The sequence below is a fragment of the Kitasatospora sp. NPDC101155 genome (assembly GCF_044768305.1).
GTDB lineage: Bacteria > Actinomycetota > Actinomycetes > Streptomycetales > Streptomycetaceae > Kitasatospora.
This window is the reverse complement of sequence record NZ_JBIWPN010000023.1, coordinates 57672-113453: the sequence shown is the minus strand read 5'-3', so window position 1 is coordinate 113453 and position 55782 is coordinate 57672. Positions and strand designations below refer to the sequence as shown.

Annotated in this window: 52 protein-coding genes and 5 pseudogenes (2 of these 57 running past the window's edge); 39 read left to right on the top strand and 18 right to left on the bottom strand. The window is 73.4% G+C overall.

The genetic code is table 11. The features are described 5' to 3' along the window. The 7 genes from ACIRYZ_RS29080 to ACIRYZ_RS29050 all read left to right on the top strand — a co-directional run. A protein-coding gene (locus ACIRYZ_RS29080; RefSeq protein WP_402949691.1) for a DUF4132 domain-containing protein crosses the window boundary here: on the top strand, positions 1-245 show its 3' end. The gene continues 2272 nt to the left of window position 1, outside the view; 245 of the gene's 2517 nt are visible here — the last part of the coding sequence; its start codon lies beyond the left edge, outside the window; its stop codon occupies positions 243-245. 183 nt (positions 246-428) lie between these two features. After that, a complete protein-coding gene (locus ACIRYZ_RS29075) occupies positions 429-1172 on the top strand; it encodes a hypothetical protein (protein WP_402949688.1) in 744 nt (247 codons plus the stop codon). 180 nt (positions 1173-1352) lie between these two features. Then, positions 1353-2828: a DUF2079 domain-containing protein gene (locus tag ACIRYZ_RS29070; RefSeq protein WP_402949685.1), complete on the top strand. Its 1476-nt coding sequence runs from the start codon at positions 1353-1355 to the stop codon at positions 2826-2828. 91 nt (positions 2829-2919) lie between these two features. Continuing rightward, positions 2920-3327 carry a GntR family transcriptional regulator gene (locus ACIRYZ_RS29065; protein WP_402949683.1) on the top strand — a complete coding sequence of 136 codons (408 nt, stop codon included), beginning with the start codon at positions 2920-2922 and terminating at the stop codon, positions 3325-3327. Positions 3328-3367: 40 nt separating this feature from the next. Continuing rightward, positions 3368-4294, top strand: a complete 927-nt coding sequence (locus ACIRYZ_RS29060; protein ID WP_402949680.1) for an ATP-binding cassette domain-containing protein — start codon at positions 3368-3370, stop codon at positions 4292-4294. Beyond that, complete coding sequence (locus tag ACIRYZ_RS29055) at positions 4291-5307, top strand: hypothetical protein (protein WP_402949678.1); 1017 nt, start codon at positions 4291-4293, stop codon at positions 5305-5307. Before ACIRYZ_RS29060 ends, ACIRYZ_RS29055 begins: the two co-directional genes overlap by 4 nt. A 58-nt stretch (positions 5308-5365) precedes the next feature. Next, a complete protein-coding gene (locus ACIRYZ_RS29050; RefSeq protein ID WP_402949675.1) occupies positions 5366-5698 on the top strand; it encodes a hypothetical protein in 333 nt (110 codons plus the stop codon). Between the two features lie 32 nt (positions 5699-5730). Here the strand turns inward: ACIRYZ_RS29050 and ACIRYZ_RS29045 are convergent, their stop codons facing one another. The 6 genes from ACIRYZ_RS29045 to ACIRYZ_RS29020 all read right to left on the bottom strand — a co-directional run bounded on the left by ACIRYZ_RS29045 (position 5731) and on the right by ACIRYZ_RS29020 (position 10285). Beyond that, positions 5731-6624, bottom strand: coding sequence for an SAM-dependent methyltransferase (locus tag ACIRYZ_RS29045; protein ID WP_402949672.1), 894 nt, complete (start codon positions 6622-6624; stop codon positions 5731-5733). 10 nt (positions 6625-6634) lie between these two features. Further along, positions 6635-7255, bottom strand: a complete 621-nt coding sequence (locus ACIRYZ_RS29040) for a cysteine hydrolase family protein (RefSeq protein ID WP_402949669.1) — start codon at positions 7253-7255, stop codon at positions 6635-6637. Then, on the bottom strand, positions 7252-7410 hold the full coding sequence (locus tag ACIRYZ_RS29035; protein ID WP_402949666.1) for a hypothetical protein: 159 nt from the start codon (positions 7408-7410) through the stop codon (positions 7252-7254). Before ACIRYZ_RS29035 ends, ACIRYZ_RS29040 begins: the two co-directional genes overlap by 4 nt. A 164-nt stretch (positions 7411-7574) precedes the next feature. Further along, the gene (locus ACIRYZ_RS29030; protein WP_402949717.1) at positions 7575-8339 is read right to left on the bottom strand and encodes an FAD:protein FMN transferase; all 765 of its coding nucleotides are present in this window, start codon (positions 8337-8339) and stop codon (positions 7575-7577) included. A 30-nt stretch (positions 8340-8369) separates the two neighbouring features. Further along, positions 8370-8870, bottom strand: a complete 501-nt coding sequence (locus tag ACIRYZ_RS29025; RefSeq protein ID WP_402949664.1) for an FMN-binding protein — start codon at positions 8868-8870, stop codon at positions 8370-8372. A 47-nt stretch (positions 8871-8917) separates the two neighbouring features. Beyond that, positions 8918-10285: a ferric reductase-like transmembrane domain-containing protein gene (locus tag ACIRYZ_RS29020; protein WP_402949661.1), complete on the bottom strand. Its 1368-nt coding sequence runs from the start codon at positions 10283-10285 to the stop codon at positions 8918-8920. A gap of 233 nt (positions 10286-10518) precedes the next feature. On the opposite strand from ACIRYZ_RS29020, the gene ACIRYZ_RS29015 reads away from it, so the two are divergent. The 5 genes and pseudogenes from ACIRYZ_RS29015 to ACIRYZ_RS28995 all read left to right on the top strand — a co-directional run bounded on the left by ACIRYZ_RS29015 (position 10519) and on the right by ACIRYZ_RS28995 (position 14688). Beyond that, positions 10519-11238, top strand: a complete 720-nt coding sequence (locus ACIRYZ_RS29015) for a response regulator transcription factor (protein WP_402949658.1) — start codon at positions 10519-10521, stop codon at positions 11236-11238. 14 nt (positions 11239-11252) lie between these two features. Further along, positions 11253-12704, top strand: coding sequence for a sensor histidine kinase (locus ACIRYZ_RS29010; protein WP_402949715.1), 1452 nt, complete (start codon positions 11253-11255; stop codon positions 12702-12704). A 68-nt stretch (positions 12705-12772) separates the two neighbouring features. Further along, positions 12773-13277 (top strand): annotated as a pseudogene (locus tag ACIRYZ_RS29005) (RNA-guided endonuclease TnpB family protein); the annotation flags it as partial. 39 nt (positions 13278-13316) lie between these two features. After that, positions 13317-13517 (top strand): annotated as a pseudogene (locus tag ACIRYZ_RS29000) (cysteine hydrolase); the annotation flags it as partial. A 184-nt stretch (positions 13518-13701) separates the two neighbouring features. Beyond that, positions 13702-14688 (top strand): ArsR/SmtB family transcription factor, encoded by a 987-nt coding sequence (locus ACIRYZ_RS28995; RefSeq protein ID WP_402949655.1) that lies wholly within the window; start codon positions 13702-13704, stop codon positions 14686-14688. A gap of 90 nt (positions 14689-14778) precedes the next feature. On the opposite strand, the gene ACIRYZ_RS28990 is transcribed toward ACIRYZ_RS28995, so the two are convergent. Then, positions 14779-15558 (bottom strand): alpha/beta hydrolase, encoded by a 780-nt coding sequence (locus ACIRYZ_RS28990; RefSeq protein WP_402949652.1) that lies wholly within the window; start codon positions 15556-15558, stop codon positions 14779-14781. Positions 15559-15683: 125 nt separating this feature from the next. Beyond that, positions 15684-16037 (bottom strand): DUF6401 family natural product biosynthesis protein, encoded by a 354-nt coding sequence (locus tag ACIRYZ_RS28985; RefSeq protein ID WP_402949649.1) that lies wholly within the window; start codon positions 16035-16037, stop codon positions 15684-15686. Positions 16038-16179: 142 nt separating this feature from the next. On the opposite strand from ACIRYZ_RS28985, the gene ACIRYZ_RS28980 reads away from it, so the two are divergent. The 3 genes from ACIRYZ_RS28980 (at position 16180) to ACIRYZ_RS28970 (ending at position 19017) form a co-directional block, all read left to right on the top strand. Continuing rightward, positions 16180-17106 carry an LLM class F420-dependent oxidoreductase gene (locus tag ACIRYZ_RS28980; protein ID WP_402949647.1) on the top strand — a complete coding sequence of 309 codons (927 nt, stop codon included), beginning with the start codon at positions 16180-16182 and terminating at the stop codon, positions 17104-17106. A gap of 193 nt (positions 17107-17299) precedes the next feature. Continuing rightward, complete coding sequence (locus tag ACIRYZ_RS28975; RefSeq protein ID WP_402949645.1) at positions 17300-17917, top strand: AAA family ATPase; 618 nt, start codon at positions 17300-17302, stop codon at positions 17915-17917. A gap of 137 nt (positions 17918-18054) precedes the next feature. Beyond that, positions 18055-19017 carry a zinc metalloprotease gene (locus ACIRYZ_RS28970; RefSeq protein ID WP_402949643.1) on the top strand — a complete coding sequence of 321 codons (963 nt, stop codon included), beginning with the start codon at positions 18055-18057 and terminating at the stop codon, positions 19015-19017. A gap of 1 nt (position 19018) precedes the next feature. On the opposite strand, the gene ACIRYZ_RS28965 is transcribed toward ACIRYZ_RS28970, so the two are convergent. Next, on the bottom strand, positions 19019-19402 hold the full coding sequence (locus tag ACIRYZ_RS28965; RefSeq protein WP_402949641.1) for a hypothetical protein: 384 nt from the start codon (positions 19400-19402) through the stop codon (positions 19019-19021). A 246-nt stretch (positions 19403-19648) separates the two neighbouring features. Here ACIRYZ_RS28965 and ACIRYZ_RS28960 point away from each other — a divergent pair, with 246 nt between their 5' ends. Both ACIRYZ_RS28960 and ACIRYZ_RS28955 read left to right on the top strand, forming a co-directional pair. Then, positions 19649-20101: a universal stress protein gene (locus ACIRYZ_RS28960; protein ID WP_402949638.1), complete on the top strand. Its 453-nt coding sequence runs from the start codon at positions 19649-19651 to the stop codon at positions 20099-20101. A 67-nt stretch (positions 20102-20168) separates the two neighbouring features. Next, on the top strand, positions 20169-20975 hold the full coding sequence (locus ACIRYZ_RS28955; RefSeq protein ID WP_393036296.1) for a DNA-formamidopyrimidine glycosylase family protein: 807 nt from the start codon (positions 20169-20171) through the stop codon (positions 20973-20975). A gap of 46 nt (positions 20976-21021) precedes the next feature. Here ACIRYZ_RS28955 and ACIRYZ_RS28950 read toward each other — a convergent pair whose 3' ends face one another. Both ACIRYZ_RS28950 and ACIRYZ_RS28945 read right to left on the bottom strand, forming a co-directional pair. Beyond that, entirely contained in the window at positions 21022-21657 is a 636-nt protein-coding gene (locus ACIRYZ_RS28950; RefSeq protein WP_402949635.1) for a uridine kinase, read from the bottom strand. Positions 21658-21701: 44 nt separating this feature from the next. Continuing rightward, complete coding sequence (locus ACIRYZ_RS28945) at positions 21702-23018, bottom strand: PQQ-binding-like beta-propeller repeat protein (protein ID WP_402949632.1); 1317 nt, start codon at positions 23016-23018, stop codon at positions 21702-21704. 150 nt (positions 23019-23168) lie between these two features. On the opposite strand from ACIRYZ_RS28945, the gene ACIRYZ_RS28940 reads away from it, so the two are divergent. From ACIRYZ_RS28940 to ACIRYZ_RS28910, 7 genes are all read left to right on the top strand, one after another. Further along, entirely contained in the window at positions 23169-23735 is a 567-nt protein-coding gene (locus ACIRYZ_RS28940) for a Uma2 family endonuclease (RefSeq protein ID WP_402949629.1), read from the top strand. Positions 23736-23815: 80 nt separating this feature from the next. Further along, complete coding sequence (locus ACIRYZ_RS28935; RefSeq protein ID WP_402949626.1) at positions 23816-26416, top strand: SpoIIE family protein phosphatase; 2601 nt, start codon at positions 23816-23818, stop codon at positions 26414-26416. Between the two features lie 36 nt (positions 26417-26452). Continuing rightward, positions 26453-28120 carry a sensor histidine kinase gene (locus ACIRYZ_RS28930; protein WP_402949624.1) on the top strand — a complete coding sequence of 556 codons (1668 nt, stop codon included), beginning with the start codon at positions 26453-26455 and terminating at the stop codon, positions 28118-28120. A gap of 137 nt (positions 28121-28257) precedes the next feature. Next, positions 28258-28926 (top strand): response regulator, encoded by a 669-nt coding sequence (locus tag ACIRYZ_RS28925; protein ID WP_402949621.1) that lies wholly within the window; start codon positions 28258-28260, stop codon positions 28924-28926. 554 nt (positions 28927-29480) lie between these two features. Continuing rightward, a complete protein-coding gene (locus ACIRYZ_RS28920) occupies positions 29481-30239 on the top strand; it encodes a transglycosylase family protein (RefSeq protein ID WP_402949619.1) in 759 nt (252 codons plus the stop codon). 266 nt (positions 30240-30505) lie between these two features. Next, a complete protein-coding gene (locus tag ACIRYZ_RS28915; protein WP_402949617.1) occupies positions 30506-31261 on the top strand; it encodes an SDR family NAD(P)-dependent oxidoreductase in 756 nt (251 codons plus the stop codon). 111 nt (positions 31262-31372) lie between these two features. Continuing rightward, the gene (locus tag ACIRYZ_RS28910) at positions 31373-31978 is read left to right on the top strand and encodes a TIGR03086 family metal-binding protein (RefSeq protein WP_402949614.1); all 606 of its coding nucleotides are present in this window, start codon (positions 31373-31375) and stop codon (positions 31976-31978) included. 20 nt (positions 31979-31998) lie between these two features. On the opposite strand, the gene ACIRYZ_RS28905 is transcribed toward ACIRYZ_RS28910, so the two are convergent. Continuing rightward, the gene (locus ACIRYZ_RS28905; protein WP_402949612.1) at positions 31999-33225 is read right to left on the bottom strand and encodes a hypothetical protein; all 1227 of its coding nucleotides are present in this window, start codon (positions 33223-33225) and stop codon (positions 31999-32001) included. A gap of 262 nt (positions 33226-33487) precedes the next feature. Between ACIRYZ_RS28905 and ACIRYZ_RS28900 the strand changes: the two genes are divergently transcribed. After that, positions 33488-33886: a hypothetical protein gene (locus tag ACIRYZ_RS28900; protein ID WP_402949609.1), complete on the top strand. Its 399-nt coding sequence runs from the start codon at positions 33488-33490 to the stop codon at positions 33884-33886. A 207-nt stretch (positions 33887-34093) separates the two neighbouring features. Then, positions 34094-34504, top strand: coding sequence for a hypothetical protein (locus ACIRYZ_RS28895; protein ID WP_402949606.1), 411 nt, complete (start codon positions 34094-34096; stop codon positions 34502-34504). A gap of 47 nt (positions 34505-34551) precedes the next feature. Here the strand turns inward: ACIRYZ_RS28895 and ACIRYZ_RS28890 are convergent, their stop codons facing one another. Beyond that, positions 34552-35016 carry a (2Fe-2S)-binding protein gene (locus tag ACIRYZ_RS28890; protein ID WP_393036338.1) on the bottom strand — a complete coding sequence of 155 codons (465 nt, stop codon included), beginning with the start codon at positions 35014-35016 and terminating at the stop codon, positions 34552-34554. A gap of 30 nt (positions 35017-35046) precedes the next feature. Further along, positions 35047-37434, bottom strand: coding sequence for a molybdopterin cofactor-binding domain-containing protein (locus ACIRYZ_RS28885; RefSeq protein WP_402949603.1), 2388 nt, complete (start codon positions 37432-37434; stop codon positions 35047-35049). Between the two features lie 389 nt (positions 37435-37823). Here ACIRYZ_RS28885 and ACIRYZ_RS28880 point away from each other — a divergent pair, with 389 nt between their 5' ends. After that, positions 37824-39086 (top strand): MFS transporter, encoded by a 1263-nt coding sequence (locus tag ACIRYZ_RS28880; protein ID WP_402949600.1) that lies wholly within the window; start codon positions 37824-37826, stop codon positions 39084-39086. Here ACIRYZ_RS28880 and ACIRYZ_RS28875 read toward each other — a convergent pair. Further along, positions 39083-39379, bottom strand: a pseudogene (locus ACIRYZ_RS28875) (TetR/AcrR family transcriptional regulator); the annotation flags it as partial. The gene ACIRYZ_RS28880 and the pseudogene ACIRYZ_RS28875 overlap by 4 nt on opposite strands. A 10-nt stretch (positions 39380-39389) precedes the next feature. Between ACIRYZ_RS28875 and ACIRYZ_RS28870 the strand changes: the two are divergent. The 3 genes and pseudogenes from ACIRYZ_RS28870 to ACIRYZ_RS28860 all read left to right on the top strand — a co-directional run. Continuing rightward, positions 39390-39944, top strand: a pseudogene (locus ACIRYZ_RS28870) (class I SAM-dependent methyltransferase); the annotation flags it as partial. A 157-nt stretch (positions 39945-40101) separates the two neighbouring features. Then, positions 40102-40833 (top strand): Mut7-C RNAse domain-containing protein, encoded by a 732-nt coding sequence (locus tag ACIRYZ_RS28865; protein WP_393037446.1) that lies wholly within the window; start codon positions 40102-40104, stop codon positions 40831-40833. A 130-nt stretch (positions 40834-40963) separates the two neighbouring features. Next, positions 40964-41389 carry a cupin domain-containing protein gene (locus tag ACIRYZ_RS28860; protein WP_402949596.1) on the top strand — a complete coding sequence of 142 codons (426 nt, stop codon included), beginning with the start codon at positions 40964-40966 and terminating at the stop codon, positions 41387-41389. Between the two features lie 50 nt (positions 41390-41439). Here ACIRYZ_RS28860 and ACIRYZ_RS28855 read toward each other — a convergent pair whose 3' ends face one another. Beyond that, positions 41440-42873, bottom strand: coding sequence for a pyroglutamyl peptidase (locus ACIRYZ_RS28855; RefSeq protein ID WP_402949594.1), 1434 nt, complete (start codon positions 42871-42873; stop codon positions 41440-41442). Between ACIRYZ_RS28855 and ACIRYZ_RS28850 the strand changes: the two are divergent. The 3 genes and pseudogenes from ACIRYZ_RS28850 to ACIRYZ_RS28840 all read left to right on the top strand — a co-directional run. Continuing rightward, positions 42820-43053, top strand: a pseudogene (locus ACIRYZ_RS28850) (hypothetical protein); the annotation flags it as partial. The gene ACIRYZ_RS28855 and the pseudogene ACIRYZ_RS28850 sit on opposite strands and share 54 nt — an antisense overlap. Then, positions 43050-44087 carry a TerD family protein gene (locus tag ACIRYZ_RS28845; protein WP_402949592.1) on the top strand — a complete coding sequence of 346 codons (1038 nt, stop codon included), beginning with the start codon at positions 43050-43052 and terminating at the stop codon, positions 44085-44087. The pseudogene ACIRYZ_RS28850 and the gene ACIRYZ_RS28845, both read left to right, overlap by 4 nt. A gap of 141 nt (positions 44088-44228) precedes the next feature. Next, entirely contained in the window at positions 44229-44885 is a 657-nt protein-coding gene (locus ACIRYZ_RS28840; RefSeq protein ID WP_402949589.1) for a hypothetical protein, read from the top strand. 83 nt (positions 44886-44968) lie between these two features. Here ACIRYZ_RS28840 and ACIRYZ_RS28835 read toward each other — a convergent pair whose 3' ends face one another. After that, positions 44969-45607, bottom strand: a complete 639-nt coding sequence (locus ACIRYZ_RS28835) for a TetR/AcrR family transcriptional regulator (protein ID WP_402949586.1) — start codon at positions 45605-45607, stop codon at positions 44969-44971. Between the two features lie 174 nt (positions 45608-45781). Here ACIRYZ_RS28835 and ACIRYZ_RS28830 point away from each other — a divergent pair, with 174 nt between their 5' ends. From ACIRYZ_RS28830 to ACIRYZ_RS28805, 6 genes are all read left to right on the top strand, one after another. Then, positions 45782-46819, top strand: a complete 1038-nt coding sequence (locus ACIRYZ_RS28830) for an aldo/keto reductase (RefSeq protein WP_402949712.1) — start codon at positions 45782-45784, stop codon at positions 46817-46819. Between the two features lie 614 nt (positions 46820-47433). Then, positions 47434-47781, top strand: a complete 348-nt coding sequence (locus ACIRYZ_RS28825) for a CU044_2847 family protein (RefSeq protein ID WP_402949583.1) — start codon at positions 47434-47436, stop codon at positions 47779-47781. A gap of 3 nt (positions 47782-47784) precedes the next feature. Next, positions 47785-51681, top strand: a complete 3897-nt coding sequence (locus ACIRYZ_RS28820) for a trypsin-like peptidase domain-containing protein (protein WP_402949581.1) — start codon at positions 47785-47787, stop codon at positions 51679-51681. A 325-nt stretch (positions 51682-52006) separates the two neighbouring features. Then, positions 52007-53560, top strand: coding sequence for a protease pro-enzyme activation domain-containing protein (locus ACIRYZ_RS28815; RefSeq protein ID WP_402949578.1), 1554 nt, complete (start codon positions 52007-52009; stop codon positions 53558-53560). Positions 53561-53735: 175 nt separating this feature from the next. Continuing rightward, positions 53736-54365, top strand: a complete 630-nt coding sequence (locus ACIRYZ_RS28810) for an SDR family NAD(P)-dependent oxidoreductase (protein ID WP_402949575.1) — start codon at positions 53736-53738, stop codon at positions 54363-54365. 66 nt (positions 54366-54431) lie between these two features. Beyond that, the gene (locus tag ACIRYZ_RS28805; RefSeq protein ID WP_402949572.1) at positions 54432-54623 is read left to right on the top strand and encodes a helix-turn-helix transcriptional regulator; all 192 of its coding nucleotides are present in this window, start codon (positions 54432-54434) and stop codon (positions 54621-54623) included. Positions 54624-54899: 276 nt separating this feature from the next. Here ACIRYZ_RS28805 and ACIRYZ_RS28800 read toward each other — a convergent pair whose 3' ends face one another. Next, a protein-coding gene (locus ACIRYZ_RS28800; RefSeq protein ID WP_402949570.1) for a hypothetical protein crosses the window boundary here: on the bottom strand, positions 54900-55782 show its 3' portion. It continues 107 nt past the right edge of the window; the window shows 883 of its 990 coding nt (coding positions 108-990); its start codon lies beyond the right edge, outside the window; the stop codon is at positions 54900-54902.

Here is a 55782-nt window from a genome sequence, read left to right as displayed (position 1 = left end):
TCCTGGAGGTCCGCGGCGAGCTGCGGACGTACCGGATCCACCTGGGCTCGGGCAACATCCTGATGTCGCCGAACGACACCTATCTGTGCATCGTTCCCGGCACCGACGGGCCGGCCGACGGCCGGCCTCAACTGCCTTTCGAGGGTGACCACATGCTGGCGGTCATCCTCAGCAAGGCGCTGCTGCTGGCCCGTGACAGCGCGATCACCGATCCGACCATCACCAGCCAGATCGCCCCGCGCTGACCACCTGAGACGCGAGCGGGCCCCGCCGACCGGACGATGCGCCGGGCGGCGGGGCGTCGGCAGGGGCCGTGGGCAAGGGGCTTCGGAAGCGGCAGTTGGGGGAATCCCGTCCGGGGGCCGGAGGCGACGGTGGTGCTGACGGCCCGCTACCCTCAACTCGCTTCCACCCGGAGGAGTTCAGCCGTGCACGCGCGTCCACGTCGCGCCGCGCTCAGATCCCTGATAGCCGGCCTCTGCGCCGGGGTCACCCCCGGCTATCCGAACAGCGGCGCAGACAGCGCGCCCGTCGTGGTCGAGCCGGACGGCTCGATCGACGTGCTCTACCAGGGCTACGTCGTCACCAACGTCCCCACCGACGACCTGACCGTCGCCTACACCTACGCGACCCGCTCCACCGACGGCGGCGCGACCTGGTCGCAGCCGGTGCGGATCGGCGGCGACGCCGGGACGATGAACAACGGCGAGTGGTGGATCGACGGCAGCGAGGCGCTCGGCCAGGACGGCACGCTGTACGCGACCTGGGACGCCCAGGGTTCGAACAGCGACACCGGATGGCTGTCGTACTCGCAGGACCACGGTGCGACCTGGTCCGCGCCGGTGCAGGTGCCCGCGGACACCCTGAACGTCCCGCACGTCATGCAGGTGGTCGCCGGGCCGCCCGGGATCGTGTACGTGGGCTGGCTGTCGAGCAGCGACCCGCGCGGCTACGCCCAGTACCTCCGGACCTACTCGACGACGAACGGGGGGCTGTCCGCCCCGGTCCGGGTCTCGCAGGGCTTCGGGACCGGCTCGGTGTGGCCCGGGGACACCTTCGGCTTCTCCGCGCTGTCGCCCACCCGGCTGGTACTGGCCTGGGGCAGCGCCGTCGCGCCCACAGCCTCGAACGACAACATCTGGACCGCGACCGTCGGGGTGACCCTGGCGTAAGGCGCTCGAACGACCTGCGGCGTGGTCGCCCGCGTACGTCACTGCACGCGGGCGACCCCGCCGCACCGGGGTCCCGGAGGGCATGACGAAGGCCCGGTCGGCGTCGGCGGACCGGGTTTGACGGCTGTTCGGACTTCCACCACCCTTCCACTAATCGAATAGTGAAAGGGTACTTTGCCGATGTCGCTGGCCCTCTCCCCGCTCCGTCCGCACCGCCCGCCCCGCCCCCGACCGCTGCCACGCGCGGTGCCGCTCCTGCACCGGCCCGCCGTGCTCGCCTGGGGCCTGGCGGCGGGGTTCGCCGCGCTGTACGCCTGCGTCGCCGTCAACCGGCACCGACGCGGCCTCACCAAGGCCTATGACCTGGGCATCTTCGAGCAGGCCGTACGGGCGTACGCCCACGGTCGGGCGCCGATCGTCCCGCTCAAGGGGCCCGGCTACCACCTGCTCGGGGACCACTTCCACCCCCTGATCGCCGTGCTCGCCCCCGTCTACCGGGTCTTCCCGAGCGCCCTCACCCTCGTCATCGCCCAGGCGCTGCTGATGGCGCCGGCCGTCGTCCCGCTCACCCGCTGGGCGCACGAGGTGGCCGGGCCGCGGGTCGCGCTGGTGGTCGGCTGCGCCACCGGGGCCTCCTGGGGGATCGTCCGGGCGGCGGCCGACGACTTCCACGAGATCGCGTTCGCCGTCCCGCTGCTCGCCTTCGCCGCCACCGCGCTGGGGCGCCGACGGCCGCTGGCAGCCGCGCTCTGGTCGCTGCCGCTGCTGCTGGTCAAAGAGGACCTGGGGCTGACGGTCGGCGCCGTCGGCCTGCTTCTCGCCTGGCAGGCCCGGCAGGACCGGCGCAGCCCGCTGCCCGGATTCGCCCTCGCCGCCGTCGGCGTCGCCGCGGCCGCGCTCACCCTGCTGGTCGTGCTGCCGGCGTTCAACCCCAGCGGGAGCTTCGACTACTGGCAGCAGCTGGACGGCGGCGGGCGGCCCTCGCCGTGGGCCGTGCCGCTGCGGCTCGGCTGGCCGCCGATCAAGTGGCTGCTGCTCTTCCTGCTCGCCGCCACCGGCGGGTTCCTCTGCCTGCGCTCGCCGCTCCTCCTGCTCTGCGCGCCCACCCTGGGCTGGCGGCTGCTCTCGACCAACCCGCATCACTGGGGCGTCAGTTACCACTACAGCGCGGTGCTGATGCCGATCGTGTTCGCCGCCCTGATCGACGCGCTGCGCGGCTCCGGCGACCTGCGGCGCCCGGGGGCCCTGCGCGGGCCCGACGCCCGCCGGGTCCGACGCGCGCTCGCCGTGAGCATGCTGGTGACGGCCGTGACGCTGCCGCTGTACCCGCTGCACGAGGTGGTGATGCCCGAGGCCTGGCGCACCCCGCCGAGGCTCGCCGAGACCCGGGCCCTGCTGCGCCTGATACCCGACGACGCCACGGTGGCCGCCTCCAACCGGCTGGCGGCCCAGCTCACCGGCCGGGCGGAGGTCACCCTGGTGTGCCAGGTGCCGGTGGTACCGACGCCGGAGTGGGTGGCGGTCGACCTGCGGGATCCGAGCGTCCAGTCCCCGTGTGCCGCCGCCGCCACCGCGAGCATGCTGGTGGTGTACCAGGACCTCGGCTACCGGCGGCTGGTGGACCAGGACGGTCTGCTCCTGCTGAAACGCCCCTGACCTCAGCAGTGGACCCCCTGGGTTCGGCTTGACCCGCGCGCCGCAGTGGGCCACCATTCCACTATTGAACTAGTGAAAGGCCGCAACGGGTGTGATCGAGTACCGCATCGATCGGCGCAGCGGCGTCTCCACGTACCAGCAGATCGTGCAGCAGACCAAGCAGGCGCTGCGGCTCGGACTGCTCCAGCCCGGGGACAAGCTGCCGACCGCCCGTGAGGTGGTCGAGCTCACCGCGATCAATCCCAACACCGTGCTGAAGGCCTATCGCGAACTCGAACGCGAGGGGCTGGTCGAGCCCCGCCCGGGGCTCGGCACCTTCGTCCGGCGCTCGCTCGCCCGGCCGGGGGCGGCGGCCGACGGGCCGCTGCGGGCGGACCTGGTCGGGTGGGTGGACCGGGCCCGGGAGGCCGGGCTGGAGCGCGAGGACATCGCCGCGCTGATGGCCTCCGTGCTGGAGCAGCGCTTTGACACCGGGGTCTCCCCGGCAACACCGAACTGAGAGACAGTGGGGGGACCGGGTGGACGACGACCCGACGACCATGACTCCGGCACTGGAGGCCGTCGGCCTCGGCAGGAGGTACCGGGGCGGCTGGGCCCTGCGCGGCTGTGACTTCACCGTCCCGACCGGGCGGATCTGCGGCGTGGTGGGCCCCAACGGCGCGGGCAAGAGCACCCTGCTCTCCCTCGCCGCCCGCCAACTCGACGCCACCGAGGGTGAGTTGAGGGTGTTCGGCGAGTCGGCCGCGGCACCCGGACTGCGTGCCGAGGTCGCCTACGTGGCGCAGGACAAGCCGCTCTACCCGGGCCTGACCGTCGCCGAGACACTGCGGATGGGCCGCGAACTCAACCCCGTCTGGGACGACGGAACGGCCCAACGCATCGTTGACCAGGGCGAGTTGCGGCTGGGAGCGCGGATCCGCTCGCTCTCCGGCGGCCAGCGCACCCGGGTCTCCCTCGCGCTCGCCCTCGGCAAGCTCCCCGACCTGCTGCTGCTCGACGAGCCGATGGCCGACCTCGACCCGCTCGCCCGGCATCAGCTCATGGGCACCCTGATGTCGGTCGCCGCCGAGCGCGGCACCACCATCGTGCTGTCCTCGCACATCCTCCCCGAACTGGACGGCGTCATCGACCACCTGCTGCTCGTCCAGGGCGGGCGGATCCGGCTGGCCGGTGAGCTGGACGACATCCTGGACGGGCACCAGCTGCTCACCGGGCCCGCCGAGGCGGCCGGCCTCCCGGCCGAACTGGTCGTCGAGCAGCGGGTCGGCGGGCGCCGGGCCACCGCGCTGGTGCGCACCGGGGAGCCGCTGGACGGCCGGTGGGAGAGCGAACGGCCCAGCCTGGAGGACCTGTTGCTCGGCTACCTCCGGGGGCCGGCCGACCCGCGGCCGGGTGCCGCCCGGAGCCAGAACCGACCCGAGGAGCACCGACCCGACGAGCACCGGAACGACGAGGCCGCCGCATGAGCACGAACGTCCTGACCGATCGGTCCGCCGCGTCCGCCGGCGTCAAGCGCTCCGCGACCCCCCGACTGCGCGGCCTGCTCTGGCTGGTGCTCCGTCAGGACCGCTTTCTGCTCTGGAGCTTGGGCGCACTGCTGGTCCTGGCGATGGCCGATCTGCTCTGGATCCACATCGCCTGCCACCACGTCGTGGGCGTGCTGCGGCGGACCGGTTGCTACAGCCCGGAGACCTGGGGCAGCACCCAGTGCTGGACCCTCCTGTCGCCGATCGACGAACCGGACTTCTGGTACCTCCGGGTCCTCCAGCCCGCCGTCACCGCCGTCCCGCTGCTGATCGGTGTGTTCATCGGCGCGCCGCTGCTGGCCAGGGAGTACGAGCGTGGCACGATCCGGCTGATCCGCGCGCAGTCCGTCAGCCCGGTGCGCTGGCTGGCCGCCCGCCTCGCGGTGCCCGGTCTCGCCGCGCTGGCCTTCTCCGGTGTGCTCGCCGCGCTGATGAGCTTGGTGTGGTGGGTGGACATCGTGCACGGGCCGGTCGCCTTCGATCCGCCGTTCCAGTTCTTCACCTACCCGGCCCTCGGGATCGCGCCGGTCGCCTGGTCGCTGTTCGCCCTGGCACTGGGCGTCCTGGCCGGTCAGCTGGTGCGCCGGACGCTGCCCGCGATGTTCATCACGGCCACGCTGGTCGTGGCCGTCCACGGCCTGATCCGCTGGGGCCGCCCGTCCTTCTACCCCGTGGTGGACGAGGTGGCCGGCCTGCCGGACAAGATGACCGGACTGGGCGCCGCGCAGCCCACCAACGCCTGGCTGATCGACCGGGGTGCCATCATGCCCGACGGCAGCCGGATCGGCGGCGACCAGTGCCAGTTCGCGCACCGGTGCGACGAGGCCACCGCCTCCTGGCTCCGGTACCACCCCGCCGGCCACCTGGTGCCGATCCAACTGGTCGAGGCCGGAATCCTGTTGGGGCTCACAGCGCTGATCCTGGTCGCCGTGTTCCGGCGGATCCGGGGGTGACCGGTCAGCTGAGCAGCGGGACCTGGCCCACCTCGCGGCCGAGGACTTCTACGCGCTGGTGTACCGGTCGCTGGAGGAGGAGTTGGGCCTGCTGCCGGAGGACGTCGGTTCGCCGGTGATCGGCTGGTTGGGCTGGAGTGAGCCGGCCTCCTGCTACACGCTGGTCGCCACCGTCCGGGCGCGGCTCGACGCCGCCGAGATCGACCGGCGGCGCGAGGCCTGCCACAGCACCTTCGAGCACGACATGGCGGTGTGGCTGCCGTTCACCCGTCGGGCGGTGTCGGCGCTGGTCGAGGGCCGGGTGTGTCCGGACGGTTCGCGGCGGTGGTCGTACCTGGCGCCGCTGGTGGCGCGGGAGGCCTGGCGGGCGGCGCAGCAGGTGCGTGCGTAGCAGCGTGCAGGGGGCGTAACGGGCCTCAGCGGTCAGGGGCGGACGGCGAAGACCCAGCGGTTGGCCGCCAGGGTGCCGTCCGGTTCGGGGAGCGGGCCGCGGCCGTAGTGACGGGTGAACTCGAAGGGGGTGTGGGCGGTGGTGGACCAGCCGCGGGCGGTGAGGTCGGCGAGGGTGTCGGGGCGGGGCTCGGCGTCGAAGGGGGCGAGCAGGTCGACGCCGGTGCGTTCGCGGGTGGCGGTGTGGACGGGGTTGTCGCGCACCGCTGCCGACTCCACGCCGATCTCGGCCTCGTAGGCCAAGGTGCTGCCGGAGCAACTGAGTTGGTCGACGGCGGCGAAGAGGTCGCGTTCGACGGCGCCGGGCAGGTGGAGGAGCAGACCCTCGGCGAGCCAGGCGGTCGGTTGGTCCGGGTGGAACCCGGCGGCGGTGAGGGCGGCGGCCCAGTCGGTGCGGAAGTCGGCTTCGACCGGCACCCGGCGCGGTACCCGGGGCCGGGCGTCGAGGCCGTCGAGCACCCGTTGTTTGAAGGCCAGCACCCCGGGGCGGTCGACCTCGTAGAGGACGCAGTCGGGCGGCCAGTCCAGCCGGTACGCGCGGGCGTCCAGGCCGGCTCCGAGCAGGACCACCTGGCGGGTGCCGAGTTGGACGGCGCGCAGCAGTTGGTCGTCCAACGCCCGGGTCCGCAGGGCGAAGTAGCGGCCGAGCCGGCCCCAGAGCGGATCGGCGTCGCCGTCCGGGACGTCCCGGGGGTGGACGGGCCACTGCGCGGAGGCGGGGGCGGCACGGACGAAGTGCTCGGCGTACGCGTCCCGGGCGAGGGCGTCGGGGCGGTGGGTCTCGATCGCGCGGGCGGCGGCGACCAGGAGGGCGGCGAGTGCCACGCCCTCGTCCACACCGGTGATCTCGTCTACGCCAGCACCCATGGGCTGCTCCTCAGGTCTCGGGATGCCGTGTCCAGACGGCGAGTCGGTCGTGCGTGGTGACGCGGGCGCCGTAGACCCGGCGCATGAAGTCCAGGATCGCCTCGTCCGGCAGGTGCAGCGCGGCCGTGCAGTCCGTGAGCAGCGTGACGTGGAAGCCCTTCTGGAAGGCGGTCCGGGCGGTGCTGTCCACACAGACGTCCGCGAACACTCCGGCCAGCACGAGGTGTTGGACCCCGCCGCTGACGAGGTGCGCCTCGAAGCCCTCGCTCAGGAAGGCGTCGAAGCAGGCCGCCTTGGTGAACACCGCCTCCTCCGGCGCCGGGGTCACGGCGTGGAACTCGGCGCCCCAGCTGCCGTCCAGACATTTGGGCCGCTTGCCGAGCACGGCGTCGCGGTGGCGCCAACTCGCACCCTGGTGGACCGGATCGCCGATGAAGCGGACGAAGACCACCTCGGTGCCGTGCACGCGGGCCGCCTCGACGGCCCGGGCGGTGTTGGCGGCGACAGTGGCGAGCCGGGTCGGGTCGCCGGGGTAGCGGGCGGCGGCCACCGGGCCGGCGCAGAAGTCGTTCTGCAGGTCGACGACGACCAGTGCGGTACGGCCGGTCGGGGCGCCCGTGGGGGCACTCATGCGCCCGGGCCCGGCAGCGCGCCGATCGGGGCGCGGTTCGCGAGCGCGTCGCGGGCGGCGTCCACGGCGGCGATCCGGTGCGGGGCGCGCCCGAAGGCGGTCGCGGGCTCCGCGCCCGTTCCCCGGCCGGCCGCGCGGGCGACGACGGGTGTCACATGGCCTCCTCGATCCAGCTCGGCTCGGGTGTGGTCGGACCGGGCGTTCCGTACCCGATCGGTCTCCCACTATTGACCATGGTGGAGCGACGGGCGAGGCATGATCGCGGGGTTCACCTGATGGAGTGAAGTCGGTTCAGCGATACGGACGTTGGACGGGCGGGTCAGCGCGCCGCGAGCTGCCAGTCGGCGGGACCGGACGGCGGGAGGTGCTGGGGCAGGCCGGGCGTCCAGCGCTTCGTCCCGTCCGGCAGCACGGCCAGCGCCTCGATGGCCGGCCGCCGGGTGGCCCAGGCCAGCGCGCGTTCGGGGCCCATGGCGAAGGCGGCGGTGGCCCAGGCGTCGGTGCGGGCGATGCCGGTGCCCGGGGCGCCGACCAGGGTGAGCGAGGCGAGTCCGTCCGCGGGGCGGCCGGTGTGCGGGTCGAGGATGTGGGCGCCGCGCTCGGCGGTGCCGGAGGTGGCCACCGCGAGGTCGCGGCCGCTCAGTACGGCGACGAGCCGGCCCGGGTCCGCGGAGTCCTGCCGGGGGTCGGCGATGCCGATCCGCCACGGGCCGCCGGAGGTCTGCACGTCCCCGCCGCCGCTGACGCAGTACTGCCGGGCGCCGGAGGCGCGCAGCAGCGCGGCCGCCTCCTCGACCGCCCAGCCCTTGACCCAGCCGCTGGGGTCGAGTCGCCCGCCGGGCTGCTCGGTGAAGTAGCCGTCGGTCTCGGCCGCCACCTCGCGGCAGGCGGCGAGCACCGTGCGGACCTCCGGATCGCAGTCCGCGAGGGCCAGTTCACCGCGCCCGAGCCGGCTGATCTGGCTCTCCGGCCGGTACGTCGAGAACACCGCGTCGATCCGGTGCAGCCGCTCGACGATCCGCCGCAGCGCCCCGGGCGTGTCCGGGCCCGGGTCGCGGACGGCGATCGAGAACACGGTGCCCATCACGGGCTCGGCGTGGCGCAGCACCGGGCCTCAGCTCTTCGCCCGGTCGAGCGCGCTCTGCAGCGAGCGGACGTAGCCGTCGCTGGTGTAGGTCGCGCCGCTGACCACGTCGATCCGGGCGCTCTGCGCGGAGATCGCCTCCTGGTTGAGCACGGGCAGGGCACCGCTGTTGATCTCGCGGTCCCGGCGTTCCTCGTTGGGGTACTTGACCACGTCGACGGTGGTGATCCGGCTGCCGGCGAGCGTGACCTGCACCTGCACCGGGCCGTACCGGGTGTTCACGGTGTCCCCGCTGATCTTCCGGGTGGTGCCGCCGGAGGAGGCCGGCGCGGGCGCGGCCGAGGGGGCCGAGGCAGCACCGGTGGACCCGGACCCGGCCCCGGAGGTGGAGGCGGAACCGGAGTCGGATCCGGAGGAACCCGCCCCCGAACTGATCACCGGCGCGGGCCCGGCCGCCTGGTGCGGTTTGAGTGAGAGCAGCAGCACCACCCCGGCTGCGGTGGCGGCACCGGTGACGACGGCTCGGCGCATGAGCGGAACAACTCCTCAGGTACGTAAGCGGATTCAGAAGGCGGGACTCAGAAGGCGAAGGACTCGTGGTGGATGCGCCCCGGCCGCACGCCGGCGGCCCGAAGGGCGCGTACGGCCTCCTCGGTGAGAGCCTCGGGCCCGCACAGGTACACCTCGTGCTCGGCCAGGTCCGGGACGAGCCGGCCGAGCGCCGCCCCGAGGTCCCCGACCTGCTCCCGCGAGCCGAGCAACTCGTGCACCGCCGCGCCGCGCTGCCGGGAGACCTCGGCCAGCTCGGCCCGGAACAGCACGTCCTCCGCGCGCCGGGCCCGCTGGACCAGCGTGACCTGGCCCGGCAACGTCTCGAACAGCGCCCGCAGCGGCGTGATCCCGACGCCGGCCCCGAGCAGCAGCACCCTGCGCTGCCGCTGCTGCCGCCCGGTGAACGCCCCGTACGGCCCCTCGGCCCGTACCCGGGTGCCCGGGCGCAGCCCGGCGACGGCCGCGCTGTGCCCGCCGAGGTCCTTGACCGTGAACCGCAGGAACTCCGGGTGCGGCGGAGCGGACAGCGAGTACGGGTTGGCGGCCCAGCGCAGCCCGGGCGCCTGGAACTGGAGCCGGAAGAACTGGCCCGGCTCGGCACGGAGTTCGTCCAGCCGCCGGCCGGACAGGAACAGCGAGACCACGCCCGGGCCCTCCGGCCGTACCTCGGCCACCCGCAGCGCGTGCCGCCGGTCGAGCAGCCAGGGCCACAGCAGGCGGAACCAGCCGACCAGTGCCGCCGTCCCGAAGTAGAGCGCGTACCAGGCGGCCTGGCCGGGCCCGCCGCCCAGGTCGGCGCCGGTGGTCAGCTGGTGCGCGAAGGCCAGCGCCACCGCGAGGTAGGTCGCCAGGTGCAGGTAGTACCAGGTCTCGTAGGAGAGGCGGCGGCGCGCGGCCCGGGCGGAGACGGCGCCGGTGCCGAGCATCAGCAGGGTGCCGAAGGTGGCCTTGAGCATGTCGGGGTAGTGGAAGACGATCTCCACGCCCTCGTCGACCAGCCCGCGCCCGTCGGTGAGCGCGTAGCCCCAGATGACGGTCAGCAGGTGCACCGTGACCAGGGACACCAGCCACCGGCCGCCGAAGGCGTGCCAGCGGGCCAGCCGGTCGGCGCCGACCCCGCGCTCCACCGGCGGCAGCCGGGCCATCAGCAGGAGCAGCACCGGTGCCGCGTATCCGGCGAGGAGTCCGGTGATCCGCCCGGCGCCGGTCAGCCAGCCGGCCGCGCCGACCACCTCCGGCGTGTTCACCCACCACAGCCCGAGCACGCCGAGCGCCCCGGTGGCGATCAGGCCGAGCGCCGCGCGCGGCGGCAGGGCGAGCGGCGGGCGCGGCGCCGCCCGGTGGCGGGGGCCGGCGGCGCTCGGCCGGGACTTCGGCACGGTGGCAGTGGTCATCGGGGATCCTCCTCAGCTCCCGGCGGTGGCACGGCCCCGCCGAGGCGGTCCACGATGGCACCGCAAGCTCTGAGCCACCTCTGAACCGGAGCCGCCGCGACACCCGCCGGTGACACCATTGCCGCAGGTCGGAGCTGATAGGCAGGCCCACGAACCGATCCCGGTGATCTCACGGGTTTCTCATCGCGGCAGGCCAGAATGAACGTCGCCCCATCGCCGACCCGAGGAGCCCCATGGACGACACCGCCACCGACCGCCCGGACTGGCGCGTCCTGGTCGTCGACGACGAACCGGACGTGGTCGAGGTGGTCTGCGGCGCCGTCCGCTACGAGGGCTGGCAGGCCCGGGGGGCGACCACCGGTACGGAGGCCGTGGCGGCGGCGGCCCGATGGCGTCCGCACGCCGTGGTGCTCGACATGATGCTGCCCGACCTGGACGGCCTGGAGGTGCTGCGCCGCGTCCACGCCGGGCAGCCCGAGGTGCGGGTGCTCTTCCTCACCGCCCGGGACGCCGTCGAGGAGCGGATCGCGGGCATCGCGGCGGGCGGCGACGACTACGTGACCAAGCCGTTCAGCCTGGCCGAGGTGGTGGTCCGGCTGCGCGGGCTGCTGCGCCGTGCCGCCCCGCCCGCCGGGCCGCGCCCGGTGCCCGCGCACGCGCTGGTGCTCGGCGACCTGGTGCTGGACGAGCGGGCTCGCGAGGTGACCCGGGGCGGCGAGACCGTCGAGCTCAGCCCGACCGAGTACGCGCTGCTCGCCTATCTGATGCGCCACCCCCGGCAGGTGCTCAGTAAGGCGCAGATCCTGGATGCGGTGTGGTCGTACGACTTCGGCGGGCAGGCGCACATCGTGGAGCTGTACATCAGCTATCTGCGCAAGAAGCTGGACGCGGGCCGCAGCCCGATGATCCACACCGTGCGCGGCGCCGGCTACCTGATCAAGGCCGCGCCGTGAAGCGCGCCGTGAATGTGGCTCGGAAGCTCCTGCCCCGCACCCTGCGCGCCCGACTGATCGCCGGCCTGCTGGTGCTGCTGGTGGTCACCTGCGCCGCCGTCGGCCTGGCCACCGCGGCCGCCCTGCGCCACTTCCTGGTCGACCGTCTGGACCAGCAGCTCACCGAGGCCGGCGGCCGCTACGCCGCCAGCCTGGAGCACACCGGCACGGGCGCCGGCCCCGACACCCGGGCGCAGACCCCCGGCACCCTGGGCGTGCGGCTGCTGGACGGCCGGGTCACCGCCGCCGGTGTGGTCGACGGGGACGCCGACGACGCCGACAACCCCGACGACGAGGACGACCGGGTCGCCTTCTCGCCCGCCCAGCAGCACGCCCTGGCCGCCCTGCCGGTCGGCGGCCCGGCCGGCACCCTCGACCTCGGCCGGACGCTGGGCCGCTACCGGGTCCGCGCGGTGGCGGGCCGGGACGGCGACGTGCTGGTCAGCGGGCTGCCGCTGCGCCCGGCCGAGGACACCGTGGAGCGGCTGGAGACCCTGGAGCTGACCGTCTTCGCGATCGCCGTCACCGCGGCCGGCGCCGCCGGGGCGGTGTGGGTCGGCTGGTCGCTGCGCCCGCTGCGGCGGGTGGTGGGCATGGCCGAGCGGGTGAGCGCCCTGCCGCTGGCCAGCGGCGCGGTGATGCTGGCCGAACGGGTGCCGGACGACGACCCGCGCACCGAGGTCGGCCGGGTCGGGGCGGCGCTCAACCGGATGCTCGGGCACGTCGGCGACGCCCTCGCCCGCCGGCACGCGGTGGAGGAGCGGCTGCGCGCCTTCGCCGCCGACGCCAGCCACGAGCTGCGCACCCCGGTGGCGACCGTGCGCGGCCACGCCGAGCTGGCGCTGCGCCACCCCGGGGACGTGCCCGCGCCGGTGCGGCACTCACTGGAGCGGATCGACGCCGAGGCGCTGCGGATGGGCGCGATCGTCGAGGACCTGCTGCTGCTCGCCCGCCTGGACGCCGGGCGCCCGCTGGCCGAGGCGGAGGTGGACCTCACCCGGGTCGCGCTCATCGCCGTCGCCGACGCCCGGGCGGCCGGCCCCGGGCACCGCTGGCGCCTCGCCCTGCCCGAGGAACCGGTGCTGGTGTCCGGGGACGAGCACCGGCTGAGCCAGGTGGTGGCGAACCTGCTGGCCAACGCCCGTACCCACACCCCGCCCGGCACCGGGGTCGAGCTGAGCCTCGAACCGGCCGACGGACACGTCGAGTTGACCGTCACCGACGAGGGCCCGGGGATCGCTCCGGAGCTGCTGGACCGGGTCTTCGAACGCTTCGTCCGGGGCGACCGCGCCCGTTCGCGCGCCACCGGCTCGACCGGGCTCGGGCTGGCCATCGTCCAGGCCGTCGTCCAGGCGCACGGCGGCACGGTGACGGTGGCGAGCCGGCCCGGCCGTACGTCGTTCACCGTCCGGCTGCCGGGGGCGTGACCGGCGTGAGCGGTGTGAGCGGCGCGACCGTACGGAAGTGCCGGCGGTAGTCCGTCGGCGTGGTGTCCAGCCGGCGGCGGAAGGCGCGCACCAGGGTCGGCGACCGGCGCAGTGACTTCCTGCACAAGCTCACAACCCGACTCGTCCACAAACCAAGTGGTCGTGATCGAGGACCTGACCGTCCGCAACCTCCTCAAGAACAAGAAGCTCGCCCGAGCCATCTCGGACGCTTCCTGGACCGAGCTGCGGACCATGCTGGAGTACAAGTGCGCCTGGTACGGCCGCGACCTGATAACCGTCGACCGGTGGTTCCCCAGCTCCAAGCTGTGCTCGGCCTGCGGAACCATTCGCGACACGATGCCGCTGAACATCCGCGAGTGGGAGTGTGACTGCGGAGCGGTCCACGACCGGGACGTGAACGCGGCACGCAACACCCTGGCCGCCGGACTGGCGGTGACAGCCTGTGGAGACGGTGCAAGACCTCAACGGAGCACTCCGGGCGGGCGGTCGTCGATGAAGCAGGAAGTCGTCCCACCGCAGCGCTCACGCGCAGTGGCTCAGCCGCGAGGCTGAGGGGAATCCCCCTCCTTCGAGGAGGGGGAGGAGGTCAAGACCCACATGTGCGTCGCATTCACCACCGCCGGCGCCTTCCTGCGCGGCAACCGCCCCGCCGTTGTCGCCGACGCCGGCGCGACCCGCCCGCTGCCCTCCGCCGGCGCGGAGCTGACCGCCGATCAGGTCCACCGGAGCGCCCTGGCCACGATCGGGGACCTGTACGGGGTGGTGGTGGAGCCGGCGGCCGAGCTGGCCTGACCTCAGCCGGGGGAGCGGGCCCGGGCGCACACCCCCGCGCCCCGGGCCCGCTCCCCGGCGGCCGTCCGGTCCGTCACCCGGGCGCCCCCTACGAGCCTGGCCGGGCCCCGGACCGCCCGCAAACGATTCGGTTCTCGCCGAACTGCCTTGCGGCCCGGGCGGTTCCGGGGCGACGATCGGCACCGTGCTGCGAATCTTCTTCGGTAGGGACGACCTGGAACGCCTCCGGGTGGCCGCGCGTCCGGACATGTCGATGGAGCTGTCACTGAGCGTGCACGCCCTGGTCAGCGGGCACCGCGATCCGCGCTTCAAGCCCTGGCGGGACCGGCTGCGCTCCTCCTGGAACCCGCGCACCGCGCTGCTCTTCGACCTCTACACCCGCTCCGCGATCCCGGAGTTCCTCACCGTCCGCCGCGACCCCGGAGCTACCGAGTGCGCCACCGCAGAGGCGCCCGAGGAGCCGCTCCGCGAGCATCTGCGATCGGTCGGCGGGGAACGGCAGTTGAGCGCCTTCGCCCGGGGTGTGGCGACGGGGGACCGACGGGCCAGGAAGCTGCTCGGCAACGTCACCGCCGAGTACCAGACCCGGGCGATCGACCCCTACCGGCGGCAGATCGAGACCATCGTCACCACCGAGCACGGCCTCCGCCGCAGGATCACCGAGCCGGACCAGGTGCTGCGCTCGCTGCACCCGGCGATCTCCTGGCGCCGCCCGGTGCTCACCCTCCCGCTGGTCGGCGGCTGCCGGCACGACCTGCGACTGGACGGTCGCGGACTGCTGCTCCAGCCCTGCGTGTTCGGCGTCCGCCGCCCCGTCATCGCCCGCTTCGAGGACCCGGGGCAGCAGCCCGTCCTCCTCTACCCCGCCAGGATCAACGGCCCCTTGTTCGCCGAAGCCGAACCCACCCCGAGCCGCACCCTCACCGCCCTGCTCGGCCAGACCCGGGCCGCCGCCCTGGAGGCGATCGCCGACCACGGCCCGTGCTCCACCAAGGACTTGGCCGCCCTGCTCGGCATCTCCACCGCCTCCGCGAGCGAACACGCCACCGTCCTCGCCGAATCCGGCCTCAGCGCCAAGGAGCGCGACGGCCGCACCGTCACCCACCGGCCCACCCCGCTCGGCCGCGCCCTCCTGGCCGGCCGTCTCCCCGCGCCCCCGGCCGCTTCCTAGCAGCCCCGGCGGTTCCGCACCCGCATCCGCACAGGTGCACCCGGCTACGCGCTCACCCGCCCAGGCGGTCACCGCGCCGGGGTGGCGGCCTCAGACGTTCGCCGGCAGGTTCGGCGCGACCCGGGGCTGCCGGGGCAGCGGCAGCGTCAGCGCCTCCCGTGAGGTGGCCGGCAGCGCCAGCGCCGAGGCGGTCTCGGCCGGGAGGGGGCGCAGGCCCAGGAGCGCGGTGGTCAGGCGCGTGGTGGCGCGGTGCCAGTCGGGGATGCGCTGGAGCATCGCGTGGCCGCTGCCGGTGACGGTGTAGCCGCAGACGCGGGCGCCGGCGGCGCGGCTGCGGGCGGCGAAGGCGTGGGTGTCGGCGGGCGGGGTGACGGTGTCGCGGTCGCCGTGCAGCAGCAGGACGTCGCGGCCGGCCAGGTGCTCGCAGGGGTCCTCGGCCGGGCACCAGGGGGCGAGGGCGACCAGGCCGGTGACGGAGGGGTGGCCGCCGGCCCGCAGGACGGCGCGGCCGCCCATGGAGTGGCCGATCAGGACGGTCGGCACCGGGCCGAGCAGCGCGGCCGCCTCGTCGAGGGCGGCCAGGGCGTCCCGGGCGGCGTCGGCGCGTTCGCCGTTCCAGCCGCGGTGGCGGTAGCGGACGGTGCCGACGGCGATCCCGGCGCCCGCGGTGTCGTGGCCCAGCGAGCGCAGGAAGCCGCGCATCCGCAGCAGCGGCAGGTTGAGGCGGCCCGGCCGGGAGAGGTTGTGCTCCTCGCCCCCGTGCAGAACCAGGACGGCGGCCCGGGCCCCGGAAGGCCGCACCCGCCATTGCAGCACCCGGTGCGCGGCCGCACGGCTGTCCGTACCGCTGTCCGTACCGCTTCCGATCACCTGCGCACCCTCCCGCCACACGGCCCGATCCTCCGGGTCGCCACTGTACGCGTGCGGACGGCCGGAGCGTTCACCCGAAGGAACCATCCCGGACAACCGGGCGCGCTCGGAACCGGTAGCAGAGCTCAGACCTCCAGCAGGCCCTGTTCGCGCACCAGCCAGCAGATCGCGGTCAGCCGGAGAACGGCGTAGTCGTAGCCCACCGGCTCCCGCCAGCCGATCTCGGCCAGCGCGTCCAGGAAGCCCAGCGCGTAGTCCGCCAGTTCCGCACGGTCCAGGGGCCGGGGCGCCAGCTCCGGCCCCTGCGCATACAGCAGCTCCCGCAGCATCGCCACGTGCTGGTCGACCGCCGCGACGAAGCCGGGCTCGAAGGCGAGCTCGGCCAGCCGGGGCGTGAAGGAGGCCACGATGCCGGGAAGCGGGCAGCCGTCCGGCCTGTCGGGGGAGGGCTGAAACGATTCGTCGGGGGTCGCGAACATCCGTCCAAGGTAGGCGAACCAGCGGGTGGGCAAGCCGACCCGTGACGGTTCCGTGGTGAGACCTTGGCCACCTTCGGAACGTTCCGTGGCATGGCCGGTTCCCTGCGCTCACGGGCGGGTGGTCTGTACCAGAATGGCCCGCATGGATCTCCGCATCTTCACCGAGCCCCAGCAGGGCGCGAGCTACGACACCCTCCTGAAGGTCGCCCGCACCGCCGAGGACCTCGGCGTCTTCAGCGCCTTCTTCCGCTCCGACCACTACCTGAAGATGGGCGACGCCGACGGCCTGCCCGGCCCCACCGACGCCTGGATCACCCTGGCCGGCCTCGCCCGCGAGACCAGCACCATCCGCCTCGGCACCCTGATGACCGCCGCCACCTTCCGGCTGCCGGGCGTCACCGCGATCCAGGTCGCCCAGGTGGACGCGATGAGCGGTGGCCGGGTCGAGTTCGGCCTCGGCGCCGGCTGGTACGAGGCCGAGCACACCGCCTACGGCATCCCCTTCCCCAAGGAGAAGTTCGGGCGGCTGGAGGAGCAGCTGGAGGTCATCACCGGGCTGTGGAAGACCAAGCTCGGCGACACCTTCGACTTCTCCGGCGAGTACTACACCCTCACCGGCTCGCCCGCGCTGCCCAAGCCCGCCCAGGAGCGCATCCCGGTGCTGGTCGGCGGTTACGGCCCGAAGCGCACCCCGGCGCTGGCCGCCCGCTTCGCCGACGAGTTCAACCTGCCGTTCGCCTCGGTGGAGGACACCGCCGCCCAGTTCGGCCGGGTCCGCGAGGCCGCCGAGCGGGCCGGGCGCCCGGCCGACGGGCTGGTCTACTCCAACGCTCTGGTCGTCTGCGTCGGCCGGGACGACGCGGAGGTGGCCCGCCGGGCCGCCGCGATCGGCCGCGAGGTCGACGAGCTGAAGGCCAACGGCCTGGCCGGCACCCCGGACGAGGTCGCGGAGAAGATCGGCCGGTACGCGGCGGTCGGCAGCGAGCGGGTCTACCTCCAGGTGCTCGACCTGGCCGACCTGGACCACCTGGAGCTGATCGCCTCCCGGGTCGCCCCTCAGCTGGGCTGAAGGTCCGTCCTGCGGGTCCGCGCCGGGTCCGCCAAGGCCCACAAGACAGGCCCGGCCGCCCGCACCGGCCCTCCGTACCCGCCCTGACCACGGGTCTTTACTCGTTCTTGGGAATACGCCATGCTCCTGGGGGAGGAACCAGGAAACGGTGGGGGGCGGGCCGGTGGCCGGGACACGAACAGCGAGGGCGGCGGTGCCCACGGTGCCGCCGCCCCGCACGGCCGACGGCCGGGCGATCCGAGCAGGCCTGTACGAGCTGCGCGGCCCCGGCCCGGCCGTCCTGCACTACCCCGCCGGCGATCTGCTGGTGGTCACCGGACTGCCCGGCAGCGGCAAGAGCACCCTGATGCGCCGCAGCGTCCGCGCCCCGCTGGTCGACTCCCAGCAGATCCGCGAGGAGTACGCGGCCCGGCTGCCCGGCCGCCTCCCGTACGCGCTCTACCGCCCGCTCGCCCGGCTCGCCCACTACCGGCGGCTGCGCCGCGCCGTCCTGGGCGGCGGGCCGCTCGCCGTCCACGACTGCGGCACGCTCCCCTTCGTCCGGTCCTGGCTCACCCGTGCCGCCGCCCGGCAGGGCCGACGGGTGCACCTGCTGCTGCTCGACGTCGACCCGGCCGAGGCCCGGGCGGGCCAGCGGCGGCGCGGACGCGGCGTCTCCCGCTACGCCTTCGCCCGGCACCGGGCCGCCGCCGACCGGCTGCGCCGGCTGTTGCTCGGGGCCGGGCGGCCGCCGGCGGGCTGTGCGTCGGCCGTGGTACTCGACCGGGCCGCCGCGCGCGCCCTGCGGGAGATCGACTTCACGGCGTCGTAATCTCGGCGAATCCGCGCCGGGCACCGCCGGTGGGCTTTCGTCGGTGGCTGCGCCCGGTGGTCAGCGGCCGGGTGCCGACGGGCGGGCGCGTGGCGCGGGCGACACCCGGTCACCTTCCTTTCCCGTCAGGAGCGCTGATGCGCCGTACTGCCCGGGCGCGCTCGCGTGCCGCCCGCCTGTTTCCCTGCGCCGCCGCGCTGGTCGCCGCCGCCGGACTGAGCCAGCTCGCGGCCCCGGCCCCGCGCCATGCGGTGGCCGCCGCAGCGGTCTGCGACGGCGCCGACGCCGCCGCCCGCAAGCCGGCCGGCAGCCGGGCCGGGAAGGACCCGAACGCCGTCAGCGCCGCCGAGGCCCGGGCGATGCAGACGGACCTGGACGACCGGCTCGCCAAGCTCGGCTCCGCCCACGTCCCGCTCGCCGCCGTCCCGACCACCGTCCCGGTGTACGTCCACGTGATCCACGCCGGGGACGCCGGGCGGCTGGACCAGGGCGTCGTCGCAGCCCAGATCGACCACCTCAACGCCACCTACGGCGGCCAGGGCGCGGGCAACACCCCCACCCAGTTCCACTTCGAGCTGGCCGGCACCGACTGGACCGACAACGCCGCCTGGTACACCGGCATGACCCCGGGCTCCGCCACCGAGCGGGCGATGAAGACCGCCCTGCGCAAGGGCGACCAGGGCACCCTCAACCTCTACACCGCCCACCTCGGGCAGTCCCTGCTCGGCTGGTCGACCTTCCCGAACGTCTACCGCTCGAACCCCACCGACGACGGCGTGGTCGTCCTCGACGACTCCCTGCCCGGCGGGCCCGCCACCCACTACAACGAGGGCAACACCGCCACCCACGAGACCGGCCACTGGCTCGGCCTCTTCCACACCTTCCAGGGCGGCTGCCTGCCCCCGGGCGACTACGTGGACGACACCCCGCCCGAGGGCACGCCCGGCTACGGCTGCCCCGAGGGCCGCCACAGCTGCCCGGGCTCCGGGCTCGACCCGATCCACAACTTCATGGACTACAGCTACGACTCCTGCATGACCCAGTTCACCCCGGGCCAGGCCCGGCGGATGGCGAACTCCTGGGCCGCCTACCGCAGTTGAGTCAGCAGAAGACGTCGAGGTAGAGCAGCGTCCGGCCGCCGGCGGCGCGGAACTCGTACGCCTGGTGGTCCTCGGCCGAGGCCTTCCGCCAGGCGGCCGGACGCTCCTCGGGGGCCAGCAGCACCGGGACCAGGGCGTCCGGGAAGTCCTCGTGCCAGCAGTCCCAGTCGCCCAGCGTCATCTCGTCGGCGCCGACCGCCAGCCGCTTGGCCAGCCGGCGCTCCAGCGGGCCCCGGGCCAGACGCCAGTAGCAGCCGTCGGCGTCCAGGAAGCCGCCCGCCGCGACCGGGTGCTCACGGCTCCGGGGCGCGTGGGCCTCCCTCGATGGCAGGGCGGCGAGGACCTCGGCGAAGCCGCCGGTGCGGAGGCGCGGCTTGCTCGGCATCCGGCGATCCTCTCAGAGGCGCCGGTCGGTCGCAGTCGAATTACCCGGCCGACGGTCAGTCGCCCTCGCTGGGAGGTGTCCGCCGCTGGGAGGTGTCCGTCGGTCGGGGCGGGGTGGTGGTGGCCGTGAGGCCCCGCATATGAATGCGGAATGCCGCGTACGGCGCGGCAAATACCGACCATTTGTCCGATTTGATCTATGTTTGGCGGGTTGGTGCCGAGCAGGAGCAACCGAAGGAGACACGGCATGACTGCCAACCCCCGGATCGTCGTCGGTGTGGACGGCTCGCCCGCCTCGGAGCAGGCGCTGCACTGGGCGGTCGACTACGCCAAGGCCGTCGGCGGGACCATCGACGCGATCGCCGCCTGGGAGTACCCGGCCTTCTACGGCTGGGGCGGGACGAGGGTGCCGGAAGACGTCTACAACCCGGAGGAGCTCGCCGGCAAGGCCCTCGCCGAGAGCGTCGTCAAGGTGGTCGGCGACGACCCGGGCGTGCGGATCAACCAGAGCGTGATGCCCGGCAACGCGGCCGGGGCCCTGCTCCAGGCCGCCAAGGGCGCCGTGCTGCTGGTCGTCGGCAGCCGCGGCCGGGGCGGCTTCTCCGGCGTACTGCTCGGCTCGGTCAGCCGCCACCTCACCGAGCACGCGCCCTGTCCGGTGGTCGTGGTCCGCGAGGGCGTCGCGGCCGAGTCCGAGTAGCGCCCAGGGCCGGTCGGCAGCCAGGGGCGGCAGCCCGCCGGGCCGGCATGCGGACCAGAATGGAGTCATGCCAGAAGGTGACTCCATCTACCGCGTGGCGGCCCGGCTGCACGAGGCCCTCGCCGGGCAGCTGCTGACCAGCGCCGAGCTGCGGGTGCCCGCGCACGCCACCGCCGCCCTCGCCGGCCGCCGGGTGCTTGAGGTCCGTCCGCGCGGCAAACACCTGCTCACCCGCCTCGAAGGCGGCCTCACCCTGCACACCCACCTGCGGATGGACGGCCGCTGGGAGGTCTACCGCCCCGGCGAGCGCTGGACCGGCGGCCCGGCCCGGCAGATCCGCGCCGTCCTCGACACCGAGCGGGGCACTGCCGTCGGCTACCGGCTGCCCGTCGTCGAGCTGCTGCGCACGACCGACGAGCAGCGGGCCGTCGGCCACCTCGGCCCCGACCTGCTCGGCCCCGACTGGGATCCGGTCGAGGCCGTCCGCCGACTCCTCGCCCACCCCGGCCGCCCGCTCGTCGAGGCCCTGCTCGACCAGCGCAACCTGGCCGGGATCGGCAACGTCTACGCCAACGAGCTGTGCTTCACGGCCGGCCTGACGCCGTGGACCGCGATCGGCGAACTCCCGCACCCCGACCGGCTGGTGGAACGCGCCCGGCAGATGCTGGAGGCCAACAAGCTGCGCCCGGGCCACGTCACCACCGGCGACACCCGGCCCGGTTACCAGCACTGGGTGTACGGCCGGGCCGGGCGGCCCTGCCCGCGTTGCGTCACGCCCGTCCGGTCGGGACGTCAGGGCGAACCCCCACGGGACCGGATGGTGTTCTGGTGCCCCTACTGCCAGCGCGGCCCGGCCCCGGCGGGCAGGGCCTGACCGGCGGATCCCCGCCGGGTCCGCGGCGAGACCCGCCGGTCAGGCCCTACGGCCGCTCGACCAGGGCGGGGTGGCGCGGGTCGTCCACCCGCACGGTGACGTCGGCGGATTCGGCGGGCCCGGTCTCCGCCTCGTAGCGGGCGAAGGCGGGCAGCGTCCACTGCTGGTCGGCGGGGGTGCGGCGGGCCAGCGCGGCCGGGGTGAGTGCCAGATGGACGGTCAGCTCCAGCGGCAGCCAGCGGCCGAGCAGCAACGCGCCGTCCAGCACCAGCACGCCCCCGGGCGGGATTCGGGTGTACGGGGCGCGGGTGGAGCGGTCGGTGACGGGGTCGCGCAGCGAGGGCAGCACCCGGCCGCTGCCGCCCGGCTCCAGCGGGTCCAGCACCTCGCGCAGCAGGGCGCCGTCGTCCAGCCAGAGGTCGTGGAAGGCGTCCGCGTCGTGGTGGCCGTACTCCAGCCGGATCGAGGCCGGGCGCAGGAAGTCCGCCGCGGACACGCGCAGCGCGGGGCGGCCGCGCAGCCGCAACGGCTCCACCAGGGCGTCGGCCAGCACCTCGGGCCGGGCGGGCCCGGCGCCGTCCACGGCGACCCGCAGCCAGCGCTCGCCGGCGCCGGGCAGCGCGGTGATGCGGTCGGCGAGCAGTTCGGCCAGCTTGTCGGGGGAGATCGGGCGTACCTGCATCAGGCCATCCTGCCGTGTCGTCCGGTCCGCCGGACAGGCCCCAGCTAGGACAGCGGGAGGGCGTGCAGGATGTCGTCGTGGCCGGCGTAGAGGTGGCTTCCGTCGGCGGCGACGGTCCAGACGTCCCGGCCCGGGCCGGAGTCGTGGAAGGTCCACGCGGGCACGCCGGTCGCGGTGTCGATCGCGCTGATCCCACCCGCCGCCGGACCCGGGACGTACAGCGTGCCGCCGACGACCAGTGGACGGCTGCGTCGGTCCAGCAGGAACGGCAGGCGGTAGGACCAGAGCACCGCGCCGGTGCCCGCGTCGTGGCAGGTGACGAGGCCGTTGTCGCGCGGGACGAACACCCGGACGCCGTCCGGGACGGGCGGCAACGCCCGCCAGGACTCGCCCCGGGCGGGGGAGTGGGTCCAGCGCGGCTCGCCGTCGGGCCCCAGCCCGCGCACGCCGCCGTTGCCGTCCGGGACGAGGAAGTTCTCCCGAGCGGCAGCGCACCAGCGCAGGTCCTCGTCGCCGGGGGCGGTCCACAGCTCGCGACCGGTGGCGGCGTCCCGGACCACCAGCTCGGTGCGGTCGCCGAGGGAGCGGGCGCAGGCCACCAGGCGGGCAGTGCCCCTGGTGGCGGGGGCGACCGGCTGTTCCTGGTGGTCGCCGGCGACGGACCAGAGCAGGGAACGGCCGTCGAGCTGCAGCGCGAAGACCCGGTTGCTCGGCGCGGTGCCGTCCGCGCGGGGTCGGCCCCAGACGTAGCCGTAGAGGACGCCGCCGCCCATGCAGGTGAACAGGAGCTGGTCCTGCAGTTCATCGGGCAGTGGCAGGCTCCAGTCGCGGGTGGGGTCGGTGAGGTGGCGGGCGTCCAGGTGTCCTCGGGAGGTGGCGGTGAAGAGGTACTCGGGCCCGACCGCGACCTTCCCGACGGGCGGCTCCAGGTCGCTCGGCCAGCCCGGGGGCGGTGGCGGGTCGAACACCAGCAGCCGCTGGGGGGCACCGCTGGCCGGGTCGAGGACCTGCAGCCCGGCCTTGGACAGGAACACCGGGCGGTCCGGCGGGGCGACCAGCCGCTCGGGGGTCATGGCCTGCGCGCCCCGGTACGTCCACAGCGGGGTCGGCCCGGACAGCGCGGTCGGCGTCGGCTTCGTCGGCTCCGGCACCGGCCGGTCGGAGCCCGAGCTCGCCAACGCCCACGCCGCCCCGCCGGCCGCCAGCACCCCGGCCCCGATCAGCAGCCCGCGCCGACTCAGCCGAGGCCCGTCCCCGCCCGCGCCGATCACGTCCCCGGGTGCCTCGGCCGCGCCGTCCGCCTCCCTGTCCCACTGCCACGACTGCTCCCGGGCGGCCCCCTCGGACGACGGCGACTGCATCCCGCTCTCGCTTCCACCCCCGGCGGCCTCGGTGCCGCCACTCGCCGGGAGGATATCGAACAGTCCCCGAACCATCCGGAGCCGCCGCTCAGCCGTACTACTCTGTGGGCCATGGCACAGGCCCGCCCAGGAGACCGGGGGAGGTGCACGATGACGGCCGAGATGATCGCACCCGAGTGGATGCACCGGCAGATCACCAGTGAGCAGTACGACTCCTGGACCGAGGAGCAGTGCGCGGGCGTGGAGATCGTTGACGGGATGGTCGTGGTGAGCCCGAGCGCCTCCATTCTCCACAACCGGCTCGCGCGGTTCCTGGCGAATGCTCTGGACCAGTCGGGCGGCGAGGGCTGGAACGCCGACACCGACTTCGACGTGCGGCTGCAGGACGTGCCGCTCAACAACCGCCGGCCGGACGTGGTGGTCTACCGCGCGGACACCGTCGACGAGTCGCCGACCAGGCCGGACCACGTGCTGCTGCTGGTCGAGGTCGTCTCTCCGGGTTCGGAGACCACCGACCGGGTGGTCAAGCTCGACCAGTACGCCAAGGCCGGCATCCCCTTCTACTGGCGGGTCGAGCAGGCGGCCGGCCGGGTGCCGATCGTCCACACGTTCGTACTGGACCAGGGGAGCCGGTCGTACCGGGCGGGCGAGCTGTTCACCGGGCTGGTGAAGGCCGTGGTGCCGTACCCGGTGGAGGTCGACCTCACCGAGCTGTAGGGCGTCACCCGCCCGGCGGGCGGCCCAGGGCGGTGGGGGCTCGCCTTGACACGCTTCCGGGGCCGACGTAGCAAGGGAGCATGCGCCGTCCGCATGCGACCGGGGCCGCTGAGCCGGTCCGCGAGGAGGTCCCGGAGACCCTGCCGGAACCGGTCCTGGACACGGCTCCGGATACGGGCTCGGGCGCGGTGCCGGGGGCGGTCTGGGAGTCGGTCGTGGAGGCTGCCCTGGAGGCGGCCCCGGAGGCGGTCGGCGAGCGGGACGAGCTGCTGGCGGAGGCCGTCCGCCGGGTGCTGGGGTCCACCGGGGCGCACGGGGCGATGGCGTACCTGCGTTCGCGGGACCGTCGGTCGCTGGTGCTGTGCACCCTCGCGGGGGTGCCACTGTCGATCATGAGCTCGTTCCGGCGGGTCGCCGCCGCCGGGCCGCTGCCGGTCGCGGTCTGCTTCCGGACCGGCCGGACCATCGCGCTGGCCGACACCGAGGACACCATGCGGCGATTCCCGCAGCTCGCGGTCGGCCTGCCGTACGACTTCGTCTCGGCCTGTGTGCCGGTGGGGCACGGCGAGGACCGGTTCGGGGTGCTCAGCGTGCTGTGGCCGGCCTCGGACGAGGGCGTGCCGGAGCAGGCAGCCGGTCAGCTGGACGCCATCGCCTCCCGACTCGCCTCCGGGCTTGCCGAGCTGGCCGGGTCCGGGCAGCCGGTCGAGCCGGCCGGGGACGCCGCCGTGGTGGAGCTTCCGCCGCCGGCGGTGCCCAGCACGAGGGTCGGGCTGTTCGACTGGAACACGGCCACCGGGGCGCTCGCCGCCGACGCGGTGTTCCGGGAGATCTTCGGCTTCGCGCCCGGCGAGTTCGACGGCACGGTGAGCTGTCTGACCCGCCGGATCGCCCCCGGGGACGTGCCCGAGTTCAGGGCCGCCGCCCGCACCGCCCTGGAGCGCGGCGAGGTGCTGGCCGCCCGGGTGCGGGTGCTCGGGCCGAACCGCCGCCCGTACCCGGTGGAGCTGTGGGCCCGGGTGCCCGGCGCGATCGTCGACGGCCGGACCCACCTGGTCGGCGCCGTCCTGGACGTCCGGACCCTCACCGCCGCCGCGGCCGCCGTCGAGCGGCTGCGCGAGGGCGTCTTCTCGCTCGACCCGGACGGCCTGATCACCTACGCCAACCGCGCCAGCGAGCCGCTGCTGCGGGCGAGCCGGGAGGAGCTGGTCGGCCACCGCCTCTGGGAGGTGCTGCCCTGGCTCACCGACCCCGTCTACGAGAACCGCCACCGCGCGGCCCTGATCTCCCAGCAGCCCACCGCCTTCCTCGCCGCCCGCCCGCCGGACGGTTGGCTCGCCTTCTCGCTCTACCCCGACATCCACGGCGTCACCGGCCGGGTGGTCGCCGCCGAGGCGCCGCCGGGCGCGGCCGAACCGCCCGCCGCCCCGCCGCCGCCCACGACCACCGGCGTGGGCGGCACCCACCACCTGCTCCAGCTCGCCAGCGCGCTCACCGAGGCGGTCACCGTGCGCGACGTGTGCCGGGCGGTGGCCGAGGAGATCCTCCCGGCCTTCGGCGGCCAGGAGCTCGCCATCTACGGGGTGCGCGAGCAGCGCCTGCACCTGGTCTCCCAGTTCGGCTACCCGGACGGCTTCCTGGACGGCTTCGAGGGCACCCCGCTCGACGCCCGCGTACCCGGCGCCGAGACGCTCAGCACCGGCACCCCTATCTTCTTCGAGTCGGTGCGCGAGCTCGCCGCCACCTACCCCGGTCTGGCCCTGGACGAAATGGGTGCCTGGGCCTTCCTGCCGCTGATCGCCTCCGGGCGCCCGGTCGGCAGCTGCATCCTCGGCTTCGACCTCCCGCACCCGTTCACCGCCGAGGAGCGCGGCCTGCTCACCGGCCTCAGCGGCTTCATCGCCCAGGCCCTGGAGCGCGCCCGGCTCTACGACGCCGAGTTCGCCCTGGCCCGCGGCCTGCAGCAGGGCCTGCTGCCGCACCGCCTCCCGCAGGTGCCCGGCATCCGGATCACCGCCCGCTACCTGCCCGGCACCCAGGGCATGGAGATCGGCGGCGACTGGTACGACGCGATCGTCACCGGCGCGGACCTCACCCTGGTGATCGGCGACGTCGAGGGCCACAGCGTCGGCGCCGCCGCCGCGATGGGCCAGCTGCGTAGCGCCGTGCGCGCCTTCGCCAGCGGCGGCGAGCCGCCCGACCAGGTGCTCGCCCGCACCAACCGGCTGTTGCTGGACCTCGACCCCGGGCTGCTCGCCAGCTGCTGCCTGGTCCGCCTCACCCCCGCCGACGGCACCGCCCGGATCGCCCGTGCCGGGCACCTGCCGCCGGTGCTGTGCCACCCGGACGGGCGGGCCGAAGCGCTGTACGTCCCCGGCGGGCCGCTGCTGGGCGTGGACGAGGAGGCGGCGTACCCGGTCAGTGAGCTGCGGCTGCGGCCCGGTTCGCTGCTCGTCCTCTACACGGACGGACTGGTGGAGGACCCGGCGCTGGCGATCGACCAGGGGGTGGAGCGGCTGCGCTCCGCGCTGGACCACGGCCGGGCCGGGGAGGAGATGGAGGAGCTGGCCGAGCGGCTGCTGCGGGAGGTCGGCTCGACCGGGCGGGTGGACGACGTGGCGCTGCTGCTCACCGCCTTCGGACCGGCGACTTTCGTCGGTGCGGAGGGCGACGAAGGGTGACCGCGGGCGCGGTGACCGCCCGGTTAGCCTCGACGGGTGGAAGCAATCGCGCGGGCCTGGTCGAAGGCGGTACGGACGGCGCTGCCCGGGCCCTGGCCCCGGCGGCGGGTGGTGGGCGAGGCCGCGCAGGCCCTGTTCATGGGGGTGGTCGCCGGCCTGCTGGAGCTGGTCAGCCGGACCGGTCTGGCGGTCCCCTTCGGGATCGCCGTCGCGGTGCTGTGGGTGCTACGGCGGGGGCTCCCGGCCACCGTGCTGGTGCTGGCCGGGGCGATGACGGGCTGGTCGCTCGGGCCCCTGCCGATGCTGGTCTGCGCGGGCTGGGCCGCCGGGGCGCGGATCCGCCGGGTCGGGCAGCTGCTCGGCTCCTTCGTGCTGAGCTATCTGCTGTTCACCGTGACCGGGACGCTGAAGGACGGCACCCTGGCGCCGCCCAAGCTGATCATCGGACTGTCGCTCGGCATGTTCCTGGTCTTCGTCGTCCTGCCCGCGCTCTACGGCCGCTACCGGGCGCAGCGCCGTGCACTGCTGGACGCGCTGCGCGAGCGCAACGACCAGTTGGTGCGTGAGCGGGTCATGGTGGTGCACCAGGCGCGGCTGCGCGAGCGGCACCGGATCGCCCAGGACATGCACGACAGCCTGGGCCACCAGCTCGCGCTGATCTCCGTGCACTCGGGCGCGCTGGAGGTGGACCGCACCCTCACCGACCGGCAGCGGGAGGCGGTCGGCGTGCTGCGGCAGGCGGCGGTCACGGCGATGCGCGAACTGCGTGAGGTGGTCGGGGTGCTGCACGACGATTCGACGGCGCTGCCGCCGACGGTCGGGGCGCAGGGCACGGCGCCGGTCCGCGGCGGGGTGGACGGGATCGTGGAGCTGGTGGAGTCCTCCCGGGCGGCCGGGACGGAGGTGGCCCACTCGACCGAGGGCGAGCGGCGCCCGCTGGCGGCCGCGGTCGACAACGCGGCGTACCGGATCGTGCAGGAGGCGCTCACCAACGCGCACAAACACGCCCCCGGCGCACCGATCGCCGTCGCGCTCCGGTACGAGCCGGACGCGCTGGTGGTCGAGGTCACCAACCCCCGCGCGCCGGAGCTCGTCGGCGTACGCGCCGGCGCGGGGTCGGTCGTCAGCGGCGGGCAGGGGCTGACCGGGTTGCGGGAGCGCGCCCGGCTGGTCGGCGGCATGGTGCACGCCGGAGCGACGCCCGAGGAGGGCTTCCGCCTGGCGGCCGTCCTCCCGTACGAGGGGGCGGAGAGCGAGGGGGCCGCCGCCCTGGTCGGCGAGGAGGACTGGGTCCTCGACGGCCTGCCGCCGGCCGACGGGATGGGCGACGGGCGGCGCAGCCCCGCGATCGGCTGCGCGGCCGGGGTCGGCGCGGTCACGTTGGTCGTGGTGGTCCTGGTGATCTGGGGCGTGATGGCCTTCGTCCGCGGCACCACCGACTCGACGGTGCAGATGTCGGTCTACGACCAGATCCGGCCGGGTGAGTCGAGGGCCGAGGTGATGCGCCGGCTGCCGCCCGGCAACGACTTCTTCACGTCCGGCTTCGAACACGACGGACCGACCCAGCCGGAGGGCTCGCACTGCCGTTGGTACTCACTGGAGAAGGGCGACTCGGACGAGTCCTGGTCGGAGACCCACGTGGCGAGGTTCTGCTTCAAGGGCGGCGTGCTGGTGGACAAGGTGGAGTACGTCACCAAGAACTGACCGCCTGGCTCGGCTCCCCGGCTCCCCGGCTCCCCGGGGCCTGGGGAGCCGGGGCGGGGCCCGGCCGGGGTGTGCGTTCGGCCGGGATGTGAGGATGGTGCCGCAGGTGCAGCACTGTTCGAGGGGAATGACCACCAGTGATCCGAGTCCTCGTCGCCGACGACGAGCCGCTCATCCGGGCCGGGATCAGGATGATCCTGGGTTCGGCCGACGACATCGAGGTGGTCGCGGAGGCCGCCGACGGCCGGGACGCACTGGAGCTGGCCCGGGCGCACCGGGTGGACGTGGTGCTGCTGGACATCCAGATGCCGGTGATGGACGGGCTGACGGCGCTCGGGGAGCTGGCGAGGGTCGCACCCGGCGTACGGGCGATCATCCTCACCACCTTCGGGGAGCGCGAGAACGTCCTGCGCGCCGTGACCGCGGGCGGCGCCGGATTCCTGCTCAAGGACACCGCCCCTAACGAGCTGATCCAGGCCGTCCGGGCGGCGGCCAGCGGCAACGCCTTCCTCTCCCCGGCGGCCACCCGGCACATCGTCGACTCGCTGGCCTCCGGCCGCAGCGGCTCGGCGGCCGCCCGCAGCGCGCAGGCCCGGCGCCGACTGGAGGTGCTCACCGAACGTGAGTCGGAGGTGCTGGCGCTGCTCGGCGAGGGCCTGTCCAACGCCGACGCGGGGGCGCGGATCCACATGAGCGAGGCGACGGTGAAGACGTACGTCAGCCGGATCCTGGCCAAGCTGGGCTGCGAGAACCGGGTCCAGGCGGCGCTGCTGGCGCGGGACGCCGAGCTCGACGGCCGTAGCTGAGCGCGTTCGCGTGGTTACGACGGGTAGCGGGTGTGGCGGATCCCACCCGACCGGGTCGCTGAACGGGGAACTCCGGATTGCCCGATGACGGTGCGTCAGTTCCCGATTGCGGTGGGTGGATGGTGTGCCCGAGTTTACGGCTGGACAGATGTGAGTGAGGGCACGGAAATTGATCGTTTCGTCCCGAAAATGCGGTCAAACCCGGTCGAACCGGGCGCCCTTTCTTGATCGATACCGCCGGTAACAGTCAACTGACCTGCGACGACCAAGAATTGCTTGCTGCGCCCCGGACATGCCCCTAGCTTTCTTGGCGGCGCAACGAGCGCCACCCGGGTTCACCCCGACGCACTGCCCGCCGACCGACCCACGGCGCGAGGGCGGTGCCCGCCGACGAGACCGGCTCGAACAGGCCGTCGGCGAGCGGAGGTGGCCGGGGCGGTACGGCACGTCCGACACGTGCTCGGCCGCCCGACGAGTGAGGCAAGCGCGACCGACCGGCCCATGTCCCGGGCCTGGTTCCGGCTGCCCGCCCGGGGCTTGTCGAGAGGAATTTCATGACTTCCCGTCACGAGACCGCCGCTGCCACCGACACCACCGCCGGCACCAAGCGCAACCGCGTACGGATGGCGGTCGTCGCGGGTGCCGCCGTCGCGGCCCTGCCGGTGGCCGGCCTCGTCACGGCCACCTCGGCCTCTGCCGCGACCACCTCCGCCTGGGACGCCGTCGCCCAGTGCGAGAGCGGCGGCAACTGGAGCATCAGCACCGGCAACGGCTTCCACGGCGGACTGCAGTTCACCCCGTCCACCTGGGCCGCGTACGGCGGGACCGCGTACGCCTCCCAGGCCAACCAGGCGACCAAGGCGCAGCAGATCGCCGTCGCCGAGAAGGTCCTCGCCTCGCAGGGGCCGGGCGCCTGGCCCGTCTGCTCGCAGAAGGCGGGCCTGAGCAAGGGCGGCGCCCCGGCGGCCGTCGACACCTCGGCGGACAGCGCCGCCGCGGCCAAGCCCGCCCCGCGGGCCGAGAAGCCCGCCGCGACGCCGAAGGAGGCCCCGAAGGCCGCCCAGCCGGCCGCGCCCAAGGCCAAGCAGACGCCGAAGGCTGCCAAGGGTCAGCCGTCCGCCAAGCCGGCCCAGTCCGCGCCGGTCGTGGAGAAGAACGCCACCGGCGGCAGCTACACCGTTCGCAGCGGTGACACGCTGAGCGACATCGCCGCCAAGTTCGGCGTCGACACCGACGGCCTGTACAGCAAGAACGCCCGCACCATCGGCGGTAACCCGGACCTGATCTTCCCGGGGCAGACCCTGACCGTCTGACGCCTCCCGCGTCCTGACGCCGCCTTAGCGGCCGCTCCTGCGCGGGGTGGCCGCTCGGCGCGTTCGCGGTTCCCGCGCGCCGGGTCCGTGCGTCGGGCTCCCCGCGGGGGATCCCGTCGTGGGTTCCCGCGCCGGACTTCTCGGGCCGGGGGCGCGCGGGGTCGTAGTCGAACGTTGAACGCAACGTCTGAATACCGCCGGAGTCGGGGAGGGTGTCGGTCGAGGATTGCCTCATGTCCGAGACCGGAGCAAGGAGTTCTGCAGATATGACGATGAACGGTACGGCGGCGCTCGACGGCAAGGTGGCCCTGGTGACCGGCGGCAGCCGGGGGATCGGAGCGGCGGTCGCGCTGCGGCTGGCCGAGGACGGCGCCGACGTGGCGCTGACCTACCAGGGCGCGGCCGACCGGGCCGAGGAGGTGGTCGCGAAGATCAGCGCGATGGGCCGGACCGGATTGGCCGTCCGGGCGGACGGCGCCGACCCGGCGGCGGTGCGCGCCGCGGTGGCGGCGGTCGCCGAGCGGTTCGGTCGGCTGGACATCCTGGTGAACAACGCGGGCGTCGGCGCCGGCGGGCCGATCGAGGAGATGGCGCTGGCCGAGATCGACCGGGTGCTGGACGTGAACGTCCGGGCGCCCTACCTGTTCGCGCAGGCGGCGGCCGCCCACCTGGCGGACGGGGGACGGATCGTCAGCATCGGCAGCTGCATCGCGCAGCGCGTCGCCTTCTCCGGCGCCACGCTCTACGCGACCAGCAAGGCCGCGCTGATCGGTCTCACCAAGGCGCTGGCCAGGGAACTCGGTCCGCGCGGGATCACCGTCAACCTGGTCCACCCGGGCCCGATCGACACCGACATGAACCCGGCCGACGGTGAGTCCGCCGACTTCCAGCGCGGCTTCACCGCGCTCGGCCGCTACGGCACGGCGGCGGAGGTGGCGGCCGCCGTCGCCTACCTGGTCGGCGACGAGGGCCGGTACGTCAGCGGCGCGGAGCTCGCGGTGGACGGCGGGTTCGCGGCCTGACGGACGGTCGGGGTCGGTCGGGGGGCCGGTGTCGTGCCGGGCGGTCGTGGGCGCACGTGCTTACGATCACCCGGCACGACCCGTCCCCCCTTCCCGACCGAGAGGTGTGCCATGACCGCTCTGGACGATCCGATCGAGCTGCTCGCCCGGGCCCTCGCGCAGACCGCCGGTCTGATCGACGGCGCCGGCGTCGAGCTGGCCGGGCACCCGACCCCCTGCCGCTCCTGGGACGTCGGCGACCTGATCAGCCATCTGCTGTTCGACCTGCGGCAGTTCACCGTTCGGGCGCAGGGCGGGCAGCCGGACTGGTCGCAGCCGTTCGAACGGGTGGAAGAGGAGTGGCTGCACGCCTTCGAGGCCGGCGCGGAGCGGCTGGTCGAGGCCTGGCGTGCGGCCGGGGACCTCACCGGGACGGTGGAGGTCCCCGGCGTCGGCGCACTCCCGGCACGTTTCCCGGTGGACCAGCAGGTCGCCGAATTCGCTGTCCACGCCTGGGACTTGGCCAGAGCCACCGGCCAGTCCACGGACGGTCTGGACCACGAGGTCTCGGCCGCCGCCCTCACCTGGGCCCGTGGCGCGCTCAAACCCGAGTACCGCGGTGAGGAGTCCGACCACCACGTCGTCGGCCCCGAGGTCCCCGCCCCGGCGGACGCCCCGCCGTACGACCGGCTCGCCGCGTTCTTCGGCCGCGACCCCTGGGCGGGCTCCGGTTCGTGACGGCGGTCCGGGACCGCGGGTCAGCGGAGGACGGCCAGGACGGCTCCCCATTGGGAGGTGGTCCGGCCGGCGGCGACGCAGTGCTCGGCGCCGGTCGCGATCCGGTGCGCGGTGGTGAGGCGGTAGGACGAGAGCTGGAGGGCCGGCAGGGTGGTCCAGCCGGTGCCGAACTCGGGGGCGGTGCCGGTGTTGCTGCCGACCGCGCTCACCAGGAGGTCGCCCGGGTCGCAGGTGGTGGCGGTTGCCGCGGTGGTGAAGTCCGTACCACCGGCGTCGCCGGAGGCACGGGTGACGGCCCGGACGGTGGTGACGCCCCGGAACTCGTCCACGGTCATGTGGTACTCGCCGGCGCGCGGGTAGTCGGCACGGATCGAGTCGGTGGTGGTCAGGGCGGTGGCGTCGAAGGCGGCGAGGACGAGCACCCGGTGGCGCAGCGAGTCGGTGACGTCCCCGAGGACCTGGAAGCGGTCGCCGTGACTGTCGGTGACCTTGACCGGGCCGGGGCAGGTGCTGGTGAGCATCATCGCGACGACCAGGGTGTCTCCTGGGGTGACCGCGACGCGTACGGGGATCGCGAGTCGCGTACTGGAGGCGGCCTGTTGGTCGTAGGCGGTCCGGGCGATCCAGGACCGGGCCTCGGTGCTCGGGGTCGCGCCGTCCGGTGCGGGCGTCGGCTGCGGGTCGGGGGTGTCCGGTTCGGCGGACGGACAGGTCCGCGCGTCGGGCTGGGCGGCGGGCGCGCGGATCGCGAGCAGGCCCAGCGTGCCGAAGACGCCGAGCAGCAGGCCGACGAGCAGGCTGAGCGCGTGGGTCCAGATCCGACGGCGGTGCGGGTGCGGTACGGCCGACGGTAACGAGGGCGCGGACGGTACCGACGGCACCGGCGGCGCGGCCGGGGGACGGGACGGCCGCGGTTCCGGGTCCGACGTCACAGCAGGTGCGGGGACCGCGGGGACGGCGGGCGGCTCCCCGTTGACCGCCGCGCTCCAACGGCGGTGCCACTCCTCCTCGTTGCCGCCACAGGCCTGGACGAAGGCCCTGGTGGTGGCCCAGGACGGGAGCCGCGAGCCGCAGGCGGCCTCGTAGAGCGTGGTGTGGGAGATCGAGCCGGCCGTCCTGGCCATCGTGCGGAACGAGGGCTGGCCCGCGTCCAGCCGGAGGGTGCGCAGCTCACCCGCGAAGCTCTCGGCGGCAGTGGGCGAGGCTGCCCTTTGCCCGGGTCGCGGGTCACGTGCGTGCTCCGCCATGACGCCCCCTGTTGTCAGATGTCAGATCCCTTGGTGGCGCTGCTTGCTTGTTGCGTACGGATCATAGCGGCGTGTGACGGCGGCGATCAGAGGTCTGGCGACTTTCCTCGGGGGATGGCGCGTTCGGGGTGGTCAGCCGCCCGTGTCAGCTGTTGTCAGATCTCGGCGGCCCGTATCGAACACCACCGCCTGTCGGGTCAGCTGGCACCACCGTCGAGGTCAAGCGGACGGCACAACGGTTCGACAGGAAGGGAGAATCGACATGGTCAAGAGCCTGCTCGGCAGGATCGGACGGCGCGGGGCGACCGCGGCGGCCACGGTGGCGCTGGCGGCCGGTGGGGTCGGCCTCTCGGCGGGCGAGGCGTCCGCCTATGGGTGGGTCACCATCAGCGGCCCGATCCCCATCGGCCAGGGGGTGGGCGTCTACGCGCAGCCGACCACCATGTCGCCGAAGGTCACGGGAGACCTGCACCCCGGGGACTTGGTCGACGTGGTCTGCTGGACCAGGGGTCAGGACATCAACAACGGCGGCAACGTCTGGTACCGGGTGGACGCCGTGCACTCCGCCTACTACGGCGACTGGCACGGGGTCGGCTACGTCTACGGCTCCTACGTGGACGGCGGCCTCCTGTGGCACCAAGGCGCCGTGCCGCCGTGCTGAGGTCCCGCTGAACCGGATGTGCCCCCGTCCGCCGGACGGGGGCACGTCGTGTTGTCAGCTGTCAGACGGCCTGTTCGGCCGACGCTGTCAGCTGTTGTCAGTTCCTGTCAGGCGGTACCGAACACCGGCGGTGATCGGGTCAGCTGGCTCCGCCGTCGAGGTCAACGGAACGGCACTGAAGCGGTTCGACCGGACAGGAGAATCGGCATGGTCAAGGGCATCCTCAAGAAGATCGGGCGCCGGGGCGGCACCGCGGTGGCCGCGGTGGCGCTGGCGGCGGCCGGGGTCGGCCTGTCGGCAGGCGACGCGAACGCCGTCGGCTGGTACTACCTCAACAACCACCCCACCGGCCACGGCGTGGGCGTGTACTCGCAGCCGTACTCGTGGTCGGGCAAGGTCGCCGGCGACCTGTGGTCGACCTCGTCCTCCGGGGACGCGGTCGACATGGTGTGCTGGACCACGGGTGAGGACATCAACAACCAGGGCGACGTCTGGTACCAGGTGACCACCGTGTACTCCGCCAGCTACGGCTACCACGGCCAGACGGCCTACGTGTACGGGGCCTACACCGACGGCAACTGGAACTTCCACGTGCCGACCATCCCGCAGTGCTCCTGAGCTGACCCGGTGTGCCCCGCCCGTCCGTCGGGCGGGGCGCACCCGCGTCAGTGCGTCTGCTGGGCCGCCGCCGCGCGCTTGATCGCCTCGCGGATGCGCGGGTAGCTGCCGCAGCGGCAGATGTTCTGGATCTGGTCGATGTCCGCGTCGGTGGGGTTGGGCGTGCGGCGCAGCAGGGCGACCGCCGTCATGATCTGGCCGGGCTGGCAGAAGCCGCACTGGGCGACGTCGCAGTCGATCCAGGCCTCCTGGACCGGGTGCAGGGTGTCGCCGTCGGCGAGGCCCTCGATGGTGGTGACGGTGTGGCCCTCGCAGTCCTTGACGGAGCGGGTGCAGGGCTGGAACTCCTGGCCGTCGAGGTGGCTGGTGCAGGCCCGGCAGACGCCCACCCCGCAGCCGTACTTGGGGCCGGTGACGCCGAGCTTGTCGCGCAGCACCCAGAGCAGCGGCATGTCGTCCGGGGCCTCGACGGTGACGGGCTGCCCGTTGAGGACGAAGGTGTGGGTGGGCATGGGGAGTTGTGATCCTCGGGCTCTGGATGATCAGAAGTTGATGGGGAAGGAGCGCGGGCTGGTGCCGGTCGCGCGCGCGTAGGCGTTGGCGACGGCAGCCGAAGCCGCCGGGACGCCCAACTCGCCCGCGCCGCCCGGGGCTCCGCTCGGCGGCATCAGGTGGATCTCGACCACCGGCGGGGTGTGCCGCTGTCGGGCGTAGTGGAAGTCGGCGTAACTACCCTCCCGTACCGCGCCGTTGTCGATGTGGTTGCCCGCCTGCAGGATGACCGAGATGCCGTCGATCAGCGCGCCGTTCAACTGGGCTTCCAGGCCGCGGGGGTTGATGACCTGGCCGACGTCGGCGGCGACCACCGCCTTGGTGACCCGGGGATTGGCCCGGTCGGAGGCGTCCAGCTCGACCAGGTAGGCGACCCGGCCGCCGTTCTCGTCGTGGTAGCCGACGCCCTGGGCGTGGCCGGCCGGCATCGGGCGGCCCCAGTCGCCGGCCTTGGCGACGGTGTCCAGGACGGCCTGTCCGGCGGCGCCGCGCACCCGGGCGCGGCGGAAGGCGACCTCGTCCTGGCCCATCCGGCGGGCGAGTTCGTCCATCATGATCTCGTCGGCGACCCGGACCATGCCGGAGTAGACCGAGCGCCAGCTGCCGGTGTGCATGGCCAGCGGCAGTTCGGCGAGCAGTTGGGTGGGGATGCCGACGTTGTACGGGTTCTTCTCGGTGAGCAGGAAGAAGGCCTGGGCGAGGCTGAGCCCGGCCAGCGAGAGGTTGAACCCGGCCCCGGTGAGCGCCTCGCCGAGGCCGTGCGAGAGGTCGGTCCGGACGGTGGCGGCGCGGTGCTCCCAGGTGAGCACCTGGCCGAGGCCGTAGGTGGCGCGGATCCGGTGGTGGCTGGCGGGGCGCATCCGTCCGTGGCGCATGTCGTCGTTGCGCGTCCACATCAGCTTGACCGGGCGGCCGGCGGCCTGGGAGATCTGGGCGGCCTCCAGGGCCGCGTCGAAGAACAGCCGGCGCCCGAAGGAGCCGCCGCCGCGCACCACGTGGACGGTGACGGCGTTCTGGGGCAGGCCGAGTTCGGCGGCGATGGTCTGCTGGGCGATGATCGGGCTCTGCGCGGCGAACCACAGCTCGGCGCGGCCCGGCCGCACGTCGGCGACGGCGGTCAGCACCTCCATCGGGGCGTGGTTGACGAAGGCGAAGTCGAACTCGCCGTCCAGGTACGGGGTGAGCAACGGCGGCAGCAGGAACGGCGCGTGCGCGGCGCGCAGTTGGGCCTGGATGTCGGCGGTGGACAGGTCGGCGACCGGACCGGGGTTCCAGGTGGTGCGCAGGGCGTCGCAGGCCTTGAGCGCCTGGTCGAAGGTTTCGGCGAGGACGGCGACGCCGCTGGGGATCTGCACCACGGCGAGCACCCCGGGCATGGCGCGGGCGACCGAGGCATCCAGGGACTTGAGGGTGCCGTTGATGGTGGTCGGGCGGGCGACCACGGTCGGCGCGGCGCCCGGGATCTGGAGGTCCCCGGCGTACTTGGCGCGTCCGGTGACGATGTCGCGGGCGTCGATCCGGCCGGTGGGCGTGCCGACCAGGCGCCGCTGGTCGGCCGGCTTGGGCGTGCCGGGCACGGCGGGCAGCACCACCGCGGCGGCGTCGGCGGCGAGTTCGCCGTAGCCGAGGCGGCGGCCGTCGGGGGCGAGGACGGCGGAGTCGGCGGTGCGCAGGGTGGTCGCCGGAACGTTCCAGCGGTTGGCGGCGGCGGTCACCAGCCGGGCGCGGGCGGCGGCCGCCGCGGCGCGCACCGGGTCGTACAGCGAGCGCACCGAGTTGGAGCCGCCGGTCAGCTGGTTGAAGAGCAGTTCGGGGCGGCCGTCGGAGAGCGGGACGTCCACGTCGGTGAGCTTGGCGTCGAGTTCCTCGGCGACCAGCATGGCGATCGCGGTGGTGAGGCCCTGGCCGACCTCCAGGCGCGGCAGGTGGAGCGCGGCACGCCCGGCGGGGGTGATTTCGAGCACCAGCAGGTGCGAGGTGGGCAGTCCGGCGAGGATCATCGCGTCGCCGAGGTCGAGGACGTCCGGGATGCCCGGCAGGCCGAGCAACTGCGGTGGCGCGGCAGCGTCCTGGGCGGCCGCGGCGGCTTGTACGGCGGCCTGTACGGCGGCCTGGGCGGAGGCGGGTGCGGCGGCGTCCAGGCCGAGCCGGGCGGCGACGGTGAGGGTCGGGGCGGCCAGCAGGTAGGTGAGGAATCGGCGCCGACCGGTGCCCTCGGCGGCGGCCGGCTCGGCTGCCTCGCCCGGGTGGCCGGCGGAGTCCGAGGCGGTGGCGTTCGAGGCGGTGGAGTCCGGGGGCGCGATGGAGGTGCTGATGGGAGGAAACCCTTCGAGCCGGAGACGGCGCCGGATCGGGCGGGCACGGACGGCCCCGGCCACGGTGCCGGATCGCGAACGCCGTTGAGCATAGGAGGGCGTTACTGACGGGTCAACACGGCCAATCTTGGCCCTCCGGTCGGGTGGTGGAGGTGCTCCGTCCGCCCGGGGCGGGGGAGTCGGAGCGGGTACGGACGGCGCTTCGGCCGCGCGGGCGGCGGCCGGGACGAGCCCGGCCCGGCGCGAATATTGGATCAACAACCCATTGTCGTACAGGAGTTCACCGGTCGCCCGATGGTGCGGCGAAGCGCGCAATTGGACCAGGAAAATTCAAGATCAATGGACCTGTCAGGGGGTCCACTTGTTCCCTAGGCTGGGCGGTGCCCCGCTGAGAGCCGCCCCGAGCGGTTGTGAACGTCCGGCCCGCGCGCCGGCCGTCCGACAGGAGAGAAGTGCCGAATCAGAGCGTCGCCAGGTCCGCCCTGCTGCCCCCCGCCGGCCCCCAGCGCACCCTTGCCGCCGCCCAGTTGGCGAGCGCGTTGGGAGACGGCGCCTACTACACCTGCTCCGCGCTCTACTTCACCCGCGTCGTCGGCATGTCGGCGACGGCCCTGGGCATCGGCCTCGCCGTCGGCTGGGCGATCGGCTCGGTGGCGGGCGTCCCGCTCGGGCACGTCGCCGACCGTCGGGGCCCGCGCCGCACGGCGGTGGCGCTCGCGCTCGGCGCGGCGGCCGTGGTCGCCGTCTTCCTGGTGATCCGCTCCTACCTGCCGTTCCTGCTCGCCGTCTGTCTGTACGCCACCGCTCAGTCCGGACTCACCGCCGCCCGGCAGGCGCTGGTCGCCGGCCTGGTGCCGCGCGCCGAACGGACCGGACTGCTCGCCCATCTCCAGTCAACCCTCAACGGAGGACTGGCCGTTGGCGCCGCAATCGGCGGCATCGCGCTCACCATCGGCACCCGGAGCGCCTACCTCGGCGCCTTCGTCGTCACCGTGCTCGGCCTCCTGGCCGGTGCGCTGCTGCTCCGTCGGCTCCCCGAAGTCCCGCCCGCGGAAGCGGAGTCGGGCGCCGGCCCGCGCCTGGCCGTGCTGCGGGACCGCCGCTACGCCGCCGTCACCCTGGTCAACACCGTGCTGCTGCTGCGGATGCCGCTGCTCAGCCTGATCTTCCCGCTGTGGATAGCCCAGCGGGCCCCCGGGCTCGGCTGGCTCGGCTCGGCTTTGTTCGTGCTCAACACCGGGGCGGTGCTGCTGTTCCAGGTCCGGGCGGCGCGCGACGTCACCGGGCTGGACTCGGCGGTGCGGGCCGTCCGGGCGGCCGGAGTGCTGCTGCTCCTGTCCTGTGCGGTCTGCGGGCTGTCCGCGCTGGACGTCCCGGTGTGGGCGGTCGGCGCGCTGCTGGTGGGCGGGGCCGTGCTGCAGGTGGCCGGTGAGATGCGGCAGTCGGCAGGCTCCTGGCAGCTCGGCTTCGACCTCGCGCCGCCGGAGCGGATCGGCCAGTACCAGGGCTTCTTCGGCACCGGCGTCGCCGTCGCCCGCACCCTCGGGCCGCTGCTGCTCACCACCCTGCTGCTGGACGGCGGGCTCGCGGGCTGGCTGGTCTTCGGCGGGGTGTTCCTCGCCGCCGGCTACGCGATGGGCCCGGTCGCCCGCTGGGCGGCGAGCGACCGTGACCGCGTGGCGATGGCTCCGGCGGTCGCCACCGCCCAGGGCTAGTGCTCCGACCGGCGTGGCCGCCGTTGCACGACGTCGGCGAGCACCGTGGTCACCAGCTTGTTGACGGTTGCCGTGGTCGGTGGGTCGGGGTCGCGGTCTGCGAACAGGAGATGCCCGCCTCCGACCAGTGAGAGGGTGAGTGAGTCGATGTCGGCGTCGGCCGCGATACGGCCCATTGCGCGCTCGTCGGCCAGGTAGGCGGAGACCGCGGTCGCGACCTGGGCGAGGATCGTGATGCCGCCGCCGGGCCTGGCTTGCCGCAGCCGCGCGCGCAACTCGTCCCGGAAGTGATGAGCGGGATGGCAGGCCCGCGGTCTGCGGGTCGAAGTGGCCACCTTCGAAGCCTGGGGGCCGGCCGGCCGAATGTTCGACACATTGATCGCCGCCCAGTCGTGGCACTGGGTGGACCCGGTCGTCGGCGCCGTGAAGGCGGCCCGGGTGCTGCGTCCGAACGGGCGCCTGGCGATATTCGGGCAGGTATTCGAACCTCCTGTTGAGGTGGCCGAGCCGTTCGCCGAGGCTTGCCGGCGGGTGGCGCCCGACTCCCCGTTCAGCAACCAGCCGGCTCGACGTCCGCTGGAGATGTACCAAGCGGGGTACGCGAAGACCGCCGACAAGATTCGCGAGACCGGGCAGTTCAACGACCCGGAACAGTGGCGATTCGACTGGGAACAGTCCTGCACGCGCGACCAATGGCTGGACCTGCTCCCCACCACCGGCAGACTCACCCAGCTCGGTCCCGAGCGGCTGGCCGAGATCCTGGGCGCGGTCGGCCGTGCTGTCGACGCTCTGGGCGGCCGCTTCACGATGCACTGCACCACTCTGGCGACCACCGCTGTACGTGCCGCCACCCCTTGATCCGCTGAACGCCCGGGCGGGAAGCCATGCCGGCAGTGCGAACGCACGACGCCTGCCACCCGCTCGGTGAGTGGATCGCCGGATGCGGTGCCGGCGGCCTGGGCGGGGGTCGGGAAAGCGGTGGCCCCCGCCCACCGTGCCCTGGCATGCTGGCCGCGTGGACAAGCCCCAGATCTGGCTCGACTTCGCCCCTGAGCTGCACCTCTTCGTCTCCGCGCCCCGGCGGGCCGGCCGCACCTCGCTGCGCACCGACGGCACCTCCACCCTCGGCCACGTGGTCGAGTCCCTGGGCATCCCGCGCACCGAGGTGGGCGCCCTGCTGGTGGACGGACGGTCCGTCCCCGACTCGTACGTCCCGGCCGACGCCGAGCACGTCACCGTCGAAGCCGTGACCAGGCCGCAGCCCTCGCCCACCCCGCCGCGCTTCCTGCTGGACGTCCATCTCGGCACCCTCGCCCGCCGACTGCGCCTGCTCGGCGTCGACGCCGCCTACGAGAACCCGGACATCGGCGACGCCGCCCTGGCCGCCCGCTCCGCCGCCGAGCAGCGCGTCATGCTCTCCCGCGACCGCGGCCTGCTGCACCGCCGCGAACTCTGGGCCGGCGCGTACGTCTACAGCCACCGCCCCGCCGAGCAGCTGCGCGACGTGCTCTCCCGCTTCGCCCCGCCGCTCGCCCCCTGGAGCCGCTGCACCACCTGCAACGGCACGTTGCGCACGGTCACCAAGACCTCGGTGCGCGAGCAGCTCCGGGACGGCACCGAGCGCTCCTACGACGCCTTCGCCCAGTGCGAGGACTGCGGACAGGCCTACTGGCGCGGCGCTCACCACGCCCGGCTGGAGGCCATCGTCACCGACGCCGTGCGCGAGTTCGGGGGCGTCCCGGGGTAGCGGCTCGGGGGTCCCCGCGGGGTCGGCTACGCGTCAGTGGGTATGGCGGGCCCTCGGACGGTCGTGGTCTCATCGGTGGTGGGGGACGAGCCCAGGAACTCCGTCATGAGGAGAGAGGCCGGGTCGTCGGATGAGCGATCAGCCAGTGCCCCACCCCTTCGAGACCGCGGAGGTCGATGACGCCCCCGTGGTGACCGCCCCGGACGGGGCCGAGGTCCGCCCGCTGCTGGTCCTGGACGGGCAGGGCAGCCTCGCGGTCTTCGTACTCGCCCCCGGGCAGGTCAGTCGCGCGGTGTCGCACGCGACCGTGCAGGAGCTGTGGCAGGTCACCACGGGCAGCGGCGAACTGTGGCGGCGCCAGGACGGCCGGAAGGAGACCGTCCGGCTCGTGCCCGGGACGGCGGTGTCGATCCCGCTGGGCACCGCCTTCCAGTTCCGGGCCGACGCGGACGGTGACGGCCCGCTGCGGATCACGGCCGTCACCATGCCGCCCTGGCCGGGGACGGACACCGAGGCGCGGCCCGAGGACGGCCCCTGGAAGGCGACCGGCCGCTGAGGCGGCGGACGCTGATCGGAGCCGGTTGTCCCCGGCCGTGCCGCCGCTCCTCAGAACCGGGCGCTGCGCAGGATCGCCCCGACCTGGTCGGAGATCGCCGCCTCGTTCCGCTCGAACTCCGGCGAGGTGACCTGCGCCTGGTCCGCCGGGAGTCCGGCGAGGACCGGGGTGTGCAGGTGGCCGCCGGGCAGGTCGGGGGCGAGGTCGAGGCGCAGGCGGCTGGAGCGGTAGGCGACCTCGTTGGAGAGGTAGCCTCCGCCGCCTCCGGCGACGGCGCGGGAGCCGGGGGTGGGGCCGTCGGGGCGGGTGACGGGGGTGGTGGCGCCCTCGGGGATCTCGGTGACGGGGGTGTTGAGCAGGACCGGATAGGGCTGCTGGACGGCCGTCATGGCGTCGGTGGGCAGGGTGGTGTGGATGAACTGGGGGCCGTCGGCCAGGCCCGGGGCGTCGACCGGGTGGTCGCGGGTGCCGCCGGAGAGGGCGCCCACGTTGTCGGTGGCCGGGTCGGCGGAGCGGGCGCGGCCGGCCCAGGCCTCCAGGGTGAACTTGCCGGGGTAGCCCTGGCTGATGCTGGTGATCAGGTCGGCTGACTGGGCGCCGGGCACCAGGTGCGGGCCGAACGCGCGTTCCACGATGCCGTCGTCGAAGTCGCCGTAGCGCACCGGCAGGACGACGGCCCGGACCTCGGCGGTGCTGCCGTCGGCGAGGATGATCCGCTGTCCGTGCAGTTGCAGGACGGCCGCGCCGGAGGGGTTGGCGCGGCGCGGTTCGGTGTCCAGGCCGTACGGGTCGAAGCCGCTGACGAAGATCCGCCGGATGCCGGGGTCACTGCTGAAGCCGTCGTCCAGGCCGCGTGAGGCGTCCTCGAAGCGGGCCCGCAGATCGGCGCGGTCGACGTCGAACTTCGGTTGCCAGCGCGCGAGTTGGACGGTCATGGCGAGCCTGGTCCAGTACAGCGGCCGGTCGTCGCGGGCGGGCAGTGCGCCGCCCGGCCGCCGGCCCTGGGCGCGGTCGACGCCGGCCTGCCACAGCGCCCGGCCCCAGGCGTCCACCACCCGCTCGGCGCGGTGGGCGTTCCGGGCGGCGCAGAGCGCGGCCGGGAAGCCGGCGAGCAGCTCGTCGAAGCCGGAGTGCTCGGTGAAGGCGGCGGTCCGGGCGTCCTGGAGGCGGGCCTGTTCGGCGTCCACGGGCGCGGTGGCGACGGATCGGCAGCCGGCCCGTTCGGCGTGGGCGGTGGCCGGGGCCAGCAGGGCCGCGAGTGTCCCGGCGAGGGCGGCGGTCAGGGTGGCGGCACGTCCGACGGTGCGTCCGGCACGGTCGATGGTGTGTCTGGTGGCACGGCGAAGCTGTGTCATGTCCACCGACAATAAGTGCCGGGCTGACGCGCCGTCGAGGAGTTCGCCCGTTTCGACGGCCCCGCCCCGCTGTCCATCCGCCGCTTCCCCGAGCTCGCCCTGGACGTCCCGGTCGGGCAGCTGCGCCACCGGCCCACCATGCGGGCCCGTGGCCTGCTGGAACTCCCGGTGCGGTACTGGCGCGGCACCGGCGGGTACCGGCCCGGCGCTGACCCGGCCTTGACGCGACGGCCGGGAACCGGCTCGATCTCCACAGCGTTGTCGTGGTCGAACAGCGTGTTTCGGACGGTGGTGGAGGAAACCCCATGAGTGTGGCCCTGACGAAGGGCGGCAACGTCTCCCTGGGCAAGCGGGCCCCCGGGCTGCGAGTGGTCCGGGTGGGCCTCGGCTGGACGGCCGGCGGCGGGTACGACCTGGACGCCAGCGCGCTGCTCTGCGGGGCGTCCGGGAAGGTCCTCACGGACCAGCACTTCGTCTTCTTCAACAACCTGCAGAGCCCGGACGGATCGGTCCGCCACCAGGGCGGCGCCGGCGACGGTGACGACCGCGAGCGGATCGAGGTCCGGCTCGCCGACGTCGCCGCCGACGTGGAGAAGATCGTCTTCTCGGTGGCGATCTACGACGCGGCGCAGCGGCGGCAGACCTTCGGGCAGATCCACGGCGCGTACATCCGGCTCAGCGACGCGGACGGCGGCACCGAGGTGGCCCGCTACGACGTGCGGCCGGAGGCGGGCAGCGAGACGGCGATGGTGTTCGGCGAGCTCTACCGGCACGGCGCGGACTGGAAGTTCCGCGCCGTCGGGCAGGGGTACGCCGTGGGCCTCGCGGGCATCGCCACGGACTTCGGCGTCGACGTGCTGCAGCCCGCACCCGCCGCCGCGCCGACGCCCGCCCCGGCTCCCGTGCCCGCCGTGCCCGCCGTGGCGCCCGCCGTTCCGAAGACCCAGCCAGCAACAGGGAGTTCCCCCGTGACGTGTTTCTTCGACCCCTCGCACGGCTACGGCTCGACGGCCGTGCTGTGGCAGCCGCAGTGGGGCGTGCCGCGCCAGGTCGAGGCCTGCGCCGCCTGCGCCCAGCGGGTGCAGACCACCGTCCCGCCGTTCTACACCCCGCCGCAGGCCGGCTACCCGCAGCAGGTCCAGCAGGTCCAGCCCGTGCAGCAGGGCCGCCCGCAGGTGCCCGGCCAGCAGGACCAGGGCCGGCGCTTCGGCACCGGCGCGATGATCGGCGCGGGCGCGGCCGGTCTGGTCGGCGGCATGCTGCTCAACGAGGCGCTGAGCGACGACGAGCCCCACGTGGTCGTCAACAACTACTACGAGGACGATGACGACTCGTTCTTCTAGAGGTCGTTCTTCCGGTCGGCTCCTCCCGTCGCAGGCGCCCTGGCCGTCCTGTCCGTGAGGAGCTGACCCGGTGACACCTGCCGTCGGTGCGGTGCGTTTGAATGGGGCCCTTGCGCCGCTCTGACCGGGGGAGATGTACCGATGACCGCGACCGACGCGACCGACGCGACCGCCGCCACCGATGCTGCGGACGTGGCCGACGGGCCGCACGCCGAGCTGCTGGCCGCCGCCAGGAACCCCACGGCGGCCTGGCTGGAGTCCTGCTTCGGCGAGGGCACGCTGTGGCGGCCCGAGACGCTGCCCGAGGGGCTGGAGTCGGGTGCGGCCCGGGCGTTCCTGGCCGAGGTCGGCATCCCGGCCGTCGAGTTGGACTTCGTCGGCTACGACTCGGCGGACCTGCCCGAGCGCGGCATGTGGGAGGCGGACACCGATGAGCTGTACGCCCGCGACCCCGAGGACGACTCCCCGGCGGGCCTGGCCTACTGCGTCGGCAAGTTCGACGACCGGCACCTGATGGTCGACGCCGAGTGCGGTGTCGTCGAGATCTACAACTCGGACGGTTGGACCACCGGGCAGGGTCACGGCGGCTGGGCGGCCGACTCGCTGCCCGAGGTGATCGGCGCGCTGGGGCTGCTGGCCGGCTTCGAGGAGCGGATCGTCAACGGCGACGCGCAGGTCGCGCTGGACGAATTCGAGGCGCTGGTGGCGCAGTTGGGCCAGGGGCCGGACAAGTCGGACCTCTGGGTGGGGCTGCTGGAGAACCTGCGCGAGGAGTACGAGGAGTTCGACGAGGACTGACCGGTCCCGGTCCCGGTCCCGAACGGCCGCACGACGCAGGCGCGTCGTGCGGCCGTCGGCGTTCCCGGGTGCGCTCGGGTGCCTCAGCCGCCCTGCCGCCGGTACGCCCCGGCCCGGGCGGCGGCCTCGGCGGCGGCCGCGGCGCGGTCGGCGGCGGACTCGTCGAGCGGCTCGGCGGTGGTGAGCATCCGGTAGTAGAGCGGCGCCGAGACGGCCCGGATCACCTCCAACGGGTCGGTGTCCGGCGGGAGTTCGCCGCGTTCGACGGCCTCGGTGACGCACGGTGCCCACTCCTCGACCCGGCGCCGGTAGAACAGCTGCAGGGCCTCGGCCGTCCCCGGGTCGCCGTTCGCCGCCACGAACGCCGCACGGAACAGCGCGCCCTGCCGGTGGTCGGCCAGGGTGCGTTGGACCAGGCGCGCGTTGGCCCGCAGGTCCTCGGCGAGCGTGCCGCTGCGGGTGCGCGGCAGCGACTGCTCGGCCATGTCGGCGAGCAGGTCGGCGACCAGGGCGGTGGTGCTGCCCCAGCGGCGGTAGACGGTGGTGCGGCCGACCTCGGCCCGCTGGGCGATGTCGCCGAGGTCGAGGCCGCCGAAGCCGTGCTCGACCAGGGCGTCCTCGGCGGCCCGCAGGACGGCGGCGCGCACCCGGGCGGTCCGGCCGCCGGGACGGACCGTGCCGGGCGTGGAGGACTCGACGGGGTCGACAGGTTCGGCAGCCATTAACGGGATTCCTGTTCCATTAGGCGGGAGGAGTCTGCTAGCTTCGAAGCATCCTAACGGAATGGGAGTCCCATTAGGGGCTTCGAGGGGAGTGCTGTCATGACAACCGCGAACCCGGCCGACACGAACACGGCCACCACGGAAGCGGCCACCACCAGTGCGGTCGGCACCGGCATGGAGTGGCGCCGGCTCGGCGCGTCCGGACTCAAGGTCCCCGTGCTCAGCCTCGGCACCGGCACCTTCGGCGGCCGCGGCCCGCTGTTCGGCGCCTGGGGCACCACCGACGTCCAGGAGGCCCGCCGCCTGCTCGACATCGCCATCGACGCCGGGATCACCCTCTTCGACACCGCCGACGTCTACTCGGACGGCGCCTCCGAGGAGGTGCTCGGCCAGGCCGTCCGCGGCCGCCGCGACCAGGTGCTGATCTCCACCAAGGCCGGACTGCCGCTCGGCGACGGCCCCCAGGACGCCGGCACCTCCCGCGCTCGGCTCATCCGGTCCGTGGACGACGCGCTGCGCCGCCTCCGCACCGACTACCTGGACCTCTTCCAACTGCACGCCTACGACGCCGGCACTCCGATCGAGGAGGTGCTGGCCGCCCTGGAGGACCTGGTCCGCGCGGGCAAGATCCGCTACACCGGCGTCTCCAACTTCTCCGGCTGGCAGCTGATGAAGTCCCTCGCCCTCGCGGACCGCTACGGTCGCCCCCGCTACGCCGCCCACCAGGTCTACTACTCCCTGGTCGGCCGCGACTACGAATGGGAGCTGATGCCGCTCGCCCGGGAGGAGGGCGTCGGCGCCCTGGTCTGGAGCCCGCTCGGCTGGGGCCGCCTCACCGGCCGGGTCCGCCGCGGACATCCCCTCCCGGCCGGCAGCCGGTTGCACGACACCGCCGACTACGGCCCGCCGGTCGAGGACGAGCTGCTCTACCGGGTGGTCGACGCGCTCGACGGGGTCGCCGCCGAGACCGGGCGCACCGTCCCGCAGGTAGCGATCAACTGGCTGTTGCGCCGCCCGACCGTCTCCTCCGTCATCATCGGCGCCCGCAACGAGGAGCAGCTGCGGCAGAACCTCGGCGCGGTCGGCTGGTCGCTGACGCCGGAGCAGGTCGCCCGGCTGGACGCGGCGAGCGCCCGCACGGCGCCGTACCCGTACTTCCCGTACCGCCGCCAGGCCGCGTTCGCCCGGCTGAATCCGCCGATAGCTGGCTGACCTGCGAAAACTGTATTCGCTGGTTTTCACTGGTCAGCAGCTTTTTTACCCCCCATGTGCCCTGAATGTGCCCTCCGAGGGCGGCTGGAGGACGGGCCATGACGTGCTCTCGGCAGGTGCGGTTCTCACTGAGAGCCCGCGTGTCGAGCTCACCTGTGCGGGTCCATCCCCACGGGATCCGGCCGGCCGCTCGTTGACTTCGGTGAGCGATCTCTCGCGCTACAACGGCCACCGGCGACCGCTTGCACGAGTTCTGGGGGTCACTTCCCGTTTCGCACCAGGTGGGCGGTCTACCCGGCGGCCATCGGCGAGGCTTTCATTCACACGGTCCACTCCGAGTGCGGCAGGTACTGGCACTGATGACGATGACTGGGTGGCAGCGTGCGATGCGTCCTCAGGGCCGGTAAGCGGTTCACGTGCTCGGTGGTTCCTAGTTGAAGAGCGTTTGCGAACGGTCCCCCGGCCCCCAGCCGCCGCAGTCGCCAGTTCTACCGACAGCGCTGGCGTCCCAGCCCCAGCTGTGGGCGGCCCGACGTGCCCAGTACCGCCCGCTGTCGTCTGAGAGACCCGAAGGCCCATGTGTCGACGAGTGCGACGGGGTGAAGGAGGAGATTGTGGCAGCTCTGGCCCGGATGCCGTTGGAGGGCGGGGGCTGCGTCCTGATCGAGGCCCCGGCAGGGCTGGGGGGGCCGGTGAAGGCCGGTCGTGTCGGCGATGCCATCCATGAGCTGCCGGAGAGTCTGCAGGGGGCTCTGCAGCCGGTCACCGAGGCGGCGCGGGCCACCCTCGACCAGCTGCGCAAGGCCTGCCCCGACGAGATCACGGTCGCGTTCGGCGTCGACCTCGCGGTCGAGGCCGGGGCCGTGATCACCAAGGCCGGTGCCACCGGTCATCTGATGGTGACCATGACGTGGAACAGGAATACGGCCGGCCACCCGGGCGCGGGCGAGAGTCCGGGGTGACCGGTGGACATCGCTGGCAAGGGGCCGGACGGCGACCGTGCGCCGGGGCTGCTTTCCGCCGTGGCCCAGGTCCTCGGAGCGGGCGGTGAGGTGGTCGGGGCGGGCTTCCTGGTGGCCGAGGGCCTCCTGGTCACCTGCGCGCACGTGGTCGCCGCCGCCGGAAGCGGGCCCGGTGAGCGGGTGCGGCTGGTATTCCCACACGCGGACGATGCGCCGCGGGTGGAGGGCCGGGCCCTGGACGAGGCCTGGCGTGCCCCGGAAGGCGACGACATCGCCGTCGTGCGCCTGAACAGGACCACTGCGGGTATGGAGCCGTTGCCGTTGGGCGCGGCGGCGGGCTGCCGGGGCCACCGGGTGCGGTCGTTCGGGTTCCCCGCGCAGGCCCCGCCGGGCGGGCACTTCGGCTTCGGGGTGGCCGGTGATCTGCTGCCGCCCGGCGCGGGCAGGGGAGCGCTGCTGCAGTTGACCGATGCCAACGACCTGACCACCGGGTTCAGTGGCGGCCCGGTCCTGGACGAGGTGACCGGCCTGGTCGTCGGCATGGTCACCGAGATCACCGCCCCCGACGCCTTTGAGCGGGGGCAGGGCATCGCCTATGCCACACCGACGCGGACACTGCGGGAGATCCGGCCCGACCTGGCCGAGCGGGACGTGTGCCCCTACCGGGGACTGGAGCCCTTCACCGCGGAGCAGGCTCGGTGGTTCGAGGGCCGCAGGGACGCGGTACGGCAGGTGCTGGCGAACCTGGCCCGGCACAGGCGGCTGACGCTGCTGCTCGGGCCCTCCGGATCGGGCAAGTCGTCCCTGATCCAGGCCGGCGTCCTACCCGCCCTCGCCGCGGGTGAACTACCGGGCAGCGAAAGGTGGTTACCCGTGCTCGCCAGACCGAGGCAGGATCTGGTGGCCGAACTCGAACACGCCGGGCTCCCCGGGGCCTCCACCGACGGGATCGCCACCGCCGTCACCCGCAGACTCGCGGCCGACCCCGGCTACCAGCGCATCATCCTGATCATCGACCAGTTCGAGGAGTTCCTCGCCCAGCCGGCCGACGGCCGACGGCCGGACCGCCGCCTGGCCATCGCGGACCAGCTCACCGCGGCGGTCGACTCGATCGCCCGGCTCCAGGTGATCCTGGTCATGCGCGATGACTTCTACCATCAACTCGCCGCCCTGGCACAAAAGTTGCTGCACGCAGCGATGCCTGGGCTTCTCAACGTGCCGGGCAGCCTGAGCCAGGACGACCTGCGCGACATCATCACCCTGCCCGCCCAGGACGTGGGCGCCCGCTTCCAGCCCGGACTGCCCGAGCAAATCGTCACCGACGTCCTGGCCACCACCCCCGACGGGACCGCCACCCGCCAGGCTCCCGTCACCGTCCTGCCCCTGCTGGAGCTGGCCCTCAGCCAGCTCTGGCAAGGCCGCCAGGACGGCTACCTCACCCACGACGCCTACCGGCGCATCGGCGCGGTCACCGGAAGCCTGACCACCTGGTGCGACACCGCCCTCGACCAGCTAGCCCCCGGCCACCGGTCCATCGCACGGCGGATCCTGACCTCCCTGGTTCGCCCGGCCGACCCGAGCCACCAGATTCCGGCCATCCGGGCACAGGTGCCCCTGCGGGAGCTGCGCGAGCTGGCAGCCGACCCCGACGCCGTTCCGGGCAGCGAGCGAGCTTTCGACGCCGTCCTCGCCGCCCTCACCGGCCATCGGATCATCACCACCTACACGCCCCGCGCGCCCGTAGGATCCGACGCCCCGGCCGGGCAGCCGGTGGCCGAGCTCATCCATGACGCGCTCATCCGCGACTGGGGCACGCTACGCCAGTGGGTCAACCAGGACCATCGCTTCCAGGAGTGGCTCGAACACACCCGGGAACGGCGAGCCCGCTGGGCCGAGCAGAAGGACCCCGGTGACCTGCTCGGCGGGACGGCGCTCGCGGAAGGCCTCGAATGGTCCCGACACCGCCGCCTACCGAGCGGGATCGCCGCCTTCCTCACCGCCAGCAGGCAGCGCCAGCAGGCCGTCATCCGGCGCAGCAGACGCCTCAATGCGATCCTGGCCGGGGTCCTCGTCCTCGCACTCGCCGCTGCGGGATACGCCGTCTGGCAGCAGCGGACGGCCGTCGCCGAACGGCAGACGGCCCTCTCCCGGCAGCTCGCCCTCCAGGCCGGCACCCTCATCAGCACCAACCCCGACCTCGCCTCGCTGCTGGCCGTTCAGGCGTACCGCACCGGCCACACTCCCGAATCCGTCGAGAGCCTGGACAATGCCGCGTCCCTTCCACTGCGGCGACGCCTGTCCGGTCACACCGACTCGGTCTACTCGGTGGCGTTCAGCCCCGACGGCCACACCCTGGCAACCGCCGGCGCCGACGGGACCGTTCGGCTGTGGGACGTGACGACCGGCGCGAACCGCACCACCCTCACCGGCCACACCGGAGAGATCAATTCGGTGGCGTTCAGCCCGGACGGCCACACCCTCGCAACCGCCGGCACGGACAGGACCGTTCGGCTGTGGGACGCGGCCACCGGCACTGTCCGAGCCACCCTCACCGGCCACGCCAACGAGGTCTACGCGGTGGCGTTCAGTCCCGACGGCCGCATCCTCGCAACCGGCAGCCGCGACTACACGGCACGGCTGTGGGACGTGGCCACCGGCACGACCCGCTTGACCCTGACCGGCCACAGTGACGCGGTGGTCTCGGCGGCGTTCAGTCCTGACGGCCGCACCCTGGCAACCGGCAGTGCCGACAACACCGTACTGCTGTGGGACGTAACCACCGGCGCCACCCGCACGCCTCTGACCGGCCACACCGGCGAGGTGTACTCGGTGGCGTTCAGCCCCGACGGGAAGACCCTCGCGTCCGGCAGCGGAGACAAGACCGCGCGGCTGTGGGATGCGGGTACCCGCTCGATGCTGACGGGCCACACCGGACCGGTCTGGTCGGTGGCGTTCAGCCCCGACGGGAAAGCCCTCGCCACCGGCAGTACCGACCGGACCGTGAAACTGTGGGACGTGGCCACCGGCGCAGCCCGCTCAACCCTGACCGGCCACACCGGCGAGGTGTGGTCGGTGGCGTTCAGCCCCGACGGGAAAGCCCTCGCGTCCGGCAGCGGCGACCGGACCGCGAAACTGTGGGATCCGGCCACCGGCGCGGTCCGTGCCACCCTGACCGGCCACACCGACATGGTGATGTCGGTGGCGTTCAGCCCGGACGGGAAGACCCTCGCCACCGCCAGCCGAGACCACACCGTGAAACTGTGGGACGTGGCTACCGGCGCAGCCCGCTCAACCCTGACCGGCCACACCAACACGGTGTTCTCGGTGGCGTTCGGTCCTGACGGTCACACCCTGGCAACCGGCAGCGCGGACCGGACCGTTCGGCTGTGGGACGTGGCCACCGGCAGGAGCCTCAGGACGCTGACCGGCCACACCAGTGCGGTCTGGTCGGTGGCGTTCAGCCCCGACGGGAAAGCCCTCGCCACCGCCAGCGGCGACAACACCGCACGGCTGTGGGACGTGGCCACCGGCAGGAGCCTCACCACCCTGACCGGCCACACCAACACGGTGTTCTCGGCGGCGTTCAGCCCCGACGGGAAGACCCTCGCCACCGCCAGCCGCGACCACACCGTGAAACTGTGGGACGTGGCCACCGGCGCAGCCCGTGCCACCCTGACCGGCCACACCGACATGGTGTTGTCGGCGGCGTTCAGCCCCGATGGAAGAACCATCGCCACCGGTAGTTACGACGACACCGCACGGCTGCGGACCATCGTCCTCCCCCGACCCGCCGCAGCGGTCGAGCGGATCTGCCGGGCCGTCAGTCGAGGTCTGACCCGGGAGGAGCGGGCGGCATACCTGCCGGACCAGGCAGCCGGTCCGGTATGTCCGCCGGGCTGAACCCAGGGGATCGGAGAGCGACCGCCGGTGGCCCCGGGACGTGGACGCCCCCCCCGGGGCCACCGGGTCACTCCCGTACCGAGCGGACGCTCTGCACGCCGGCTCGGAAGGGTCGACCACCCAGGTCGCGAGGAGGGTCTGCAGCTCGAGGACGATTCGGCACATGCCCGCCGTTCGGCCATCTGACATATACCCAACCGCACCCCACCTGAACGGGCGACCGGCTGCGACGCATGTGCTTAGCCCAGACACGGTGCGGATACAGACGGTTGGTCGGGTTCTGGATCGGGCCCGATCTCCAGGGACCAGGTGAAGGGAACGAACAATGCCTCAGCAGCATGTGGTACTGGCCGGAAGCAAGCGGCCGGTCAAGAGCGACGCGAGACGGGTGCAGGACGCCCGCGCCGAGGACAAGGTCAGCGTGACCATCTCCCTGCGGGGGGCGGGGACCAACAAGGACCCCGAGCAGAGGCGGGCGGACGCCGAGACGACGAAGGCCGTCCTCGGACAGCTGGGGCTCGAGACCGCCGACGAGAGCAAGCTCGCCCAGGGCAGCCTCGGCATGAGCGGCACGGTCGCGGCCATGAACAAGGCCTTCCAGACGAATCTGGGGGTCTACCACAGCGACCACCAGGGGGATTTCCGCGGCCGGGAGGGCGAGCTGAAGATCCCGGCCGAGCTCAAGGACATCGTGACCGGTGTCTTCGGTCTGGACCAGCGGCGCGTAGCCCGGCGCGCGGTGTTCCCCGGGTCGGGAGCGCACGGCGCATTCACACCGGCCGACCTGGAGCAGCAGTACAACTTCCCCGACGGCGATGGCAGCGATCAGAAGGTCGGTATCGCCGAGTTCGGCGGCGCCTACCTGGACGCCGATCTCCAGGCCTTCGCCACGAAGCACAACCTGCCGCAGGCGCAGGTCGACGTGGTGTCCCTGGGTTTCACTCCGGCGCGGACCCTGCAGGAGATCCAGCGGCTGCCGCTTCAGGACCAGAAGACGGTGGAAGCGTTCCTCCCCGAAGTGATGATGGACGTGCAGATCGTCGCCGGTCTCTGTCCGGCGGCCCGGATCTCGGTCTACTTCACCACCTGGGACCAGAAGGGGTGGATCGACCTGCTCGACCAGGTCCTCCAGGACCGCCCGGTGACTCTGTCGGTGAGCTACGGGCTGGCCGAGGACGACCCCGACTGGGCGGATGCCGCGGTCACCGAGATCAACAAGCGCCTGTCCGCCGCGGCGGATCTGGGCATCACCGTCTGCGTCTCCTCCGGCGACGACGGGTCGGGCGACCAGGTGATGGACGGGCTCTGCCATGTCAACTTCCCCGCCTCCAGCCCCTTCGTGCTCAGTGTGGGCGGCACGATGATCGACGACAGCGGCGAGCAGTCCTGGTGGGTGTCACCCGGCACCCGCGCCGGAGGGGGAGGCGCAACCGGTGGTGGCGTCAGCGTGAGGTTCGACCCGCCGGACTGGCAGCAGAACGTGTCGGTGGAATCCCGGAACCCGGGCGGCAAGCCGGGACGGGCGGTACCGGATGTCGCCGCGCTGGCCGGCCCGCCGTTCTACGACCTGACACTCTTCGGCCACTCCGCGCCCAACGGTGGCACGAGCGCCTCCACCCCGCTGTGGGCCGCCCTCATCGCGCGGATCAACGCACTACTGCCGGGGAACAAGCAGAATCGCTTCCTCACGCCCCTGTTCTACCAACGCGGCACGAACGGCCGGCCGATGGGCCAAACGGCCCTCCGAGACATCACCACCGGCCACGACAACGCCTCCTTCCCCCAACCGGGGATCGGCTATCCGGCCCAGCAGGGGTACGACGCAGTCACCGGCTGGGGCGTGCCCGACGGAGTCGCACTGCTGAAAGCGCTCGAGTAGCCGTGCTCCCCCCGGGCCGGGGCCACCGCCCCAGGCCACCCCGGCCCGGGCAGACAGGAGGTGGCCGTGCTCAGCGTGGAAGCCTGCCGCGCAGGTGAACGCGCGGCGGCCCGCCGACAGGCCGACAGGCTCATCGGGCGCTGGTGTGGTGTCCCGGTTCAATGAGTTCCCCCCCATGTCCCGTTCTGCTCCGGTGGTAGGCGGAAGCCGAGGCATCGGCCTGGCCGTCGCCCGGAAGCTCGCTGCGGACGGACACCGTGTGGCGGTCACGTCCCGCAGTGGGCAGGCGGTTGAGGGACTCCTGGCGGTGCAGTGCGACGTGACCTCACCGGAGTCGGTTGACCGGGCCTTTGCAGAGGTTGAGGAGCAGCATGGACCGGTGGAGATCCTTGTCGTCAACGCCGGGATCACCCGGGACACCTTGCTGCTGCGGATGGCCGAAGAGGACTTCGATGCGACGCTGCAGACGAACCTAGTGGGTGTCTACCGGGCGGCAAAGCGGGCCTCGCGAGGGATGCTCCGCCGCAAGTACGGCCGACTGGTCTTCATCTCCAGCGCCGTCGCCATGACCGGCGAGCACCACACGATCACGCCTTGGTGCGGCCGGGACGCGTTTCACGTCCCGGCCGCACCAACATCTCAACCTCCGGGCGGCGGCACCCTGGGGCGGGAGTTGACGATGTTGACGACATTGAGGTCCTCGGCTCGGTCGGCGGCGGCCAGCAGGACTTGGGGGACCAGTACATCGTCGACGGCGTTCCTGGTCGACGAATTCGGTGAAATGGGCGCCCATTATCAGACATAAGCGGCACGGCCAAAACCGGCGAGTCCTCGATGATTGCCACGGATCAGCCGAACAGAGGAGAAAGCCGTGCCCGAGCAGTTCATGAGTGCAAAGCAGACGGCAGAGTATCTGAACATGTCTCTTGCCCGGGTCTATCGCGAGGCTCCTCGGTTGGGTCTCTCCGCGTACAAGTTCGGAAGCGGGAGGAACGCGAAGCTTCAGTTCAAGGTGTCGGAGGTGCAGGCGTGGGTGAAGCAGCAGAAGATGCCTGCACGCTGAGCATGGCGTCATCAAGCGCTGAGAGGACCCGCCGACGAGACACTGTTGGTAAATAGCCGCCCTGGCCGTGACGTCGGTCTTCTCCACCTGGTTGTGGGTGTGAAGGCCGACGTAGCGTTTGGGGAGGGTGTCGGTGTCGCTGCGGGAGAGTGGGCTGGGCGAGATCCCGGCGGAGACGGTGCGGGTGGCGCGGGCGGTGTGTCCAGAGGGCACGTTGGCGATGAGGCTGCGCGATGAGTTCGGGGAGGTCCGGTTCGGGCCACATGGCGGCGAGCGTCAGACGAGCCCTGCCGCACTCACCGCGGCCCAGAGGATCTCCGCATGGCAGATGTCACTGTGCGCACCCGAAAACCTCGACTGGTCCGCGTTGATCACCGCGTTGGCGTCCAGCCGGTAGAAGCCTCCCCTGGCGAGGTCGTACCGGCTGCCCTGCCGCTGCAGCGGCCTGGTCACCGCCGTCGCCTGCTGGAAGCCGTCGTGGCCCATGGCACCCCATCGGTAGACCGGGTGGTCAAGGAGGGCGAGGTCTTCGTGCTGGAGCATGCTCGCCATCGGGTACCACTCGCCGAGCGCCCGGTCGGCTGCGGAGAAGGTCGCCAGCAGCGGACCGTCCACCAGGCCGGCGAGCGGGGCGAGTGCCCCGGCCGTGCCCGGTTCGGGGCAGTAGATGATCGCGGACGCGAACGAAAAATGCGAGAACGCCCCCTGAATCAGCACCAGTGACTTGATCGGAGTGTCCTGCGCATCCTGGGCCGGCCCCAGTCCGGCAAGCGAGTGCGCGACGAGCCGGGCCCCGAAGCTGTGGCCCATCAGATGAATCCTGACCCGCGCGTCCTGGCCCAGGCGAAGGAGCAGCGGGCCTAGCCCAGCCTGGCCCACGACACCCGCTCGGTTCTTCATCTCGGCATAGGTGAACAATCGCAGTACATCCAGGGCGCTACCGCATACGTGCTCCGCGAGCTTTTCGATGTCCACACCGATCCGGTCCGGCCTTCCCAACGGTGCGTCCTCGTCGTAGTCGGCCTTCTGGGGGGTCAACAGGGCACCAGCCTCGTTGAAGATGCCTCCGGCACCTGACACCGGCGCTCTGGGATTGTCCACCGCATCGCCGATCACCTGGAGGGTCTGGCACTGATCCGCACCGGGGAAGACGGCGGAC

Bases quoted from the DNA above. Each gene is read 5' to 3' on its own strand.
- ACIRYZ_RS28860 (WP_402949596.1), top strand. From the start codon at position 40,964: ATGAGCGATCAGCCAGTGCCCCACCCCTTCGAGACCGCGGAGGTCGAT.
- ACIRYZ_RS28810 (WP_402949575.1), top strand. From the start codon at position 53,736: ATGTCCCGTTCTGCTCCGGTGGTAGGCGGAAGCCGAGGCATCGGCCTG.
- ACIRYZ_RS29045 (WP_402949672.1), bottom strand. From the start codon at position 6,624: ATGGGTGCTGGCGTAGACGAGATCACCGGTGTGGACGAGGGCGTGGCA.
- ACIRYZ_RS28915 (WP_402949617.1), top strand. From the start codon at position 30,506: ATGACGATGAACGGTACGGCGGCGCTCGACGGCAAGGTGGCCCTGGTG.
- ACIRYZ_RS28890 (WP_393036338.1), bottom strand. From the start codon at position 35,016: ATGCCCACCCACACCTTCGTCCTCAACGGGCAGCCCGTCACCGTCGAG.
- ACIRYZ_RS28940 (WP_402949629.1), top strand. From the start codon at position 23,169: ATGACGGCCGAGATGATCGCACCCGAGTGGATGCACCGGCAGATCACC.
- ACIRYZ_RS28815 (WP_402949578.1), top strand. From the start codon at position 52,007: ATGCCTCAGCAGCATGTGGTACTGGCCGGAAGCAAGCGGCCGGTCAAG.
- ACIRYZ_RS29025 (WP_402949664.1), bottom strand. From the start codon at position 8,870: ATGCGCCGAGCCGTCGTCACCGGTGCCGCCACCGCAGCCGGGGTGGTG.
- ACIRYZ_RS29015 (WP_402949658.1), top strand. From the start codon at position 10,519: ATGGACGACACCGCCACCGACCGCCCGGACTGGCGCGTCCTGGTCGTC.
- ACIRYZ_RS29040 (WP_402949669.1), bottom strand. From the start codon at position 7,255: ATGAGTGCCCCCACGGGCGCCCCGACCGGCCGTACCGCACTGGTCGTC.
- ACIRYZ_RS28900 (WP_402949609.1), top strand. From the start codon at position 33,488: ATGGTCAAGAGCCTGCTCGGCAGGATCGGACGGCGCGGGGCGACCGCG.
- ACIRYZ_RS28845 (WP_402949592.1), top strand. From the start codon at position 43,050: ATGAGTGTGGCCCTGACGAAGGGCGGCAACGTCTCCCTGGGCAAGCGG.
- ACIRYZ_RS28955 (WP_393036296.1), top strand. From the start codon at position 20,169: ATGCCAGAAGGTGACTCCATCTACCGCGTGGCGGCCCGGCTGCACGAG.
- ACIRYZ_RS28830 (WP_402949712.1), top strand. From the start codon at position 45,782: ATGGAGTGGCGCCGGCTCGGCGCGTCCGGACTCAAGGTCCCCGTGCTC.
- ACIRYZ_RS28950 (WP_402949635.1), bottom strand. From the start codon at position 21,657: ATGCAGGTACGCCCGATCTCCCCCGACAAGCTGGCCGAACTGCTCGCC.
- ACIRYZ_RS29030 (WP_402949717.1), bottom strand. From the start codon at position 8,339: ATGGGCACCGTGTTCTCGATCGCCGTCCGCGACCCGGGCCCGGACACG.
- ACIRYZ_RS29070 (WP_402949685.1), top strand. From the start codon at position 1,353: ATGTCGCTGGCCCTCTCCCCGCTCCGTCCGCACCGCCCGCCCCGCCCC.
- ACIRYZ_RS28980 (WP_402949647.1), top strand. From the start codon at position 16,180: ATGGATCTCCGCATCTTCACCGAGCCCCAGCAGGGCGCGAGCTACGAC.
- ACIRYZ_RS29020 (WP_402949661.1), bottom strand. From the start codon at position 10,285: ATGACCACTGCCACCGTGCCGAAGTCCCGGCCGAGCGCCGCCGGCCCC.
- ACIRYZ_RS28985 (WP_402949649.1), bottom strand. From the start codon at position 16,037: ATGTTCGCGACCCCCGACGAATCGTTTCAGCCCTCCCCCGACAGGCCG.
- ACIRYZ_RS28965 (WP_402949641.1), bottom strand. From the start codon at position 19,402: ATGCCGAGCAAGCCGCGCCTCCGCACCGGCGGCTTCGCCGAGGTCCTC.
- ACIRYZ_RS29055 (WP_402949678.1), top strand. From the start codon at position 4,291: ATGAGCACGAACGTCCTGACCGATCGGTCCGCCGCGTCCGCCGGCGTC.
- ACIRYZ_RS28945 (WP_402949632.1), bottom strand. From the start codon at position 23,018: ATGCAGTCGCCGTCGTCCGAGGGGGCCGCCCGGGAGCAGTCGTGGCAG.
- ACIRYZ_RS28905 (WP_402949612.1), bottom strand. From the start codon at position 33,225: ATGGCGGAGCACGCACGTGACCCGCGACCCGGGCAAAGGGCAGCCTCG.
- ACIRYZ_RS28920 (WP_402949619.1), top strand. From the start codon at position 29,481: ATGACTTCCCGTCACGAGACCGCCGCTGCCACCGACACCACCGCCGGC.
- ACIRYZ_RS28960 (WP_402949638.1), top strand. From the start codon at position 19,649: ATGACTGCCAACCCCCGGATCGTCGTCGGTGTGGACGGCTCGCCCGCC.
- ACIRYZ_RS28895 (WP_402949606.1), top strand. From the start codon at position 34,094: ATGGTCAAGGGCATCCTCAAGAAGATCGGGCGCCGGGGCGGCACCGCG.
- ACIRYZ_RS28840 (WP_402949589.1), top strand. From the start codon at position 44,229: ATGACCGCGACCGACGCGACCGACGCGACCGCCGCCACCGATGCTGCG.
- ACIRYZ_RS28835 (WP_402949586.1), bottom strand. From the start codon at position 45,607: ATGGCTGCCGAACCTGTCGACCCCGTCGAGTCCTCCACGCCCGGCACG.
- ACIRYZ_RS28970 (WP_402949643.1), top strand. From the start codon at position 18,055: ATGCGCCGTACTGCCCGGGCGCGCTCGCGTGCCGCCCGCCTGTTTCCC.
- ACIRYZ_RS29060 (WP_402949680.1), top strand. From the start codon at position 3,368: ATGACTCCGGCACTGGAGGCCGTCGGCCTCGGCAGGAGGTACCGGGGC.
- ACIRYZ_RS28910 (WP_402949614.1), top strand. From the start codon at position 31,373: ATGACCGCTCTGGACGATCCGATCGAGCTGCTCGCCCGGGCCCTCGCG.
- ACIRYZ_RS28935 (WP_402949626.1), top strand. From the start codon at position 23,816: ATGCGCCGTCCGCATGCGACCGGGGCCGCTGAGCCGGTCCGCGAGGAG.